This window comes from Cobetia sp. PDI-12MA, assembly GCF_059507695.1.
Map to the genome: position 1 here is coordinate 3,331,402 of NZ_CM183351.1, position 57,671 is coordinate 3,389,072.

Consider the following 57,671-nt stretch of genomic DNA (forward strand, 5'->3'; position numbering starts at 1 on the left):
TGGCGGTCAGCGTGCCGCTGGTGACCAGGGTGCCATCCTCGGTGACTTCGCCGCTGTCATCGGAGATCACGGCGCCGTCGTCCACGCCGGTGATCAGGATGTCGACCGTGGTGGTCGAGCCATCGCTGAGTTCGACGGTGTAGGTCTCGGTGACGGTCTCGCCGGCGGCCAGCGCCTGGGTCTCGGCGGCGTCGTTGTCGAGGGTGTAGGTCCACTCGCCATCGCTGCCGACCGTGAAGCTGCCGTAGACACTGCTGTCATCGGTGGCGGCGACGAAGGTCGGCGCGGTGCCGTCCACGTCGGTGGCGGTCAGCGTGCCGCTGGTGACCAGGGTGCCGTCCTCGGTGACTTCGCCGCTGTCATCGGAGATCACGGCGCCGTCGTCCACGCCGGTGATCAGGATGTCGACCGTGGTGGTCGAGCCATCGCTGAGTTCGACGGTGTAGGTCTCGGTGACGGTCTCGCCGGCGGCCAGCGCCTGGGTCTCGGCGGCGTCGTTGTCGAGGGTGTAGCTCCACTCGCCATCACTGCCGACCGTGAAGCTGCCGTAGACACTGCTGTCATCGGTGGCGGCGACGAAGGTCGGCGCGGTGCCGTCCACGTCGGTGGCGGTCAGCGTGCCGCTGGTGACCAGGGTGGTGTCCTCGGTGACTTCGCCGCTGTCATCGGAGATCACGGCGCCGTCGTCCACGCCGGTGATCAGGATGTCGACCGTGGTGGTCGAGCCATCGCTGAGTTCGACGGTGTAGGTCTCGGTGACGGTCTCGCCGGCGGCCAGCGCCTGGGTCTCGGCGGCGTCGTTGTCGAGGGTGTAGCTCCACTCGCCATCGCTGCCGACCGTGAAGCTGCCGTAGACACTGCTGTCATCGGTGGCGGCGACGAAGGTCGGCGCGGTGCCGTCCACGTCGGTGGCGGTCAGCGTGCCAGTCGCTTCCAGGGTGGTGTCTTCGGTGACTTCGCCGCTGTCATCGGAGATCACGGCGCCGTCGTCCACGCCGGTGATCAGGATGTCGACCGTGGTGGTCGAGCCATCGCTGAGTTCGACGGTGTAGGTCTCGGTGACGGTCTCGCCGTCGGCCAGCGCCTGGGTCTCGGCGGCGTCGTTGTCGAGGGTGTAGCTCCACTCGCCATCGCTGCCGACCGTGAAGCTGCCGTAGACACTGCTGTCATCGGTGGCGGCGACGAAGGTCGGCGCGGTGCCGTCCACGTCGGTGGCGGTCAGCGTGCCGCTGGTGACCAGGGTGGTGTCTTCGGTGACTTCGCCGCTGTCATCGGAGATCACGGCGCCGTCGTCCACGCCGGTGATCAGGATGTCGACCGTGGTGGTCGAGCCATCGCTGAGTTCGACGGTGTAGGTCTCGGTGACGGTCTCGCCGGCGGCCAGCGCCTGGGTCTCGGTAGCATCGTTGTCGAGGGTGTAGCTCCACTCGCCATCGCTGCCGACCGTGAAGCTGCCGTAGACACTGCTGTCATCGGTGGCGGCGACGAAGGTCGGCGCGGTGCCGTCCACGTCGGTGGCGGTCAGGGTGCCGCTGGTGACCAGGGTGCCGTCCTCGGTGACTTCGCCGCTGTCATCGGAGATCACGGCGCCGTCGTCCACGCCGGTGATCAGGATGTCGACCGTGGTGGTCGAGCCATCGCTGAGTTCGACGGTGTAGGTCTCGGTGACGGTCTCGCCGGCGGCCAGCGCCTGGGTCTCGGCGGCGTCGTTGTCGAGGGTGTAGCTCCACTCGCCATCGCTGCCGACCGTGAAGCTGCCGTAGACACTGCTGTCATCGGTGGCGGCGACGAAGGTCGGCGCGGTGCCGTCCACGTCGGTGGCGGTCAGGGTGCCGCTGGTGACCAGGGTGCCGTCCTCGGTGACTTCGCCGCTGTCATCGGAGATCACGGCGCCGTCGTCCACGCCGGTGATCAGGATGTCGACCGTGGTGGTCGAGCCATCGCTGAGTTCGACGGTGTAGGTCTCGGTGACGGTCTCGCCGTCGGCCAGCGCCTGGGTCTCGGCGGCGTCGTTGTCGAGGGTGTAGCTCCACTCGCCATCGCTGCCGACCGTGAAGCTGCCGTAGACACTGCTGTCATCGGTGGCGGCGACGAAGGTCGGCGCGGTGCCGTCCACGTCGGTGGCGGTCAGCGTGCCGCTGGTGACCAGGGTGGTGTCCTCGGTGACTTCGCCGCTGTCATCGGAGATCACGGCGCCGTCGTCCACGCCGGTGATCAGGATGTCGACCGTGGTGGTCGAGCCATCGCTGAGTTCGACGGTGTAGGTCTCGGTGACGGTCTCGCCGGCGGCCAGCGCCTGGGTCTCGGCGGCGTCGTTGTCGAGGGTGTAGCTCCACTCGCCATCGCTGCCGACCGTGAAGCTGCCGTAGACACTGCTGTCATCGGTGGCGGCGACGAAGGTCGGCGCGGTGCCGTCCACGTCGGTGGCGGTCAGCGTGCCGCTGGTGACCAGGGTGCCATCCTCGGTGACTTCGCCGCTGTCATCGGAGATCACGGCGCCGTCGTCCACGCCGGTGATCAGGATGTCGACCGTGGTGGTCGAGCCATCGCTGAGTTCGACGGTGTAGGTCTCGGTGACGGTCTCGCCGGCGGCCAGCGCCTGGGTCTCGGCGGCGTCGTTGTCGAGGGTGTAGGTCCACTCGCCATCGCTGCCGACCGTGAAGCTGCCGTAGACACTGCTGTCATCGGTGGCGGCGACGAAGGTCGGCGCGGTGCCGTCCACGTCGGTGGCGGTCAGGGTGCCAGTCGCTTCCAGGGTGGTGTCTTCGGTGACTTCGCCGCTGTCATCGGAGATCACGGCGCCGTCGTCCACGCCGGTGATCAGGATGTCGACCGTGGTGGTCGAGCCATCGCTGAGTTCGACGGTGTAGGTCTCGGTGACGGTCTCGCCGGCGGCCAGCGCCTGGGTCTCGGCGGCGTCGTTGTCGAGGGTGTAGGTCCACTCGCCATCGCTGCCGACCGTGAAGCTGCCGTAGACACTGCTGTCATCGGTGGCGGCGACGAAGGTCGGCGCGGTGCCGTCCACGTCGGTGGCGGTCAGGGTGCCAGTCGCTTCCAGGGTGGTGTCTTCGGTGACTTCGCCGCTGTCATCGGAGATCACGGCGCCGTCGTCCACGCCGGTGATCAGGATGTCGACCGTGGTGGTCGAGCCATCGCTGAGTTCGACGGTGTAGGTCTCGGTGACGGTCTCGCCGGCGGCCAGCGCCTGGGTCTCGGCGGCGTCGTTGTCGAGGGTGTAGGTCCACTCCCCTGCCTCGTTGACGCTAAAAGTGCCGTAATCATCGCTTTGAGTGCCAGCGACAACATCAGTACTTTCGACATCGACAAGCGCGCCGGAAGCTTCGGTAACGCCATCCTCCGCTACCTCTCCAGAATCGCCGCCAATCAACGCGCCCACGTCATTGCTGGTCGCAGTGTTGCCAGCCGGATCGGTGACCGAGGCCTCAACGCTATACTCGCCTTCGCTCAGCGGTGTCTCAGCGTCGACACTGTAGGTGCCATTCTCGACGGTGGCGGTGACGGTCTGCTCGTTGCCATCGCTGTCGGTGATCACCAGGGTGACGGTGCTGCCGTCTTCGGCATCGGTAGTGCCGACGATGGTGGGCGTGGTGTCGGAGGTCAGTGCCGGTGCGTCGACGGTCAGCGCCGGCGCGCTCGCATCGATCTCGCCCACGTCATTGCTGGTCGCAGTGTTGCCAGCCGGATCGGTGACCGAGGCCTCAACGCTATACTCGCCTTCGCTCAGCGGTGTCTCAGCGTCGACACTGTAGGTGCCATTCTCGACGGTGGCGGTGACGGTCTGTTCGTTGCCGTCACTATCGGTGATGACCAGGGTGACGGTGCTACCGTCTTCGGCATCGGTGGTACCGACGATGGTGGGCGTGGTGTCGGAGGTCAGTGCGGGAGCATCGACGGTCAGCGCCGGCGCGCTCGCATCGATCTCGCCCACGTCATTGCTGGTCGCAGTGTTGCCGGCCGGATCGGTGACCGAGGCCTCGACGCTGTACTCGCCTTCGCTCAGCGGTGTCTCGGCGTCGACACTGTAGGTGCCATTCTCGACGGTGGCGGTGACGGTCTGTTCGTTGCCGTCACTATCGGTGATGACCAGCGTGACGGTGCTGCCATCGTCGGCATCGGTGGTACCGACGATGGTGGGCGTGGTGTCGGAGGTCAGTGCGGGAGCATCGACGGTCAGCGCCGGCGCGCTGGCGTCGATCTCGCCTACATCATTGCTGGTCGCAGTGTTGCCGGCCGGATCGGTGACCGAGGCTTCGACGCTGTACTCGCCTTCGCTCAGCGGCGTCTCGGCGTCGACGCTGTAGGTACCATTCTCGACGGTGGCGGTGACGGTCTGCTCGTTGCCATCGCTGTCGGTGATCACCAGGGTGACGGTGCTGCCGTCTTCGGCATCGGTAGTGCCGACGATGGTGGGCGTGGTGTCGGAGGTCAGTGCCGGTGCGTCGACGGTCAGCGCCGGCGCGCTCGCATCGATCTCGCCCACGTCATTACTGGTCGCGGTGTTGCCTGCGGTATCAGAAACCGAAGCTTCGACACTATATTCGCCTTCGCTCAGCGGCGTCTCGGCGTCGACACTGTAGGTGCCGTTCTCGACGGTGGCGGTGACGGTCTGCTCGTTGCCATCGCTGTCGGTGATCACAAGGGTGACAGTGCTGCCATCGTCGGCATCGGTGGTACCGACGATGGTCGGTGTGGTATCGGAGGTCAGCGCGGGAGCATCGACAGTCAGCGCCGGCGCGCTGGCGTCGATCTCGCCCACGTCATTGCTGGTCGCAGTGTTGCCAGCCGGGTCGGTGACCGAGGCTTCGACGCTGTACTCGCCTTCGCTCAGCGGGGTCTCGGCGTCGACGCTGTAGGTACCATTCTCGACGGTGGCGGTGATGGTCTGTTCGTTGCCGTCGCTGTCGGTGATGACCAGGGTGACGGTGCTGCCGTCTTCGGCATCGGTAGTGCCGACGATGGTCGGCGTGGTGTCGGAGGTCAGTGCCGGGGCATCGACCGACAAGGACAGCACGACCTCTGTCGGCAGTGTCGGATCAAGATCCAGCCCCAGACCATCTTCATCCTCATCATTGAATTCCGGGTCGGTAAAGCCGCCCTCATATTCATAGGAGGTCCGTTCGACACGCCCTTCGCGCCCCACCCCAGAGGCATCCAGGAAACCACTACGACTGCTGCCTGGCGCACCGCCATTCTCACCAGCTGCGGGAGCTTCCTGAATCGCGGTCGGGTCTTCGCCACGAGCGATCGCTTCGCGCAACGCTTCCACTGTCGGGTCAACAGGCGCTTCCCCACGCGACTCGGCCAGCAACACCTCAACGCCGATCGGTGCCCCCTGCGGCACCACAAGCTGGGTGCCGTCTTCCAGCACCACGATCGCGCCCTGCGGTGCGACCAGAGTGGCTGTCGGTTCAAGCGTCATTCCATTGACGACACGCTGCGCCTCGCTGGTGGAGGAAACAACAAGTACTGTGCCTTCTGTGCGGATGACCTGGACCATGGGGACATACTCCTGCTGGGGAAAGGTGCTGCATCATGCTGCGAAGGGGGCAATGGCATGATCGACAAGAATGGATAGTTACATTTTGATACACAACATCACTTACTGCAACCTAGCAATTTTCAGTAGTGCCATAGCGCTATGAGAGTGAGACCTCTAATCACAAAAAACCTTTATCAATCAGTTACTCACTCTCATAAAAGTCGTCATTCCACTTTAGTGAATCTTGCGAGACTGAGCAGACCACTGGCGCCGGATACTACGCAAGGGTGGTGATTGATCATGAGGGCTCGCTAATACCGTAGCATCGTTGTAAAGCCATTGTTCAATCAAATCTGCCAAATGTAACAATGCTTTTACATTTTGCGGTTGCTGCTGGGCAATACGGCGCAAGTGACTGCCGGGCGCCTCGCCCACGTAGGGGCCATGGCCCGTACGCTCCAGCCGCTTCACCAACCTGCGGTAGGCCCGCACACCTGCGTGCGCTGACACCTCACGACCTGACCACAGCACCAGTGCCACGCCTGCCAGCACCACACAGGCCAGCAGCCCGAGCACACCCCAGACAAGCCACTCCCAGCGGAAGTCACCAAACAGTCGCTTCCAGAGATTACGCTGCTCATCGAGACGGAACCCCACCACACTGCGTTGCCAGCGATATTCGAAACGCTCCCACTGCCGTCTCAGATCACTGAGCAATGAATTATTCAGCGTGAAAGCGCGCAAACCAGCATCGGCCATGAAGCCCGGCTGCCCCTGCAGGCTCAGCGCCCCCTGTGAGATTCGCTCGGGAGCCACTGCCGCGGTGGGATCAAATCGATGCCAGCGGCCGGCATGGAACACCTCGACCCAGGCGTGAGCGTCATATTGGCGAATGCTCAATTCCTGCGGCCCACCGATGCCATCGCCTTGTGCCTCGCCGCCCAGGTAACCCGCGACCATACGCGCCGGCAGTCCGGCAGCGCGCGCCAGAAAAACGCTGCTAGAGGCGTAATGGGTGCAATAGCCCTGCAAGCTGTCGAACAGGAAATCATCGACACGGCTGAGCCCCTCGAGACGCGGTGGCGTCAAGGTGTAGTGGAAAGGCTGGCGATTGAAATACTGGAAAAGGCGTTGCAGGAAGATCTGAGGGTTTCCCCCCGACTCCCGCATCAGATCGCGAGCAAACTCACGGGCACGCGGGTTGCCATCATCGGGCAACAGTTGATCAAGGCGCTGCATCCATTGCGGGGCCGCTGTCGGCGGCGCGCCGGTGGAAGACATCTCCAGCAACTCGCGGGTATTGAGCGACGCCAGCCCTTCAAGGGTGCCGTCAATCAGGTAGCGGGCCTCACGACTGGTCGTCAATGGCGCACCGAGACTCGGCCGCCAGGGGCGCGGGTCCGGCTCCAGCAGCAGCTCATAGCGATGACGTGCGGTCTCCCCTTCCCTGCGCGTCCCGCGCTGAACGTAGCGCTCGGTCGGCCCGCCCAGCGCCTCCTGAAAACGCTCCGGCGTGGCACGCGACCAGCGCACGCCATCAAACAGGCTCAGGGTATACACACGCCAGTAGCGCTGGGAGGCCGCAGGCAGTCCGTTGTCGAAACGCGCCCGAAACGCCAGGGCGTCACTGCGACCCAGAGCGGCGATATCGCCGGGAGAGACACTGTCGGTAAGCCCCGTGGTGGCCTCGTTGAGCTGCGGCACGTTCCACAGCGGCGGCAAGCGAGGAAAGAGCACGAACAAGCCCAGCATCAGCGGCAGGGACAGCCCCATCAGCCAGGCCGTCTCCCGCATGGCCTCACGACGCTCGCGTGCACCGGCGATCAATACCAGCCCGCCGACCAGCCACGCCGCAGCCATGACCGAGGCCGCCGCCATCAAGGGCCCCTGGTCGTGCAGGAAGGCTGCCGCCAGCACCACGAAACCCAGCCCGCAGACCACTCGACCGTCCCGCAGACTGTCCGTCTCCAGCAGCTTGAGCAGATAGATGCCGACCAGCAGGCCGATCATCGCCTCCAGGCGCAGTATCTGGCCGTATTCGAGAAACAGGCCCGCCGCGACCATGGCCACCGCCGCCAGTCGCAACAGGATGCCAGCGCGCGGAACTCGCGCCCGGAGTTGCTGAAAGCGCCACAACGCCGCCAGCAAGGCCGGCAAGGCAAGCCACACCGGCATCCACAGCACATGCAGCGCCAGCACCAGACACTGGCCGATGAACAGGTGGCGCAGCTCCAGCCAGCCCAGCGACTGATCAGGCGTCAGCGATTTGCGCTGCCACCAGCGTCGTCTGGCGCTGGAGGAAGTAGAAGATGCGCCACGGGAAAGCTCGTCCTTTGAGGAGCGGCCCAAGGAGGCACGTCCCGGGGAAGCCTTGGCTGTCGACAGGCTCATGCGCTGCCCTCCTGACTCAAGGGACGACTCGCGCCGGCTCGCTCGGCGGCCTCACTGGCCGCCAGCTGGGCGGACCAAGGCAACTTTCGCTCGCCGCCGAACAGCGTCAACGCCTCAAGCACTCGACGGCGATGCGCCCCGCCACTGGCGATGGCCAATGTCTGCCCCGGCAGCCGCAGACCATAGGTCGCCTGGGCACCTTCCGCCTCCAGCACGCGCGCCGTCAGCTCCGATAGCCGCTGCTCCATGTCGCCACGACAGGCCTCGTAATCCAGCCACAGCGAGGGACGCGTAGGCGTCTCGAAGCGCTTGGTGACCAACTCTCCGCTGCGCCCCCAGTGCTTCCAGGCGATATGCGCTGGCGCATCACCCGGCACATAGCGGCGCAGCCCGGCGAAATCGCCCTGCTCTATCTGTTCGAGCGTACGACGACTGCCCTGCGGGATGGAGGGAAGCTCCGGTTGTGGATAGACGAGGACCGGCGTGTCGATCGCGACCCAGGCCCACAGGCGCACCAGTCCCAATGGCCAGCGCGACTCCAGCGTCAGTGTCGGCAATGAGAACTGGCCACGCTGGAAGGCTGCCAGCTCCAGCGGCGCGCTGCCTTCGCCGTCATGGATCTCGAGTCGCTGGCGCGCCTCTCCCAGCCGCACATCGATGGCATGTGAGCGAACCCGTCCGGTGAGGCGCACCATGACGCGCAACGTATTGCCCGCAAATGCCTCGCCATCGGCGATCAGCTGCACTCGCACGCCCGCCAGATTGCGCCAGCTGCGAAAGATGCTGACCACTGCCACGGCGAACAACCAGAAGGACAGGCCATGCGCCAGCGAGTTCTCGTAATTGATACCCAACAGCAGCAGCAGGATTACCAGCACCGCCCAGTACAGCCCGAAGGGCGTCGGCAAGATCATCAAGCGTGCGTGATGAAGCGCCTCGCCTCCGCCAATCGACATCTTGCGCAGCAGGCGGGCTTTCACCCGCGTCCATGCGCCGGGCTTCGCCACCTGGGTCATGCAGGCACCACCGCCACCTGCCCGAGCAGATGGCGCGCCACGGCCTCACCCTCAGCAACACTGCCTTCGCTGAGGCGGTGCCCCACGACGGGCGCCCAGACCGCTTGCACATCCTCCGGCAGCACATAGTCACGTCCTGCCAGCAGTGCCCAGCCACGCGCAGCACTGGCCAGCGCCAGCACCCCGCGCGTCGAGAGACCATAGGCCACTTCCGGCGAGCTGCGCGTCGCCGCCACCAGCGCCTGCAGATAATCCAGCAGCGGGTCAGACAGCCGTACACGGTCCACGGCTGCCTGCCACTCATTGAGCACCGAGACAGGCAACAAGGGTCGCAGCGCCTCGATATGCTGACGCCCGGCATTGCCCTTGAGAATCTCGCGCTCGGCAGCGGGCTCCGGGTAGCCCAATGACAGCCGCATCAGGAAGCGGTCCAGCTGGGACTCCGGCAGCGGGAAGGTACCGGATTGCTGGAGCGGATTCTGGGTCGCGATCACGAAGAACGGTTCTGGCAGGCGACGGGTCTCGCCCTCCACCGTCACCTGACGCTCTTCCATCGCCTCCAGCAACGCGCTCTGCGTCTTGGGCGTGGCACGGTTGATCTCATCCGCCAGCACCAGCGAGTGGAACACCGGGCCGGGGTGAAAACGGAAGTTGCCCTCACGCGGGTCGAATACCGACACGCCGAGTATGTCTGCGGGCAACAGATCACTGGTGAACTGCACCCGCTGCATATCCGCTCCGATCAGACGCGCCAGCCCCTGGGCGAGGGTCGTCTTGCCCAGCCCGGGCAAATCCTCGATCAGAACATGACCACGACACAGTAGACAACAGAGCGCCAGACGGATCTGGCGCGGCTTGCCCGCCAGCACCGTCGACAATGCGGCTTCCACCTCTTCCAGCTGCTGTGGCGATACCTTGGCATTCATGCAAAGACTCCAGAACAAAGTGGGGAGGAGGAGAGGCGGCCATCAAGATGGGCAGCACACGCCAGATGACGCAGGGGCAGCGGCGTTGCTGCACAGGCTCGACAGGGAAAAGCGGAGATCATCGGCTCAGGCTCTCACTCAGAAAGCCTTCATGAATCAGGCGCTCAAGGGCCATACGGCTATCAGGCGTTGAAGGATGCAACGCAAGCGCATCGGCAGGCGTGACCCAGAAGGCATCTGCCACTTCTTCCGCCTGCAGCGTCAACGGGCCATCGTAATGCACCAGATATGTACTGCCGAAGACATGGTTAGTCGCGTCGGTGTAGCAGAAGTCGAAACAATGCTTGAGCGGCGCACCGCGCACGCCTATCTCTTCCTCCAGCTCGCGACGGGCAGCCACCTGCACGGCTTCACCAGCCCCGACAACCCCTCCACTGGCGAGGTCGAAATAGCCAGGGAACACTTCCTTGCTCAGGGTACGCTTCTGGATGCACAGTTCACCGCGGCCATTGAGCACGAAGGCATAGGTCGCACGATGCCAATAGCGGTAGCGTCGCATCAAGCGACGCGGTGCCGTGCCACAAGGGCGATTCTGTGCATCGACCAGCTGAATGATTTCGTCCTGGATCACCGTTCCCTGTTCCTTGCCTGTCCTTGAGTCACTTCGATAGCCACCCGCGACGACCAACACCGCCAGATGGCATCGACCAATGCGTCCCACGGTAGCAGAATGCGACGAAGCTGCCTTCAACTGCGGCCCGGACACCTGCCTTCACACCCGGGCAACAGGTGACGCTCGCATTCGGGCAAACCACCTAAAACAGAACCCTCTGCACCAGCCTCTGCACCAGCCTCTGCGCCAGCCTCTGCACTAGCCTCTACACTAGAGGCCATCGACGTCAGAAAACACCACGCTGGCATCATGGACCGGCCCCAGGGTCATTCTCTTTACACGCCGAAACAGGAGATGCGCACGGCATGAGGCAACCTCATAAGGGACATGGCGCGCCGCGCCGCGCCGGACAGATATCGGCTGGCCTGACCGCCCTTCGCACCATCGCCACTACCGCCAGCAGATGGCTGGCGACGCTGACCCTGCTCTCCTTTGCCACCGTTCACGCCTCAGCGCAGGAGACCCCGTCCGCCGCTCCCCATGTCGAGCAAGCCTTCGCGCTACCGACGCCACCGGGTGCCACGACCGGGGCCGTCTACCTGACACTCTCGATCACAAAGGGCGATACCGTGCTGACAGGCGCGAGCACGCCGATGGCCGCCACGGTCGAATTGCACAGCATGCAAGTCACGCAAGAGCGCATGCAGATGCACAGAATCGAGCAACTGGCGATTTCCTCTGACGCGCCGCTGACGATGGCTCCCGGCAGCGGCCCCCATCTGATGCTGATCGGGCTGACGCAACCACTCACTGCAGGCGACAAGCTGCCGCTGACGCTGCATTTCCTGGCGAGACCTGACACGAGCCTTGAGGTCTCGATCAAGGACTACGCCGAGATGATGTCGCTCAGTGAGTAACGCCATCGGTGCATACGCCTCTATCGACAAACCCCTCTATCTACAAGCGCCCCAACCCGCGAAACGCGCATGCAAAACGGCCCTGACACAAGGTGCCAGGGCCGTTTTCTCAAGAAGCGCCAGATCCTCACCGGGCTGACAGGCTGTCTCAAAGCCCCCAGACCACCCGCAACGCCAGCCCCAGCAACACCACGCCCGTCAGACGATTGATCCACACCGCGCGCGCCTGCAACCAGGGCAGCACCCGCGAGTGCGACAGCACCAGTGCCACCAGCACATACCAGAGCCCGTCGATGCCCATGGCCGTCACGACGACCAGCCACTTGCCCAACTCGCTCATCTCCGGCGTGATCAACTGACTGAGCAGCGCCACGAAGAACAGAATCAACTTGGGGTTGGCCAGCGCCACCATGAAACCATCGCGAATCGCCATGGAGCGGGACGTGGTGACGGCCTGCGCCTCCAGCGCTCCGCCTCGGCCCGCCCGCAGCGCCTTGATCCCCAACCAGGCCAGATAGGCTGCCCCCAGCAGCATGATCGCCTGGAAGACGCCCGGATAATGAACGATCAAGGCGCCGAGCCCCCAGGCAGTCAGCGCGGCGTACAACCCGACTCCCAGCGCATGACTGATACCGGCGGCAACCCCCGCACTCCTGCCGCCACCCAGGGTATGGCGCAGTACCATCGCCAGACTCGGCCCGGGCGACATCGCCCCCATCGCGCATAGCGCAACCAGTGACAACCACAGATTCAGCGGCATCCAATGCATGAAGGTCATTCCATGTTCCAGACAATTGATGAAAGCGACACAACGCCGACCACGGGCAAACACCTGAAGGTATCACCTGACAGTAACCTGGCGCTCGCGGTGTGGCCCGCTCTACCCATCCTGCGTTGCTGACGGGATACGAGCATCGGACGCATACAACTCCCACCAAGTCTTCGGGTAGACGCGGTCGAGTGTATCAAGCGCCATGATGATGGGGCAGCAGGCCGTATGAACGACCTGGACATGCCCCTCACGACGGGTGTCACACGAACTGGTCAGCCCGCCCTCGAAGGCGGCCGTCGTGCATGGATTTATATGAGAACATAATAAAGTACAGAATTTTACACATCTGAAAACTTGTGCAACAGATTGGGAGTTGTACAAGTTCATGATAAAAAGTAACGTTTGTACCGCTGCTCAGGAAGAGCGGCAGGTTCAGCGTAGTGACAGGCCCTGTCAAAGGATGACGCGCAAGCTTGGGACTTCGCTCCCGGCCAGGAAGATTCGTAAGCCTGAGCGGGTAGGTTTACGAATCTTCATGACTGGCAAGCCTGCGAGCTCAGGGAAAGAGAACACTACGCTGAATGACACCGAATTCAGTCAGTTTCTGAAGGTGTACAAGATTCTTGCGGGTCAGTAGCGCCCGATCGCTGCTCAGGAAGAGCGGCAGGTTCAGCGTAGTGACGGGCCAAGTGCACAGGAAGTGCAGCCAGGGACAGGCCCTGTCAGAGGATGACGCGCAAGCATGGGAAGCTTCACTCCCCGGCCAGCAAGATCCATGAGTCTGAGCGATTGATTCCCGGGCCTTGATGGCTGGCAGGTTTGCGAACTCAAGGAAAGAGACCACTACGCTGCACCTCACCAGATTCAGTCAATTGCTGAGAAGGAGAGGAGACATGGAAGGGAAAGCTCAAGCCGCACTGTGTTGCCCGGCATGATCCAGAACACCGCATCGCACTCCTCGATCCCTCTCTCGCCCGCAACAGCATCTATCGACGCGTAAAGAGCGCTCCACATCAGGCGTGAGCCGCCGTCTGGATACACGAGACACAGGAAAGCCCCGACATTCGTTCGGGGCTTTCCTGTGTCTCGTCCCCTGCCGTCACATACAGAGCAAATACAAGCAGCTGCCATCCCCAGCGCCATGACAGGCGAAGCGTGAAGAGATAAGCAAGGACGGGCATTCGGATCAGGGAGAGACAGACAGAGAGCGAAGAACCACAAGGAAGATGAATCGGTGGGAGCCAGAAACGCAAAAAAGCCGCTCGAAAGCGACTTTTTCAATTCTGGTGCCGGTGGTCGGACTCGAACCGACACGCCTATTAAGCGGCGGATTTTGAATCCGCTGCGTCTACCAATTCCGCCACACCGGCAACGGAGCAAAATTATACGGGACATTGCGCCAAGGTCAACGAGTTTTGGCGTCAGATCAGACACATGGAGCGCTTCCTCACACCCCACGCCGCAGCGGGCTGAGACATGCCGCCCGCAAACGGGTCTTCGCGTGGACGATGGCATTGGGTATCATGAGCGGCCTTTTTCGTCTGCCCAGACAGCCAAGGCCTCGAGAGTGTCGCAACTGACTGCCCCACCCGCAGACAGGGAGTCATGCACTCGCGACGAAAGCGCCAGTGTCTCACGGGCGGCATCTCCCCATTGTGCATGTACGCATGCCACGGAGCGCACCACGCGCCTCGTGCTATCAGAGTGTCAGGTTGGCCATGTCACGTATCGATTCCGGTGATGCCTCGGGCGTTGCCACACCTAATGACGCGCGCCCGATGCAGCGCAGCGATTACGATTTCAGTCTGCCGGATGAGCTGATTGCCCGCTATCCGTCAGAGCAGCGCAGCGATTGCCGTCTGCTGCATCTGGATGGCAAGAGCGGCGAGATCGTGCACCGCCGCTTCCCGGATCTGCTCGAGCAGCTGGAACCCGGCGATGTCGTGGTCTTCAACGACACCCGCGTGATCCCCGCGCGCCTGCATGGTCAGAAAGCCTCCGGCGGCAAGATCGAGATGCTGCTGGAGCGCCCGCTGGACGCCCATCGTGGCCTGGCGCACATCCGCTCCAGCAAGTCGCCCAAACCGGGGACCGAGCTGATCTTCGAAGGCGGCATCACGGCCGTGGTCGAAGGCCGTCAGGAGGCACTGTTCGAGCTGCGCTTCCACGGCGAGACGCCGATGATCGAGCTGCTCAACCAGCACGGCCACATGCCGCTGCCGCCTTATATCACTCGGGATGACGAGCTGTCGGATCGCGAGCGCTATCAGACGGTCTATGCCAAGCGCGATGGCGCCGTGGCCGCCCCGACGGCTGGCCTGCACTTCGATGAGCCGATCATGGCCGCCATGGCCGAGAAAGGCATCGAGACCGCCTTCGTCACCCTGCATGTGGGCGCCGGCACCTTCCAGCCGGTACGCGTCGACAGCATTCTCGAGCACCACATGCACAGCGAGTGGATCGAGGTCGGTCAGGAAGCCTGCGACAAGATCGCCCGCGCCCGCGCTGCCGGCCGCCGCGTGGTCGCCGTCGGCACCACCAGCGTGCGCTGCCTCGAGAGCGCCGCCAAGGCCCACGCTGGTGAGCTGGCCCCCTACTCCGGCGACACCGACATCTTCATCTACCCGGGCTACGAGTGGCAGGTGGTGGATCTGTTGATCACCAACTTCCATCTGCCGGAATCGACCCTGCTGATGCTGGTTTCGGCCTTCGCCGGCTACGAGCACACCATGGCGGCCTATCAGGCGGCGGTGGAAGAGCGCTACCAGTTCTTCAGCTATGGCGATGCCATGCTGCTGGAACGCGCCTGAATCCCCTCTTCCGACATGGCCCCGGCATTCGCCGAGGGCCGTGTCATGCGCAGTTAACGCGCCCCGCGCTATGCTGCGGCATAGCGACTTAGTGGCTTGATGACATAGTGGCATCGACACACCAGCTGCGGCCTGTTTCGCCGCCAAGCAAAGAGAGCACCATGCGTAAAGAATGCTTCATGAGCTTTGAAAAGCTCGCGACCGATGGCCGTGCACGTCGTGGCCGCATGACCTTCCCGCGCGGCACCGTGGAGACCCCGGCCTTCATGCCGGTGGGCACCTACGGCACCGTCAAGGGCATGACGCCGGAGTCCATCAAGGACATCGGCGCCGAGATCATCCTCGGCAACACCTTCCACCTGTGGCTGCGCCCGGGAACGGAAGTCATCGAAGCGCATGGCGATCTGCATGACTTCGCGCAGTGGGACAAGCCGATCCTGACCGATTCCGGCGGCTTCCAGGTCTTCTCGCTGGGCAAGACGCGCAAGATCACCGAACAGGGCGTTCACTTCCGCTCACCGGTCGATGGCTCCAAGGTCTTCATGGGCCCGGAAGAATCGATGGCGGTGCAGCGCTCGCTGGGCTCCGACATCGTGATGATCTTCGATGAGTGCACGCCGTATCCGGCCACCCATGATGAAGCGCGCAAGTCGATGGAGATGTCCCTGCGCTGGGCACAGCGCTCCTACGACGCGCATGGCGACTCGCCGTCGGCGCTGTTCGGCATCATCCAGGGCGGCATGTATCCGGACCTGCGCGAGAAGTCCCTCGAGGGCCTCAAGAAGATCGACTTCGACGGCTACGCCATCGGCGGCCTTTCCGTGGGCGAGCCCAAGGACGAGATGATCAAGGTCCTCGACTACCTCCCCGAGTGGATGCCGGAGGACAAGCCGCGCTATCTGATGGGCGTCGGCAAGCCGGAAGACCTGGTCGAGGGCGTGCGGCGTGGCGTCGACATGTTCGATTGCGTGATGCCGACCCGCAACGCGCGCAACGGCCACCTGTTCACGCCGACGGGCACCGTCAAGATCCGCAACGCCGTCCACAAGCATGACACCTCACCGCTGGACCCGGAGTGCGATTGCTACACCTGCACCAATTTCTCGCGCGGTTATCTGCATCACCTTGATCGCTGTGGAGAAATGCTCGGCTCGATGCTCAACACCATCCACAATCTGCGCTACTACCAGACCGTGATGGCTGGTTTGCGCGGTGCAATTGAAGCGGGTACATTGCAGGACTTCGTGGAACAGTTCTATGCCGCGCGCGGCCTGCCGGTGCCGCCGCTGGCCGACTGATCGAGGCGAATGACGACCGGGGGCCAAATCCTCCGGTCGTCTTGATATTCGACTCGAGCCAGACGTGAAGAAGAGCCTGAATCACGCTCATTGCATAACAACAGTTCACTCGTAACCTCTGGAGATACACATGCTGGAATTCCTGATTCCTGCCGCACACGCGGAAGCCGAAGCGGCTGTCGCCGGCGGCGGCGCCATCGGCCAGATCGTCATGCTGGTCGGCTTCGTGGTCATTTTCTATTTCCTGCTCTGGCGTCCGCAGTCCAAGCGCGCCAAGGAACACAAGAATCTGATCAGCAATCTGGCCAAGGGTGACGAAGTCGTCATCGGTGGTGGCCTGGTTGGCCGCATCACCAAGGTCAGCGAGCAGTTCATCACCATGGAGCTGAACGAAGGCAACGAAGTCAACGTGCAGAAGTCTGCCGTGGCTGCAGTCCTGCCGAAGGGCACCATCAAGTCCATCTGATCCCTCCTGCTGCCGGCCCCTGTGCCGGCAGCATGCTTTTCTCTCCCGCTCCACCAAGGACAGGGCTGCCATGCTCAACCGCTATCCGCTTTGGAAGTACCTGGTGATCTGCCTGGTACTTGCCGTCGGCGTGATCTACGCATTGCCGAATCTCTACCCCGAAGACCCGGCCGTGCAGATCAGTGCCGCCAGCGGCGCCGAGGCCATCGACCAGCAAGACCTCGATCGCGCCACCAGTGCCCTCGAAAACGCCGGCATCACGCCCAAGTCCGGGGAACTCAACGGTTCCACCGGCCTGATTCGCCTTACCAGCAACGACCAGCAGCTGCGCGCCAAGGAACTGATCAGCGAGACACTCGGCGATGACGCCATCGTCGCGCTGAACCTGGCCGATGCCACGCCGTCGTGGCTGGCCAGCCTCGGTGCCTCACCGATGAAGCTGGGCCTTGACCTGCGTGGCGGTGTCCACTTCCAGCTGGAAGTCGACATGGACGCCGCGGTCAAGCAGCGCCTGGAAGTCAACGCCAGTGCCATCAAGGAAACCCTGCGCGAGGAGCGTATTCGCTACCGCGGCAGCGAAGTCGACGACGGCACCCTGAGCCTGACGTTCTCCGATGAGGAAGACCGTTCGAAGGCGCGCTCACTGATCTCGCGCGACTTCCAGAACTTCGAATACGACGAGCGCGATGTCGAGCGTGGGGCCGTACTGGATCTCACCCTGACCGCCGCCGCCGTCAAGGAGATTCAGGATTACGCGGTCAATCAGAACCTGACCACGATCCGCAATCGCGTCAACGAGCTGGGCGTGTCCGAGCCGCTGGTTCAGCGCCAGGGCCCGAACCGCATCGTGGTCGAGCTGCCGGGCGTGCAGGACACGGCCGCCGCCAAGCGCGTACTGGGTGCCACCGCCAACCTCGAATTCCGTCTCGAAGCGGCCAGCGACACGCCGGCCAGCGAGATGGAGAGCTTCGCGTTCCGCAACCAGCCGAGCCGCACCGCCAACATCATGAAGGACGTGATCATCAGCGGTGACAGCGTCTCCAGCGCCAGCACCAGCTTCGATGAAAGCGGCCGTCCGCAGGTCAATATCAACCTGGACGGCACCGGTGGCTCGATCATGAACCGCGTCACGCGTGCCGCGATCGGCCGCAACATGGCGGTACTGTTCATCGAGCACAAGACCCGCACGCGCACCGTGATGGAAAACGGCGAGAAGGTCGAGAAGCGCATTCCGTACACCGAGAAGGGGCTGATCAGTCTGGCAACCATCCAGAGTGCGCTGGGCAACAGCTTCCGCATCACCGGCCTCGACTCGCCGACGGAAGCCAAGGAGCTGTCGCTGCTGCTACGCTCCGGCTCATTGGCCGCGCCGATCTACTTCGTGCAGGAACGCACCATCGGCCCGAGCCTCGGTGCCGAGAACATCTCGCGCGGCATCCTGTCCGTCGAGCTGGGCCTGCTGCTGGTCGTGCTGTTCATGCTGGCGCGCTACAAGGCCTTCGGTGTCGTCGCCAACGTGGCCCTGACCGCCAACCTGGCGATCCTGATTGCCGCGATGTCGATGCTGGGCGCCACCCTGACCCTGCCGGGTATCGCCGGTATCGTGCTGACGCTGGGCATGGCGGTGGATGCCAACGTGCTGATCTTCGAGCGTATCCGCGAGGAAATGCGCTCCAGGATGCCGCTGCATCAAGCCGTGCATACCGGCTTCGAGCGCGCCTTCACCTCCATCGTCGATGCCAACATCACCACCCTGCTGGTCGCGGTGATCCTGTTCTCCATCGGCAGTGGCCCGGTCAAGGGCTTCGCGGTGACGCTGTCCATCGGCATCCTGACGTCGATGTTCACGGCGATCATGGTCTCGCGCGGCATCATCAATCTTGCCATTGGCGGCAAGACACTCAAGAAACTCTGGATCTGAGGGGCCATCGTGATGCGACAGTTTGACTTCATGAGCAAGCGGCGCGCGGCCTTCATCGTCTCCATCGTGCTGACGATCGTGGCCATTGGCGCCCTTGTGATTCATGGCCTGAACCTGGGCCTCGATTTTACCGGCGGCACCCTGGTGGAAGTGAAATACCAGACAGCGCCGGCACTGGAAAGCGTGCGCCAGACACTGGAAGCCGCCGGCTACAAGGATGTCTCGGTCCAGACCTTCGGTGCCAGCAACGAGATTCTGGTGCGTCTGCAGCAGAGCTTCGAAGCCGGCATCGGCAATGACATCGTGGCGCATCTGCAGGCCACCGGTGACAGCGTCAACCTGATCCGCGCCGAGTTCGTCGGTGCCCAGGTCGGTGATCAGCTGCGCGATCAGTCCGGTCTCGGCATGCTGCTCGCCCTGGCCGTGGTGATGGTCTATGTGGCCTTCCGCTTCCAGTACAAGTTCGCCCTCGGTGCACTCATCTCGCTGGGTCACGACGTCATCATCCTGCTGGGCATCTTCGCCCTGTTCGGACTCGACTTCGACCTGACGGTACTGGCCGCGGTGCTGGCCGTGATCGGCTACTCATTGAACGACACCATCATCGTCTACGACCGCATTCGCGAGAACATCCGCAAATCGCGTATCGATGACATGCCGTCGATCTTCAATGACGCCATCAACGCGACGCTGTCACGCACGCTGTCCACCTCCGGCACCACCTTGCTGGTGCTGCTGGCGCTGTATTTCCTCGGCGGTGACATGATCCACAACTTCGCCATCGCACTGATCATCGGTGTGGTCGCGGGGACCTTCTCGTCCATCTACGTGGCAGCGGCGCTGTTGCTGGTGGTCGGCCTGAAGCGTGTGGATCTGATCCCCCCGCCCAAGGAGCAGTTCGAGGACGGCGCGCCGTAAGCGTCTCGCTCCTCCATCAGAGACAGACCGCCAGGCACGGATCGCCAGGCACAAAAAAACCCCACCTCATGCGAGGTGGGGTTTTTTCGTTCTCCAGACGGCCCCGAAGGCTGTCAGGTCACGTCGTCTTGCAGGGGCTTACAGGTGCGGCTGCATGGTCTGCGCCAGCGCCTTGTACAGACGCGCGCCAGCGGCCATCAGGGTGCCTTCGGCAACCACGACCGGCGTGCCGTCGGCACTGCCTGCCAGTGCGCCACATTCCTTCAGGAACAGGCTGACGATCTCGCTGTCACCGGCATCCAGACCCAGCACATAGACGGCGTCGACACGGCCGGAGGCCAGCTCGAGCACGTCCAGTAGCGCACAACCGCTGGTGCGCAGCATCTCGACCTGCGGGCCGACCTGCTGAACGATGGAGAGGTAGGTCGGCAGGTGACGCGGACGCTGCCAGCTTTCCGGCAGGCCCATCGCCAGACGCGCACCTTCGATGGAGGTGGCGTTGGTCACGCGGATACGGTGACCGGAGTGCTGGGCACCACGACCGCGGCTGACGATATACTCTTCGTCAGTGAACGGTGCGATGACCACGGCGTGCTCGGCACGGCCCTTGAACAGGCAGACCACGGACAGCGCGAAGCCGGAGGCTGCGGATGCCAGGTTGGAGTAACCGTGCACCGGCTCGATGCGCCAGTGGTAGTCAGAGCCCTGACCTTCACCATCGCGATGGTCGGTATAACGGCCGGAGAGACCGTGTTGCGGATAACCGCGCTCCAGCTGACGCACGATGTGCGCTTCGGCGCGACGTGCAGTGTCTGCAATGAAGGTGTCGAGATCGTTGTCGCCACGGGCGACTTCGATACGTTCACGAGCACGGACGAACTGCTCTGCGGCACCGCGTGCAGCACGCAGCGCAAATTGGACCATCGGATGCATGATCAAGGCCTTGACGAGTCGGGAGCTGTTAAAGAACGGGTGCCACGGCGCGTGAGATATCAACGCGGCGCAACACGGATCGAGCGAAACTGGGTGCAATCGGATCAGGTGGTCATGTAGCCCGCACAGGAATCCTGATACGGCGCGGGGCGCGCTGCATAGTGCAATGTATGCAGGCTGCCAGCCGCCACAGCACGTGGCGCCAGCGAGGGCGAACACATGTTGCGACATGACGGGATGGCGTAGTCTACCAGAGCTCGGCTCGAGCTGCCATTGCCTGCGGCCACCCTCTGCCTGCACGTCGCCTCCCTGCGCCCTGCCCGCGCGCGCCTCCCTCGCGCCGCGCTTGCCCTCAACACCGGCGGGAAACTGCTCCCTGACGCGGCTTCATGCTAGGATACCGGGTCCTGACGCGCGATTTATCGCTGAGTCTGCGTATGCGGATCACACACTGCGCCAGCCGCGTCGACCGACCCGCCCTTCAATTGCTATCCTGGAAGTCCTCATGCTTGAACGTCTGCGCATTGTCCTGATTGGCACCAGCCACCCCGGCAACATTGGTGGTGCAGCCCGCGCCATGCTCAATATGGGCCTGGCCGATCTCGCACTGGTCGCGCCGCGATGTCAGGTGCAATGCCAGGAATCCGCCTCACGCGCCTCGGGTGCCGATGCACTCGTCGCCAGCGCCTCGGTGCACGAGACGCTGGAAGAGGCCGTGGCGGATTGCAGCCTGGTGGTCGGCTGCAGCGCACGTTCGCGCAACCTGCCGTGGCCGATGATCACGCCGCGCGCCTTCGCAGCCACCCTGGCAGATGAAACCCGCCTGCCGGATGCCCGCGTGGCCATCGTCTTCGGCCGCGAGGATTCCGGGCTCTCCAATGAAGAGCTGCAGCGCTGTCACCGTCACGTGCACATCCCGACCAATCCGGATTTCAGCTCGCTGAATCTGGCCGCGGCGGTGCAGGTGCTGGCCTATGAGTGCCGCCAGGCGTGGCTGGCCGACCAGGAAGCCGCCGGCGAGACGCCGCGTGCCGAGGATGACCAGCCGTTCGGTATCGACTGGGACAGCCCGCTGGCCAGCCATGCCGACCTCGAGCGCCTGTTCGAGCATCTCGAGAAGACACTTATCAGCGTCGACTTCCTCGATCCGGAACAGCCGCGCCAGTTGATGGCACGCCTGCGTCGCCTCTATCTGCGCGCACGTCCGGACAGCATGGAAATCAACATTCTGCGCGGCATTCTTTCCGCGGTGGACAAGCAGGTTCGCCTGGCACAAGCCGACACGGCCAACCGCACTTCCTGAGGACACGCCATGTTCACTCGACTGCGTGAAGACATCGATAGCGTGTTTGCCCGTGATCCGGCGGCGCGCAACTTCTTTGAAGTCCTGACCAACTATCCGGGCCTGCATGCACTGGTGGCCCATCGCATCAATCACTGGCTATGGCGCCACAACGCCAAATGGCTGGCGCGCACCGGCTCGACCCTGATGCGCTGGTTGACCGGCATCGAGATCCACCCGGGCGCCACCATCGGTCGCCGCTTCTTCATCGACCACGGCATGGGCGTCGTGATCGGCGAGACTGCCCTGATCGGCGATGACGTGACCCTCTATCACGGCGTCACTCTCGGCGGCACCACCTGGAACGCCGGCAAGCGCCACCCGACCCTCGGCGACGGTGTCATCGTCGGTGCCGGTGCCAAGATTCTCGGCCCGTTCACCGTCGGTGCCGGCGCCAAGGTCGGCTCCAATGCCGTGGTCACGCGTGAAGTGCCTGCCGGTGCCACCGTCGTCGGCATTCCCGGCAAGATCGTCAAGCGCGCCGAGCCGGATGTGGCGGAGGAGCCGTCGGTCGACCCGGAAAGCCGCGAGGCCATGAAGGAGAAGTTCGGCTTTGACGCCTATGGCATGGGCCAGGACATGCCCGACCCGGTCGCGCGCTCCATGCATGCGATGCTCGATCACATGCATGCCGTGGACAAGCGCATCGAACAGATGTGCGGCACGCTGCGCAAGCTGGATGCCAGCTATCGCGCCGGGCGCCTGCCCGAGCTCGACGATGCCGACTTCGCCCAGCTGATCGATGAACTAGGGCCCTGCGGTGGCGAGACGGCCGTCGCTGACGTGGCCGCGGCCCAGGGCAGCACCTCGCCCAAGGCTCGGGCAGCCTCCAGTTCCGAGCAGACCTCGACCCAAGGGTCATCGACTGGGCACTCGCCGACCGAGCAGGCAAGCGATACTCAGGAACCCGCCGAACGTCAGCATGGCTAAAGTTGACCAATTCAGTCGGGATTGACCCCGCCAGACCACCCCACCATAATGGGGCGCATTGAGACGCCGTCTCGCCAGAGGCGGCGACTATGCCCGGCCTCGTCCTCAACGTCGCAGGCTCCATCTGCTCACGGACTCTGTCATGCGCCTGACCACCAAGGGACGCTACGCCGTCACCGCGATGCTCGATCTGGCCCTGCATGCCAGCTGCGGCCCGACCTGTCTGGCCGATATTTCCGAACGCCAAGGCATCTCGCTGTCGTATCTGGAGCAACTGTTTGCGCGTCTGCGGCGTGCAGGTCTGGTCAAGAGCGTGCGTGGTCCCGGTGGCGGTTATCTACTGGATACCGAACTCGAGACCACCTCGGTGGCGTGCATCATCGACGCCGTCAACGAGTCAGTTGATGCCACACGCTGTCAGGGAATGTCGGACTGTCAGGCCGGTGACACCTGCCTGACGCACCACCTGTGGTGTGATCTGTCCGACGAGATCCACGGCTTCCTCGACGGCATCAGCCTGGCCGACCTGGTCGCGCGCGAAGAGATTCGCCAGATCGCCAGTCGCCAGCGCAAGGCATGCGAGCCGACACCGATCACCGTCATGCAAGGCAGCTGAGCCACGTTTGCCAGGCTGAGCAGGCCAGGCGATGCTCGCCGCGCCCCGCCGCCCTCGAGATCGCCTTCATCACGTTCACCGTCATCACTGTCTGTCGTGTCTTCAGGAAGTCACCATGTCCCAGCCGATCTACCTTGACTATGCCGCCACCACGCCCGTCGACCCGCGCGTCGCCGAGCTGATGATGCGTCACCTGACGCAGGACGGCACCTTCGCCAACCCGGCCTCGCGCAGTCACATGCCGGGCTGGCTGGCCGAGCAGGCCGTCGAGGGTGCGCGTCGTCAGGTCGCCGATCTGATCGGTGCCGACCCGCGCGAGATCGTCTGGACCAGCGGTGCCACCGAAGCCGACAACCTGGCGCTGACCGGCTACATGCGTGCCAATGCCGCGCGCGGCCGCCATCTGATCACCTCGACCATCGAGCACAAGGCGATTCTGGATACCGCCAGTGCACTGGAAGCGGAAGGCTTCGAGGTCACGCGCATCGCCCCGCAGCCTGACGGGCGCATCAGCCCGGACAGCCTGCGCGACGCCCTGCGCAGCGATACCACCCTGGTATCGCTGATGGCGGTGAACAACGAGCTGGGCAGCCTGAATGACCTGGAGGCGCTGGGCGACATCGCCCACTCGCATGGTGCGGCCTTCCATGTCGATGCCGCCCAGGCGCCCGGCAAGGTGCAGATCGATGTCAGCCGTCAGCCCATCGACCTGCTGTCGCTGTCCGCCCACAAGGCCTACGGCCCCAAGGGCATCGGTGCGCTGTACGTGCGTCGCCAGCCGCAGATCAAGGTCGATGCCCTGATCCACGGCGGTGGTCATGAGCGCGGCATGCGTTCCGGCACCCTGCCGACCCATCAGATCGTCGGCATGGGCGAGGCCTACCGTCTGAGCGCCGGGCAGTTCGACGCCGACCACCAGCACCTCGTCGCGCTGCGTGACCAGTTCGTCGCCGGGCTTGCCGGCCTTGAAGGCGTGCACTTCAATACCGATATAGAGGTCAGCGCGCCCAACATCGTCAATCTCGCCTTCGAGGGCGTGGATGGCGAGGCGATGCTGATGGCGCTGCGCGGCATCGCGATTTCCACCGGTTCGGCCTGCAATTCCGCCAGTGTCGAACCGTCGTTCGTCCTCACCGGCATCGGGGTGCCCCGTCCACTGGCGCTGGCGTCATTGCGCTTCAGCTTCGGACGTTTCACCACCGCCACCGACATTGAATCCGCGCTCGGCGAACTCAGGCATGCCCTGATCTCGCTGCGCGCCTGACCCGGGAGACTGCTCATGGCACACCTGTCGATTTCCCCCTCCGCCGCCGACCAGATCCGCGTCGTGCTGGCCGAGCGCGGCCACGGCCTTGGCCTGCGTGTCTCGGTCAAGCCCAGCGGCTGCTCCGGCTACAGCTACGTGCTCGACTTCGCCGACGAGGCCAACGAGGAAGACGCCGTCTTCGTCGATCACGGCGCCACCGTCTATGTCGACACCGAAGCCCTCACCGTGCTCGACGGCTCCGAAGTGGATTACGTCAAGGACGGCCTGAACCGCTACTTCCGCTTCAACAACCCCAACGTCAAGGACGAGTGTGGTTGTGGCGAGAGCTTCAGCGTGTAGACCAGGCTTCAGCGTCCAAGCCAGACCTCAACGTCTGAGCCGACCCTCAGCGCCTCGCCAGCCCATGCCGACGAGGCGCTTGCCATCTGCGCGTCATGCGACTCAGGCATGATGGATGCAGCCGGTGGCACTTGCCGCTATAATGCCGCCCACTTTTGTCGCGCGCATGCCGACAGAGCCCGTTTTCCGCCGTGCGGCATCTGCCGTGCGGCTCTTCAAAGCTTGTCTCAGGAGATTCACCATGACTCAGCGTACTCTGTCCATCATCAAGCCGGATGCCGTTGCCAAGAACGTGATCGGCGAAATCTACTCTCGCTTCGAGAAGGCCGGTCTGCAGATCGTCGCTTCCAAGATGGTTCACCTGTCCAAGGAACAGGCCGAAGGCTTCTACGCTGAGCACAGCGAACGTGGCTTCTTCGGTGAGCTGGTCGGCTTCATGACTTCCGGCCCGGTCATGATCCAGGTGCTGGAAGGCGAAGACGCCATCACCAAGAACCGCGACCTGATGGGCGCTACCAACCCGAAGGAAGCTGAAGCCGGCACCATCCGTGCAGACTTCGCCACTTCCATCGACGCCAACGCCGTTCACGGTTCTGACGCGCCGGAATCTGCCGCTCGCGAAATCGCCTACTTCTTCGGCGACAACGAAATCTGCCCGCGCGGTTGATTTCGCCTTGTACGACTGAGAAGCCCAGCCCTTCGGGGCACGCGTCTCTCTGCCGTGCATGACACGACGGCCCTGCCTGCGAGGCGGGGCCGTCGTGGTATCGGACGTGCTGAAGCGCCGCGCGACAGCATGCATCTCCTGAAGCAGATTCGACGCTTGAGCAGGTCCGATACGCTTTTCTGAAAGCCGCTGCAGCGCCCTCTCCCCACGCCATGTGACGCCCACGCGCACTGCGCTGATGACGAGAGCCTCTTGAGGTCTGCGAGCCATCGCCACCTCCGCTGACAGCGTCGCCCTGCAGACGTCTATCCTTTGTGAGACGCCTGCCCATCCCTGACACGACCGGCCCATACCATGACTGATACCACTGCAACTGCCACCGATGCCGCGGCGCCTGCCGCCGTCAAGCTCACCAACCTGCTGGGCCTGCCGCGCCCGGCGATGGAAGCCTTCTTCGAGAGCATCGGCGAGAAGAAATTCCGTGCCACCCAGGTGATGAAATGGATTCACCAGGAAGGCGTCGACAGCTTCGACGAGATGACCAACCTGGCAAAGCCGCTGCGCGAGCGCCTCAAGCAGGTCGCCGAGATCCGTGCGCCGGGCATCGTCTATGAAGGCGAGTCCAAGGACGGGACCCGCAAGTGGGTATTGGAAGTCAGCGATGGCAGCTACGTCGAGACCGTGCTGATCCCCTCCGAGAACGGCAACCGTCGCACCCTGTGCGTGTCTTCCCAGGTCGGTTGCTCGCTGGACTGCAGCTTCTGCTCCACCGGCAAGCAGGGCTTCGAGCGTGACCTGACCGCCGCCGAGATCATCGGCCAGGTATGGGTCGCCACCCGTGGCGCCGAAGACCGCAAGGACACCCGCAAGCGTCCGGTCACCAACGTGGTGATGATGGGCATGGGCGAGCCGCTGATGAACTACGACAACGTCGTGCCGGCGATGAAGCTGATGCTGGATGACAACGCCTATGGCCTGTCCAAGCGTCGCGTCACCCTCTCCACCTCCGGTGTGGTGCCCAAGCTGGACCAGCTCGGTGACGAGATGGATGTCAGCCTGGCGATCTCGCTGCACGCGGCCAACGATGAACTGCGCAACGTGCTGGTGCCGATCAACCGCAAGTGGAACATTCGCGCGCTGCTCGACTCCTGCCATCGCTACCTGGCCAAGTGTGACGACGCACGTATCGTCACCATCGAGTACACCCTGATCAAGGACGTCAACGACCAGATCAAGCACGCCGAGGAACTGGCCGCGCTGCTCGACGAGCTGCCGTGCAAGATCAACCTGATCCCGTTCAACCCGTTCCCGCATTCCGGTTACGAGAAGCCGTCACGCAACCAGGTGATGCGCTTCCAGCAGCGTCTCTATGAGCTGGGCTATACCGCACCGGTGCGCGCGACGCGTGGCGATGACATCGACGCCGCCTGTGGCCAGCTGGTCGGTCAGGTCAAGGATCGCACCCGTCGCGCCGAGCGTTACATCAACGCCATCCAGCTCGACGCCGACTGAGCGGCTGCCAGCCCTGATCTGACGCTATCGCCATGGCCATGCGCCGCCCTGCCACCTTGACTTGTGGCAGGTGCGGCGCTTTGATGGGGGCGCTTTTGTTGCCTGCCGCGACCCTCGCCCGCAGGCACATCATGAGCCTTCATTCACGCGAGGATTGCATGCCGAGTCGTCTGCCCCGTCATCGCACCAATGAGCATGACCCTGTCGCGCATGACACTGCCGCACAGGGCCCCTGTCAGCATGATTCCCACACCCGCTCCGCTGCTCGCGGCATCACTCGCCGCACCAGAGCCCTGCTGCTGTGCCTCGGGCTTGCCGGCCTGACCCTCGCAGGCTGCGCGACACGCGTGGAAACCAACGACCCCTACGCTCCGCCGGATGACAACAAGGCCTCGAATGCCTACGTGGAACTCGGAGAGGCCTATCTGGGTCGTAATCAGCTGCAACGCGCCGACAGCGCCTTCCAGAAGGCACTCAAGCTGCAGAGCAACAATGCCGAGGCCAAGGCCGGACTGGCGATGATCTACCAGCGCCAGGGTGAGAATGTGCTCGCCGATGACTATTTCAATCAGGCCATTTCCAGCGATCCGTCCTTTACCCGTGCGCGCAACAACTACGCGGCCTTTCTCTATTCTCGCGGTGAATACGTCGAGGCCTGTCGGCAGCTCGAGATCGCGGCAGAAGACCTGACCTACGACAACCGTGGCCAGCTCTATACCAATCTGGGGCGCTGTCAGTTGCAGCTGGGCAAGACCAGCGAGGCCGCGAAGAGTTTCGAACGCGCCGTCAAGATCAACCCGCGTGAGTCAGAGGCCTGGTTGGCGGTGGCACGCATGTCGCATGACGCCGGCGACAATGACGCGGCCCAGTCGGCGCTGAGCCGCTACTTCCGTCTGGCAGGTACCGATAGCGACAGTCTCGCTCTGGCCGTCGATGTGGCCACCGCACGCGGCGACAACCGTCTGGCAGATCTCTACAGCCGTCAGCTGGAGCAGGTCATGACACGGGAATCCGGTCGCGCGGTGATTCGCACTCCCTGAGCGAGGCGCAATGACGCCACTGATGGCGCCACCTCGTGGGCGGGGTCGCTGCAAGCAGGACCGAGAAGACCGAAATGCCGGTGAAAATCTCGGCGCGGGCTTGGTATAGTGCCGACGCGGACGAACATATGTTCGTGCGCGTCGATTGGCATGGGGGTCATCGCTTTTCACGCTGCTCACTCGCACGATGACCGACGAGTCGTGCAGCACCCGGCCAATCGCGCGATAGCATCAGTCAGCATGCTCCAGCGTCAGTATCAGGAGCAGTTCCCGCAGTACCGGAAGAGCGCCCGGATGTGCGTTCGGTAGTCAGTTTTTCCTTACAAGGATGCGCCATGAGCGAACATCAACCCGCCCCTGATCAGCACGCCAGTGATTCACTGCCTGGCACGCGCCTCAAGCTGGAGCGCGAGCATCAGGGGTTGTCGCGTGATGAGGTGGCGACACAGCTCAACCTGCGCCCCAGCCTGGTCGATGATCTGGAACGCGACCACTACGACCAGATTCCCATTGCCGCGTATCGTCGCGGCTATCTGCGTGCCTATGCCCGTCTGCTGGGCATGGACGAGAAAGCGATCGTCGGGCAGTACAATGCCCAGTTCGGCACTACCGAAGCCGAGCGCTACACTCCCAGCTCCACACCGTCGGTGCGCCCGCCGGGCAAGATGGGCAAGTACCTGTTCCGCCTCGTCAGCCTGCTGGTCATCGCTGGCCTGATCGGCCTCAGCTACGTGTGGTGGCAGAGTGGCGATTATGGCCGCACCTCGCCGGCCGAAACCTCCGCCCTCGAAGGTGGCAGCGATGCGGACAACGACGCACCGGTCGTGAACGCCGATGGCTCCATCGAGCTTTCGCTCTCGCAGTCCTCTGCCAGTGAAACGGCGCCGCCCTCCACTGCTACCGGTGATGCATCTTCCGTCGAGGCAGCAGCCTCGTCCGAGGCCACAGCGCAGAGTGCTGACGCGCTCGATACGAGCGCAACTGCCGCCGCGCCGGGCGCTGCAGAGGCTGGCACGTCAGCATCTGGCGCTGCCACCGATAGCACCGCTGACGCCGATGCCAGTGCCGCCTCCTCACAAGAGAGCGCAGCAGAGGACGCTGCACCGGCGGCAGACCCGCGCAAGCTCGAATTGACGTTCAACATCAATTCCTGGACCGACATCCGTGATGCCGATGGCAAGCGCCTGCTGCGCGGCAGCAACGAGGCCGGCACCAGCACGACGCTGGAGGGCAAGCCGCCCTTCACGCTGACCATCGGCAATGCCTCTGGCGTCGAATTGCGTTACATGAATGAAGCGGTCGACCTCACGCGCGTGACGCGCGGCAGTGTCGCCAAACTTACCCTCGGTGAATGATCCGGAATCCCATGCATAGTCACTCCCCCATCAAGCGCCGCGTCTCGCGCAAGATTCATGTCGGCAATGTGGCCGTCGGCGGCGATGCACCGATTTCCGTGCAGAGCATGACCAACACCGATACCAACGATGTCGCCGCCACCGTCGCGCAGATCAAGCGCCTCGAGGATGCCGGTGCCGATATCGTGCGTGTCAGCGTGCCGGACATGGATGCCGCCGAAGCCTTTGGTCGCATCAAGCAGCAGAGCAACATTCCGCTGGTGGCCGATATCCACTTCGATTACAAGATCGCCCTGCGTGTGGCGGAACTTGGCGTCGACTGCCTGCGCATCAACCCGGGCAACATCGGTCGTGAAGACCGCGTGCGTGCCGTGGTCAGCGCCGCACGCGACAACGGCATCCCGATCCGCATCGGCGTCAATGCAGGCTCCCTGGAAAAGGACCTGCAGAAGAAATACGGCGAACCGACACCGGCGGCGCTGGTCGAATCTGCCATGCGTCACATCGACCATCTGGACCGCCTCGACTTCCAGGACTTCAAGGTCAGCGTCAAGGCCAGCGACGTGTTCATGGCCGTCGCCGCCTATCGTGACCTGGCGGCGCGCATCGAACAGCCGCTGCACTTGGGCATCACCGAAGCCGGCGGCCTGCGCTCGGGCACCGTCAAATCTTCCATCGGCCTGGGTATGCTGCTGATGGATGGCATCGGTGACACCATCCGCGTGTCACTGGCAGCGGACCCGGTCGAGGAGATCAAGGTCGGCTTCGACATGCTCAAGAGCCTCAAGCTGCGCGCCAAGGGCATCAACTTCATTGCCTGTCCCAGCTGCTCGCGTCAGAATTTCGACGTCATCAAGACCATGAACGAACTGGAGACACGTCTTGAAGACGTGATGACGCCGCTGAACGTCTCGGTCATCGGCTGTGTCGTCAATGGCCCCGGCGAAGCCAAGGAGACCGATGTCGGCCTGACCGGCGGCAGCCCCGCCAACCTGGTCTACCTGGACGGCAAGCCGGCCAGCAAGTTGACCAATGACACCCTGGTTGACGATCTTGAGCGACTCATCCGTGACAAGGTCGCGGAAAAAGAGGCCCGTGAGGCCGACACCATCATTCGCCAGAGCTGAGCTTGTCTCGGCTGGCTTGCGCGTCGAGAGTGACGCGCCTTCGTCTCCCCACCCGCCTGCATGACGTCATGCGAGCGCCGTGGGGAGACGCGCAAGAATTCAGGAGAGAACGTTGAGTACCAAGATCCAGGCCATTCGTGGCATGAACGACCTGCTGCCGGACCAGTCACCGGTATGGCAATACTTCGAGCACCAGGTGGAAGCGCTGATGGGCCAATACGGCTATCGCGAGATCCGCACCCCCATCGTCGAGCAGACCGCGCTGTTCAAGCGCTCCATCGGCGAAGTCACCGACATCGTCGAGAAGGAGATGTATACCTTCGACGACCGTAACGGCGACAGCCTGACCCTGCGTCCGGAAGGCACCGCCAGCTGCGTGCGCATGGCGATGGAGAATGGCCTGGTCCACAACCAGATCCAGCGTCTGTGGTACACCGGCCCGATGTTCCGCCACGAGCGCCCGCAGAAGGGCCGTTATCGTCAGTTCCATCAGGTGGGCGTCGAAGCCTACGGCATGGAAGGTCCGGACATCGATGCCGAGATGATCCTGATCTCCGCGCGTCTGTGGCGTCAGCTGGGCCTGCTGGAGCACGTCACGCTCGAGCTCAACTCGCTGGGTAGCCTCGAGGCGCGTGCCGCCTACCGTGACCTGCTGGTCGAATACTTCGAACAGCACCTGGATGTCCTCGACGAAGACTCCAAGCGTCGTCTGCACAGCAACCCGCTGCGCATCCTCGACACCAAGAACCCGGACATGGCCGCCGTCGTCGACGCCGCACCGCGTCTGGGGGATCACCTGGATGAAGAATCCCGCGTGCACTTCGAGGGCCTCAAGGCACGTCTCGACGCCGCCGGCATCGAGTACGTCATCAACCCGCGCCTGGTGCGTGGCCTCGATTACTACTCGCGCAGTGTGTTCGAATGGACCACCACCGCGCTGGGCAGCCAGGGCACCGTGTGTGCCGGCGGCCGCTACGACAGCCTGTTCGAACAGCTGGGCGGCAAGCCGGTACCGGCGGTCGGCTTCGCGATGGGCGTCGAACGCCTCATCCTGTTGCTCGAGACGCTGGAACTGGTACCGCAGGACGTCCGCGAGACCGTCGATGTCTACCTGATGTCGATGGGCGAGCAGGCCGAAGGCGAAGCCATGCGTCTGGCCGAAGAGCTGCGCACCGCCCTGCCCAACCTGCGCCTGGTGCTGCATTGCGGTGGCGGCAGCTTCAAGAGTCAGATGAAGAAGGCCGACAAGAGCGGTGCACGCATCGCGCTGATTCTTGGTGAGAATGAAGTCATCGAAGGCACGGTGGCGCTCAAGTTCCTGCGCGAGGAACGCGACCAGGAAACGCTGAACCAGCGTGCGCTGGGCGAACGTCTCGACAGCGTCTTCGACGCCTGAGACTGCCAATGAATATCGGGCGGAGAGCCAGCTCTCCGCCTCTCGAATGCAAGTGCCGGCATGCCGGCCAGGTCAAGGAGACCGCCCGTGGCGGAAGAGCTCAGAAGCGAAGAAGAACAGCTTGAAGCCATCAAGCGTTGGTGGAGCGAGAACGGCAAGTCACTGATTGCCGGTGTCGTACTGGCCGGCGCCGGTGTCTTTGCCTTCAAGGCCTGGCAGAACTACGAAGCCAGCCAGTCCGAAGCGGCCTCCGTGCGTTACCAGCAACTGATCAGCCTCGTCAGCCAGCCCAAGCTGGAAGACGCCGGTGTCAAGCAGGCGCGTACGTTGATCGGCGAACTGGAAAGCGAGCACGGCGACAGCCTCTACACCCAGATGGCGCACCTGCTGGATGCCAGCATGTCGGTCAAGGCCAACGATCTCGATGCAGCCGCCACGGCGCTGCAGAGCGTGATCGACAACAGCGATGACAGCTATCTGCAGGGGCTGGCCAGCCTGCGTCTGGCGCGAATCAACGTCGAGCGCGGCGACAACGACGCGGCACTCGCCCTGCTAAAGAGCCCGCCGGCGCCGCTGGCAGCGCAGGCGGCTGCGGTGCGTGGCGATGCCCTGGCCGCACAGGACAAGCGTGATGAGGCCATCGCCGCTTATCAGCAGGCCAGCGCCTTGTCGCAGGAAAGTGGTCAGCCGGTCTACGGTCTCGACCTGAAACTCGCCGATCTGGCTGCGGAGTCTTCTTCATGAGCGTCACTCGTCGTCTGAGCGTACCGGCCTCGCTGCTGGCCGTGAGTCTGCTGGCCGGTTGCGCCAGCAGTGCCCAACCGGAATATGCGCCCAAGGAGCTGGTCGATTTCGATCGCCAGGTCGCGCTGGATTCCGTCTGGAGCGAATCGGTCGGCAATGGCCTTGGCCGTGCCCACTATCCGTTGTCCCCGATCTTCGCCAACGACAGGCTGTTCGTCGGTGCCGAAGGCGGTGAACTGGAAGCCCTCGCCGCCGACAGTGGCGACGACATCTGGCAGACACGGTTGCCGGCTGGCATCACCAGCGCACTGAATGCCGATGCCTCCCGCCTGTACGTCGGTACGCGCGATGGCAAGGTCAGCGCCGTCAGCCAGGAAGATGGCAGCATCGAGTGGAGCACGCGTGTCTCCAGTGAAGTGCTGGCCGCGCCGCAGTACAACGACGAGCTGGTCGTGGTGCAGAGCGTCGATGGCACCGTGACCGCGCTTGATCGCTTCACCGGCGAAGAGCAGTGGGCCTATTCGGCCACGATTCCGGCTCTGACGCTGCGTGGCACCGGCGCACCGCGCGTCATCCAGCCGGTCACCTTCGCGGGCTTCGCCAACGGCAAGCTGGTCACGCTCGACAATCGCTCAGGTCAGGAACTGTGGGACCTGCGCGTTGCCGTGCCGGCCGGGCGTACCGAGGTGGACCAGCTGGTCGATCTCGATGGCCAGCCGGTGCTAACCCAGGATGGCCGCCTGTTCGTCACCAGCTACAACGGTCGCCTGATCGCGCTGGACGCTCGCAACGGCGAGCCGCTGTGGGACAAGCCGTCCTCCAGCTATCTGACGCCCATCGTGGTCGGCGATTACCTGTTCAGCATCGACAACGCCAGCCATGTGCTGGCGATGGATGCCAACACGGGCAACGTGCTGTGGAAGTCCGAAGACCTGGAAGGCCGCTGGCTGACCTCTCCGGCCTTCGTCGATGGCAAGCTGGTGGTCGGTGACTACGAAGGCTATGTGCACCTGATCGACGCCCAGAGCGGCGAGATGGCCGGCCGCTATGACGTGGGGGGCGATGGCATCAGCATTACCCCGCTGACCGAAGGCAAGCGCATCTATGTCTACACCAACGATGGAGAGCTGACGGCGCTGGACCTCGAAGCCCCGTAAGCCACTGATCGAGCGCGCACGTCAGCCTGCCCCGCAATCTGACATGCGCCTCGTTCAGCCCTCGTCACGACAACGGCAGCCACCTGGCTGCCGTTGTCGTAATGCGCCATTGGTAGCAACTCCCTGTCAATGCTAGAATGCTGCCCCCGCTGATCAGGCCTGCCGCACCACGCAGCCAATGATTCAGCCACGAGATATTTCCGCCGACAGTGCTGACCCCCTGTCGGCGGACCATACTGGATGCATGCGACGCCTGCGTCGTCATCCAGTGCCCCAAGTCCGATATCATCGCTATCGCCCTGCCTGCACAAGGTGCTTTCCAGCCATCATGGTTCGAAGCAGACCGTACGGGGCCGGCATCGATGCTATCCCTGCGAATGCTGTGAGATTCCATGAACCCCGTGATCGCCCTGGTCGGCCGCCCGAATGTCGGCAAGTCGACGCTATTCAATCGCCTCACCAAGACCCGTGATGCTCTGGTCGCCGATTTCCCCGGCCTGACCCGTGACCGCAAGTACGGCACCGGCAAGGTCGGCGGCAAGCCCTACACCGTCATCGACACCGGCGGCATCAGCGGTGACGAGGAAGGCATCGATCTGATGATGGCCGGCCAGTCCCTGGCCGCCATCGACGAAGCCGACATCGTGCTGTTCATGGTCGATGCGCGCGCCGGTCTGAACATGGCGGATGAGGCCATCGCCAATCACCTGCGCGTCAACCAGAAGAAGACCTGGCTGGTGGTCAACAAGACCGACGGCATGGACGAGGAGATCGGCAAGTCCGACTTCTGGACCCTGGGTCTGGGTGACCCGCGCGCCATCGCCGCCGAGCATGGCCGCAACGTCACCACGCTGCTGGAAGAGGTGCTCTCGCCCTACCCCGAAGTCGAGGAAGGCGAAGACGAGGACCTGCACCCGGAACTGGATGATCGCGGCGTGCGCATCGGCATCATCGGTCGCCCGAACGTCGGCAAGTCGACGTTGGTCAATCGCCTGCTGGGCGAAGAGCGCGTGGTCGTCTATGACCAGGCCGGTACCACCACCGACGCGGTGGAGATTCCCTTCGAGCGTCGTGGCAAGCCTTACCTGCTGGTCGACACCGCCGGGATCCGTCGTCGCAAGAACGTGCGCGAAGTGGTGGAGAAGTTCTCCATCATCAAGACACTGGAAGCGATCAAGAAGTGCAACGTCGCCGTGATGGTGCTCGATGCCCGCCAGGGGCTGGTCGAGCAGGACCTGCACCTGCTGGACTTCGTGCTGACCAGCGGCCGCGCGCTGGTGCTGGTGGTCAACAAATGGGATGGCCTGGAAAGCGAAGCCAAGGAGAAGATGCGCTCCGAGATCAAGCGTCGTCTGGGCTTTGCCGACTACGCTGACCTGCACTTCATCTCCGCGCTGCACGGCACTGCAGTGGGTGACCTCTACCCGTCCATCGACCGCGCCTTCGAAAGCGCCGTGGCCCGCTGGTCGACCAAGCGTCTGACCACCCTGCTGCAGGACGCCACCCAGGCGCACCAGCCGCCGATGGTCAACGGCCGTCGCATCAAGCTGCGCATGGCTCACCAGGGTGGCGCCAATCCGCCGCTGATCGTGGTGCACGGCAACCAGACCAACCGTCTGCCGGAAGCCTACAAGCGCTACCTGACCAACACCTTCCGCAAGGTGCTCAAGGTCAAGGGCACGCCGATGCGCTTCGAGTTCCGCTCCGGCGACAACCCCTTCGATGGGGCCCAGGGTGCTGATGACCGCGAGCGCGCGAAGGAGCGTTCACTGGCGCGTACCAAGGAAGCTCGCAAGGAGCGCAAGCAGCGCCGTTGATGGCGTGAACTGCGCCTGTGGGTGATGGCAGGCCAGCGGATCCGATCCGCCAGCCTGCCCCATGAAAAAGCCGCCCCTGCAGTCATCTGCAGGGGCGGCTTTTTCATGTCGCGAGCACTGATGTTTCAAGCATCTCAAGCGCCGCAGTCATCTCACGGGCGTCAAGCACCAGGCTCACGCCTCCAGCGTCTTCTGCCCCGCCCACAGATTGGCGAACTGCCAGGCGGCGCGCCCGCTACGCACCCCGCGCTGGGTAGCGTAGCGCAGCGCCTCGCCACGCGCCGCCTCATCGAAGCTGCCAGCGCCCAGACGCCATTCCACCCAATGCTGACAGGTCTCCAGATAGGCATCCTGATTGAAGGGGTGGAAGGCCAGCCACAGGCCGAAGCGGTCCGACAGCGAGATCTTCTCTTCCACCGCATCGCCATGATGCAGCTCGCCATCGACGATGTGGGTGGCCTGGTTGTCGCTCATGTGCTCCGGCAGAAGATGACGACGGTTGGAGGTGGCATATAGCAGCACATTCTCCGGCGGGCCGGTCAGTGTGCCATCCAGTACACTCTTGAGCGCCTTGTAGGCGTCATCACTGCCCTCGAAGGACAGGTCATCACAGTAGACGATGAAGCGATGCGGCTGCTGAGCCAGCTCGGCGACCAGCGCCGGCAGTGCCGGCAGGTCGTGGCGATCGATCTGGATCAGACGCAGCCCCTCACGACCCAGGGTATTGAGCAGTGCGCGGACCAGCGATGACTTGCCGGTACCACGCGCACCCCACAGCAGCGCGTGGTTGGCCGGCTTGCCCGCAAGGAAGGCGCGAGTGTTGGCCAGCAGCTCACGCTTCTGGCGTGCGATGCCGAGCAGATCCTCAAGTGTCAGGGCGTCACGCGGCGCGATCGGCGTCAGGCGCCCTCCCAGCGAGTGGCGAGTCCACAAGGCGGCGACATCGCGTGTCCAGTCCACTTCGACAGCCGTCGGCGGCAGCATCGGTTCGAGTCGGTCCAGCAGATGCGAGAGGCGGCGTTCAAACTCTGGCGACATGATGATTCCCTGTCAGATACATGGGGTCCGGGCCGTGGCAGGCCCATCAGATCACGCCCAGTATCTCATGCCCGGCGGGCCCGTCTGGCCCGACGTTGCTGTGATCTCAGCAACGTATCATTTCGCTGACTGCACCATTGCGTCTATCCGGTTATGCTATCTGCACGTTTCTTGCACGTTCAGCGTCGCCCTGCCGTGCGCTTGAAGATTGTCACGTCATCTAGCCAGGAGGCCCCAATGCCAGGATTGCTCGATCTCTCATCTCCCCGCGCCCTGCGTCGTCTGCTCCCGTTGGCGGCCCTTGCGGCGTCCGTCGCCCTGAGTGCCTGCGCCAGCTCTCCGCTGGGCCGCAGCCAGCTGACCCTCTACTCGGATCAGGAACTGGAGAAGATGGGGGAAGCCAGCTTCAGCAAGTACCAGCAGGAGCTGCCGGTGGTGGAAGGTCGTCAGGATGCCTACGTCAGCTGCGTGGCGGATGCGGTGACCGCCAAGGTGCCTGCCAGCTATGGCATCAGCGGCTGGCAGGTCAAGGTATTCGAGGACGAGTCCGCCAATGCCTTCGCGCTGCCGGGCGGCTATATCGGCGTCAACACCGGGTTGCTTGAGGTCGCCGAGAATCAGGACCAGCTGGCGACCGTCATCGGCCACGAGATCGCCCACGTGCTGGCGCGCCACGCCAACGAGCGCGTCTCGACCCAATCGCTGACCTCCGCCGGGTTGTCACTGACCCAGGCACTGGCAGGCCTCGAAGGCACCGGTGGCGATCAGCTCATGGGCCTGCTGGGCATGGGCGCGGAATACGGCGTGCTCAAGCCGTTCTCACGCTCCCACGAGTCCGAAGCCGACCTGCTGGGACTCGACCTGATGGCCGAAGCCGGCTTCGACCCGCGCGCCAGTATCAAGCTGTGGGCCAACATGAACGCTGCCGGTGGTGCGCAACCCCCGGTGTGGATGTCGACGCACCCCAGTGATGAGCAGCGCATGGCGGCCCTCAACGAGCGCCTCGAGACCGCTCTGCCGACCTATCAGCAGGCCCGCGCCGCCGGCGAGAAACCCGACTGCAATCGACTGCGCTGAAGCCAACTGTATGGTGTGGCTTGATCAGTCTCAGGTGTCAGTCTGAGGTAACACCCACTCGCGCGGCCCTCTGGAGAACCCGGGGCTGCGCGAGCGGCGGCAGTTTCCATCCAGCTGCCCGCCCCTTGCTTGTTGGCTGATCTTCCCCGCCTCTCCTTGGCCAGCTGCCCCTGGCAGCCTCTCCCATGGCTGGCTCACGCTACCCGCTCTCTGAACTATCGACCTGACTTCCCGAATGTAAAAAGAAGCCGTCAAATGTGTCGATATCCGCGAATCATGTAACCGCATTGCTAATCTGGAATCACCTGCTCGCCTGCGCACTGCTCATGCAGACACTTCAAGCGCAACGGAGCGAGCGTATTCCCGACACTCGCTTGAGGATGCCTTACATGACTCGACACGCACTCATCATTGACGACGACCCAGATTTTCGTGAACTCATCAACGGGCTGCTTTCCGCCCATGGTTTCGACTGCACGCAAAGCGAAGGGCTGCAGGACATCGCCTGCAACCCCGCCTGTCTGGAGACGGACCTCATCCTGGTGGACTACGAACTGGGCGACTTCACCGGAGATGATGTGCTCGGCTATCTACGCGAACGCAATGTCGAGGCGGGCATCATTCTGATGAGCGCCTGTCACAACGACGACATGCAAGCGATGGTCGCCAGGGGCAAGCGCAGCGGTCTGGAGATGCTGGGCCAACTCGGCAAACCCTTCGACATCATGCATCTGGCCTCTCTGCTGGCAGAGCTAGACAAGCAACGCAATCCGCTGACACTTGATGAGCTGGATGATGCTCTGACCGAGCGCCAGCTTCACCTCGTCTACCAGCCCAAGATCGACCTCGCCAGCGGCCGGCTCAGCGGCGCGGAGGCTCTCGTGCGCTGGCAGCATCCTCTACGCGGCATGGTCATGCCTAACCAGTTCATTGCCCTGGCGGAGCGCAGCAACCGTATCGAGGCCCTCACCTGGCAGGTCATCGAGCATGGCTTCCGCCAGCAGGGCCAATGGCAGTCCCAGGGGCTTCACCTTGATCTCGCTCTCAACCTGTCACCGCAGCTGCTGCGCACCCGTGACATGCTGAAGACGCTGGACGCCCTGGCCAGTCAGCATCATGTCGATCCGCACTCCATCACGCTGGAACTCACGGAGAGCTGCGGGATCGACTGCCTCACCTATGCTCGTCACCTGCTGAATGCCATTCGCGAGCGCGGCTATCGCCTGGCGCTGGATGACTTCGGCACCGGTTTCTCCTCGATGATGCAGCTCTACAACCTGCCATTCGACGAGCTGAAGATCGACCAATGCTTCGTCGGGCGCAGCGACAGCCACCCGGAAGCGCGCGCCATCACCCGTACCATCGTCGAACTGGGTCAGCGCCTGAATCTCGCAGTGGTCGGTGAAGGCATCGAGACCGCGGAACAACGCGATTACCTCTGCGATACCCGCTGCAATATCGGCCAGGGTTATCTGTTCGCGCGCCCCATGCCCGTCACCGATTTCAATGCCTGGAGTCGCTGCCCGCCCAGCGCTGTCAATGCACTCAGCCAACGCCACGCCTCCGCCGTCCACTGAGGGAGCTGACATCCCCCGCAACACAAGACAGTCAGCGGAAATACCGCAACTCCTTCACTACACAGACGCCACCCATGTCACCATGGGTGGCGTCTGTGTAGTGAGGGCCAGGATGAAGAGAACGAGTGAAGGCGGGAACGGGAGAACAAGAGGGGCGGTAGTGAAGCTAACAGCGATCTATCACGCCATCACGTCCCAATACTCTCAGGAGAACAGATAGCCTTCTGCGAGGAGGCTGTCCCGCGTCGGTATACACAAGGAGCGCAACGTGGCGACATGCTGGTGTACCCGGGGCATGTCGTCGCTGCTCACGGCCTCCTCCAGCGCCTTGGCGCCACCGGCAATGCCGCTGCATCCCAGCGAGGCTGACGCCCCTTTCAGGGAGTGTGCCTCGCGCTTGAGCTCCGTAAGATCCCTCTGCTTCAGCAGAGTTACCATTAGATCAAGGCGTCCTTCGAGCCGCGTCAGATAATTGCTCAGCAGCCGTGAATAGGCCTCGCCACTCAGGGTCGCGAGCAGCTCCTGACAGGTTGCGTGTTGCAGCAATGACGGCGCGGCATCAGACAGAGCGCGCGCGACTGAGTCGTCAGTTGCCACATCGAGCGCCGGAGCAGCGTCGATCTGCGCGTCCTGATCTTCAGCCGCTGACGAGCTGACGCCATCATCGCCAGGTGCCTGCACGGCGGTTGTCCGCTCGCCAGCCGAAGCCTCTGGCTTGTCTGGCGCGAGCACCTTCTCCTGCGAATCAGAGCTCTGGACCAGATACTGTTGCAGTACCCGATGCAGATCATCACGCGTGAAAGGTTTGTGCAGCACCCCCTGCATGCCGGCATCGATACAGCGGCGTGCATCCTCCTGCATCACGTTGGCGGTCATCGCGATGATCGGCAGACGAGCGCTGGCGGGTTGCTCGGCCTCGTGATGACGCCAGCGACGCGTTGTCTCGACGCCATCCAGTACCGGCATCTGCATGTCCATGAACACCAGATCGACATCGTTGCCAGCCTGCGCCAGCCATTCGAGTGCCTGCTCACCGTCTTCCACCACCGTGACCTGCTGTCCCAGATACTCGAGCATGGCCCGCGCCAGTGACTGATTGACCTCGTTGTCTTCCACCACCAGCACGCTTGCGTGGGGCAAGGGCGCATCTCCCACCGCCTGCTGCGGACAAGCCTCGGCGGCGGTCAATACCGGCAATGGCACGCGGCACCAGAAGCGGCTGCCGAGCCCGAGATGGCTCTCGACGCCGATCTCGCCGCCCATCGCCTCCACCAGTCGCTTACAGATGGCAAGCCCGAGCCCGGTGCCTTCATGACGGCGCGCAATCGAGGTATCCACCTGGGTGAAGGGGGCAAACAACTGGCTCACCTGGTCGGCGGCGATCCCGCAACCGCTGTCGTGAACCTCGAAATGAAGCGTCTCGCCATCTTCCAATGATGCCCTCAGCCGGATGGTGCCCTGGGGACAGAACTTGAAGGCGTTGTTGAGCAGGTTGGTCAGTACCTGACGCAGGCGATTGACGTCCCCCTTGACCCAGATAGGCAGGTCATCGCCACGTTCTTCGAGGAAGATGCGCGAGCATCCCTTGCCGGCATTGCCTGTCTGGCGATGGTAGTGCGCGGCCAGGGAATCGAGGAATTCGGGCAGCGAGAAGCAGCGCTGATCCAGTTCCAGCTTGCCGGCTTCGATCTTGGAATAATCCAGCACATCATTGATGACGGCCTGCAGACTCTCGGCACTCTGGCGTAACATCGCCAGATATTGCTGGCCACGCCGGGTCGAGACTTCCTCGCCGATGAGGTCCGACACGCCGACCATGCCATTGAGCGGGGTGCGTATCTCATGGCTCATGATCGCCATGAATTCCGACTTGGCACGACTGGCCGCCTGAGCCAGCTGCACCATGCCATCCAGCTCCTGGGTGCGTTCCTCCAGCTTGCGGGTCTTTGAGGCCCGTCCGCGACTCTCGACGATCAGCGCGACCACCAGCACGATGCCGCTCAACGTCATCAGCAGCACCAGCGACAGTGCGAGGGCATACAGGTTCAGGAGCTCCGAGCGCTCCTTGGTGCGTTGGATAGCGGCCTCGGAATTGATGTTCAGCAGCAGCTCGCCGGTCTGCTCCTGAAGCGAGGCAAGCCGGCTGAGTATCTGAACATAGAGGGACGCATCACGCGCCTGACGACTCGCCAGGTCCATGATGGCGCTGTCCAGCACCTCGATTCTGGGCAACATGGCCATCAACTGGGAATGCAGATCGGGCATCCCCGCCAGCATGCTGCCCAATTGGCCGCTTTGCAGAAGCTGCACCCGGCTATAGAGGATGTCGAGCCGCAACAGCAGCTCGCTGTCATCCATCAAGGCGGGCGGCGTCGGGGTCTTCTGTTCCTCGGCCACCACCATGCGCAGCTCGCGAACTTCCCTGTCGAACTGATAGACCGCCCAGATCAGATTCTCACGCAGCTTGTGCTCGAGTGCCTGCTGACGCTGATAGACCAGAACGCCAGTCACCAATGCCGAGACGAAGAACAACGTCGCGGCAATGGCGATGGCGGTTCTGAAATGCAGGGAACGGAGTGGGTTCATGCACGGGCATCCTGCCAGAGCTCATGAAGTTGAGCGGTAAAAGCGGGGTCAGCGTTCAATTTCAATGCGCTTCACCTGCCAGACAGAGCGGGTCATGATTTCCTCGTTGAGGAGATCCGGCTGCTCACTGAAGGGGTAGATGATGAAGATGGGGCCATTGTCGCGCACACGCAGTCGCTTGCCATCGACTTCCATGGCCAGTATCACCGGATGATCGAAATAGTCCTGCACCGGCGCGGTGGCGGCGTAGTCGTTGAGCGCCACGATACGCATGGTGCCATCCTCGACGCCCACTGCCTCCATCAACGCTGAACCGAGCGGACCGCTGAAGCTCACTTCGCCGTCATGCCAGGGAGTCGTGGTCACGGTTTCCCGTTGCGTCAGCGCCATGAGCATGGCGCGATCGAAATGCGCCTCGCCTCCGGCGTTGGCATGGGTAACATCCCCGGTGACGCGCAGCACCACCGGCCCCTGCGGAGCCTCGAGGGCCATGGCGAAGGGGGAAAACGACAGTGTCAGCAGCACAAGCCAGTGGCGCATACGGGGTAACGCCATGGTGAGGCATCGCAGGAGAATGAGAAGCGGCATGGGAAGACTCCAGGGGTCATGGACAACCATGGACGACGGCCGGGGATTCGCCGTCGCGTATCATCCTCGCCATTCACGCGTCAGCAGCGGCACCGCGCCATAAAGCAGCGAGAGGGGATGAACTCGAGTATATGTCGTCATCGTCCTGCCAAACGTGAACCATTGTGACGCGGTCTCACGCAAGAGACGCGTAGACTGCTTGCGATACCCACGCAGGGAGGCAGCGACATGCAAATCGGCATTCTGGAAGATGATCATGATCAACGTGATTACCTGACCCTGTGTCTAGAGGCCCAGGGACATGAGCTGGCAGGCTTCGAGCGCGCCAGTCAGTTGTTGCGCGCACTGCGCGAGCACAGCTTCGACCTGCTGATCATCGACTGGCAACTGCCGGATGCCTGCGGCATGGAGCTGACACGCACGCTGCGCAGCGAGCACGGCTGGCGGGGGCTGATCCTGTTCATCACCGCAAGCCAGGGAGAGGAGGATGTCGTGCATGCGCTTCAGCACGGTGCCGATGACTTCCTGGCCAAGCCGATCCGCCCTGCCGAGCTCGCGGCGCGTGTGGAAGCGCTGGGCAGGCGTTTCGTCACCTCCGACACCAATTACCTGCAACCCAAGGTGGCCATCAGCGATCAATACCGGATCGAGCCGGATGAACATACCATCTGGTGCGGCGAGGAGCCGGTCGCCCTGACCCAGCGCGAGTATCAGCTGGCCTCCCTGCTGCTGCGCCATGTCGGAGAGCTTTACTCACGCGCCTACCTGCTGGAGATGATCTGGGGGGTCAACGGGGATATCTCGACCCGTACGGTCGACACCCACGTCAGCCGCTTGCGGCGCAAGTTAGGACTGAACGGCAGCCGTGGGCTCAGGCTGAAAAGCGTCTATCAGTACGGATATCGGCTCGAATCCTGTGCCACGGCCCCCGTCAAGAGCAGTTGAGCATCAACAGCGAGGCGTGAGCACGCTGGACCGTGGCCAACAAAAAAAGAGCGGGAGACTCGTTAGAGTCCCCCGCTCTTTTTCAACGTCTACCGCCTGGCTGTTCATCTGGCTGGCCGTCTGAAACGACGTGCACGCCTGGCAAGCCCACGCGGTTCACCCCTCCGCCAGCAACCTGCGCAACATGCCCGCCACCGGCCCCGTCTCCGGTCGCTTGTGACGCCACAGGAAGTAGGATTCGGCCGCCTGCTCCACCAGCATGCCGAGACCATCCTCGACCCGCGCACCGCGCTCGCTGGCCCAGCGCATGAAGACGGTCGGCTCGGCGGCATACATCATGTCGTAGGCGAGCGCCTGCGGAGAGAACAGCGAATCCGGCAACGGCGGCAGCTCGCCGCCCAGCGATGCGCTGGTGCCATTGATGACCAGATCGAACGGGCCCTCGATGGCCGCATAACTGCCGCCGGACAACTGGCAGCCTTCTCCCGCCAGGTCAGCGAAGTCCTCGGCCAGCGCACTGGCCTTGGCAGCGGTGCGATTGGCGATCACCAATGCCGCCGGCTGCTTGGCCAGCAGGGGCTCCAGCACACCACGCACGGCGCCCCCCGCGCCGAGAATCAGGATGCGCGCCCCCTTGAGCGGCGCCTCGAGACGCTCGAGATCACGGGTCAGGCCGACACCATCGGTGGTATCGCCGTACAGCTGCCCCGTCTTGCCGAGCATCAGCGTATTGACGGCGCCGGCGCGTCGGGCACGCGGACTCAGCACATCGACCAGCCGGAAGGCCTGCTCCTTGAAGGGCATGGTGACATTCGCCCCCTGGCCACCTTCGGCGACGAACTCGGCCCATCCGGCCGCGAAGTCATCGACCGGCGCCAATCGTGCCTCATAACTCAGGGAGTCCTTGAGCTGCTCAGCGAAGGAGCGATGGATCAACGGGGATTTCGAGTGGGCAATCGGGTTGCCGAATACAGCGTAACGGGACATCAGGACTCCGGGGCAATCACAGAAAAGCGTCAGGTCAATGTGGCGATCAGGCCTCTTCGCCCAGCCAGTCGCGGGCATGCAGGAAGTCGCGATACAACACCGCTTCGGTACTGCCTTCCTCGGGCTCGTAGCCGTACTCCCAGTGCACCACCGGCGGCATCGACATCAGGATCGACTCGGTACGTCCGCCGCTCTGCAGGCCAAACAGCGTGCCACGGTCCCAGACCAGGTTGAACTCCACGTAGCGCCCGCGGCGATAGAGCTGGAAGTTGCGTTCACGCTCACCATAGGCCGTCTCGCGGCGGCGCTCGACGATGGGCAGATACGCCTCAAGGAAGCTGTCGCCGACGGATTGCTGGAAGGCGAAACAGCGCTCGAAGCCCCACTCGTTGAGGTCATCGAAGAACAGGCCACCCACGCCCCGCGTCTCGTCGCGATGCTTGAGGTAGAAGTACTCGTCACACCAGGCCTTGTAGCGCGGATAGACATCACTGCCGAAGGCGATGCAGGCATCATAGGCCGTCTGGTGCCAGTGACGCGCGTCTTCTTCATGCGGGTAGAACGGCGTCAGATCGTAGCCGCCCCCGAACCACCATACCGGCGCTTCGCCCTCCTTCTCGGCGATGAAGAAGCGCACATTGCCATGGCTGGTCGGCACGTGCGGGTTGTGCGGATGCAACACCCAGCTGACCCCGACGGCGTGGAAGCTGCGACCGGCCAGCTCCGGACGCACCGCCGTCGCGGAAGCCGGCAATTCATGCCCGAAGACATGCGAGAAATTGACGCCACCCTTCTCGAAGACGCCGCCATTCTCGATGACTCGTGAGCGACCACCGCCGCCCTCGGCACGCTCCCAGCTGTCTTCACGGAAACTTGCCTGGCCATCGCAGGCTTGCAGTGCCTCGCACAGGCGGTCTTGCAGATCGAGCAGGTAGACCTTGACGTCTTCGAGATTGGCGTGGGCCACGATGCCTCCGGTAGAACGGGAATGAATGATGACGGGGCGACACCCGTCGTTGGCCGCTGCTGGCGGTGAACTACCAGCTTACCGCGACACGCTACGCTCGGCAGGCCGGAAGATACCCCTATTGGGCACCTGGATGACGCGGCACTGATCTGGATCAACCCGAGCGGCGATCCTGCTGCTCAGGCGCGTAGTACCTTGCCGGTCGCGAGATCACGAATGGTGCTGGGTCGCGGGTTGCCACCGAGCGGCCCCTCGAGGATCACGTCATTGACCAGCGCGTCGCCGAAGGCGTCACGCACCTCGTCTGCAGTCATGGCAGGCGACTCGCCGGCGCGGTTGGCCGAGGTCGACACCAGCGGGCCACCGAAGGCGGCGCACAATGCCCGGACCAGCGGATGATCGGTCACGCGCACGGCCAGGCTGACGTGCTCACCGCGCAGCAAGGGGTGCGCACGGCCATTGTCAGGCACCAACCAGGTATAGGGCCCGGGCCAGCTGGCCAGCAGCTGCTCACGCTGCTCGACGGTAACTCCCGCCAACCAAGGTTCCAGCTGAGCGATATCACCGGCGATCAGGATCAGGCCCTTGGCGGCGTCACGGGACTTGAGCTTGATCAACCGTGCCAAGGCCTCACCATCATCGGGATCACACCCCAGCCCCCAGACGGCCTCGGTGGGATAAGCAACGATGCCCCCATTGCGAAGACAGGCAGCGGCGCCGTCGAGGGCACGCTGATCCAGCGAAACATCACTGACATTCATGATCTGCTCGAACTCCTAGCTGCGGCAACACGATGGCGGCGATTCTAGCACGCTCACCGGCGCGAGACCGACGCTGCACATCGACGCAACACGGCGTCGCGCCGGGGTGGCATAGGCGCACCGCCCAGTTCACGGCATGATGAATGGGTCCATCGCCCTCAGGGTATTGCGAAACTGACGCAAAGGCTTGTTTCAAAAGACTATCGAGATCATTTGGACACTTTGCTGGACAGTCTTCAGCGCCGGGCCTGGTGGCGTTTCCCCCACTTTCCCTCCCTCTTTTCTTCAGACAAGGATGTGATCCATGCGTCGCGCTTTCTCACTGACCACCTCAGCCGCTCTACTGCTGGCATTGGCAGGCTGTGCCAGCTCTGGCACCCAGACACCGACAGCGCCGGCGCCACGCCCTGCCCCGCTGCAGGATGCCGCGGCGCAGGCGCCCTTGAGCGACCAGGCCATGCTGGCGACCCTGTGGATACAGCGCAGCGCGGAGTTTCATGCCCTGTCACTGCAGGCCTTCAACGTGGCCCACGACCGCCTGAATCTGGCGCTGGCGCGTCGCCAAGCACAGGACAAGCCGCTGGCCGTGGTGGTCGATGTCGACGATACCGTGCTCGACACCACCAGCTACGGTGGCTGGGCGCTGCGTGAAGGCCGCACCTATGACAGCCAGAGCTGGGCTGACTGGGTGGATGATGCCGTCTCCACGGCTTCACCGGGCGCCGTCGACTTCCTTAACTACGCTCACGAAAGCGGCGTCGATGTCTACTACATCACCAACCGCAAGGCGGCCGGAAAGCAGGCCACCATCGCCAATCTTGCCGCGCTCGGCTTCCCGCAGGCCAATGCCGAGCACGTGATGCCGCGCACCGACAGCTCCGACAAGACCGCGCGTCGCGCGCGGGTCACGGCCGAGCATGACATCGCGCTGCTGATGGGCGATAACCTCGGCGATTTCGATCAGGCCTTCCAGCAGTCCACCACCCGCGCACGTAATGCCGAGGTCGCCCGCCAGGCGGATCAGTTCGGCCGTCGCTTCGTACTGCTGCCGAATCCGACCTACGGCGAGTGGGAAGGCGTGCTCTACGATGGCAACTGGGGTGCCAGTGAGCACGAGAAGCGCGCCATGCGTGATGCGGCGCTCAATGCCTGGCAGCCCGAGAGCGGCATGGTCAGCCAGGGCAAATGAGTTCAGGGTGCCGGCCTCTCGGATCAACACTGCCAGGCCGGCAACCTCAGATCACCAATGTCAGGACGGCGACCTTGGCTAAGAACCTCAGAGCCGCTTCCAGCCACCCGGCGCCTGCATGACTCGCCCCTCGAGCTCCAGTTCCAGCAACTGCATGCTCAGCTCGCTGACCGAGGTGCCACTCAGCTCGACCAGCTTGTCCAGCGCCAGTGGCACCGCCCCCAGAAAGCATAGCGGCGCCGCCTCCTGACTCACAGGCGGCGTGGCTGCCTGCAAGACTGGCATCTCGAGCGATGGCAGGGGCAGTGACGATTCAGCGTCGCGGGTGGCTGAACGATTAGCTGAGCGAGGGGTTGAGAGTGAGCCCGTAAAGACGGCAGCGGACTGTGTGGATGACGCCACCCTGGCCTGCGCTGACGGCGGCTCGGTCGAGTGCGCCGGCAGCAGGTGCTCGAGCTCCGCCAGCATGTCATCGACGTCGCGTACCAGCGTCGCCCCCTGACGGATCAGCTCCAGACAACCGCTGGCGGTGATGTCATCGATGCGTCCCGGCAGCGCGAACACCTCGCGATTCTGCTCCATCGCCAGCCGGGCACTGACCAGTGAGCCACTGCGCAGCGTGGCTTCGACCACCAGCACGCCAAGTGACAGACCGGTGATCAGCCGATTGCGGCGTGGGAAATGACGCGCATGCGCGCCGGTGCCAGGCGGGTGCTCCGAGAGCAGCAGGCCGCCACCCTCCAGCAGCCGTTGGCGAAGGTGATGATGCTGGGCGGGATAGACCACATCGACCCCACAACCGAGCACCGCCAGCGTCGAGGGACTGGCCGCATAGTCGTGTGCGCCGAGGCGCGCTGACGCCGCAAGGGCCCCCTGATGCGCCGCGGCATCGACCCCGAGTGCCAGCCCACTGGCGACACTCCAGCCACGAGAGATCAGCTCAGCCGCGAAGTCATGCGCATGCCGCAGGCCTGCCTGGCTCGCCTTGCGCGCGCCGACGATAGCCAGCATGGGCAACTCAAGCAGCGACTGCCGCCCCAGCGCCCAGAGCGCCAACGGCGGGTCCGGCAGGGTATCAAGCATGGCTGGCCACTCGGGGTCAGCGGGGGTGAGCAGGTGATAGCCCTGCGCCGGCGCATGCCAGGCAAGGTCTGTCATCACCTGCTGATAGAGCGGCGAGGATTCGGGGCGCTCGCACCAAAGGCGCAGCGGTGCCGCCAGGCGTGGCGGCAGTACGGCCAGCCAGCCCTGCGGCCAGTCGGCCCGCTCACGCAGCTTGGCCGCGGTATGCGTGCCAAAGCCCGGCAGGCGCGCCAGAAAGACGAAATCCGCCCGCGAGGGGCCGCGTTGTTCGACATCGATCGACACGCCACACCTCCCGAGCGGATTATTGACTCTCTCTGGTTGTTCGCTTCAGCACCACAAGGCGTTTCACCACGCCGATGCTTGCGGGTGACAGAGGCTTTCGATCAGCCGTGGGGCTCCAGCAGCTTGTCACCGACGCTCAAGGGACGTGCTGCCTGCATCACCAGCGCGTAGCTGACCTTGTCGTAGATGCGAAATACCATCACCAGGCCACCTTCCTCACCGGGCAGGGTGATCGGCTCACCGGTCACGGGGTCGGTGATCGTCTCGCCACGGCGCTCGATACCGAAGACGTACCCCGGCTGGACGCCTTCACGGCTGCCGCGGTTGAGCGCCACGATGTCATTGCGACCGATGTTGCGCAGTCCATCGGGGGCCGCGAGAATGACGCCGCCCACATCTTCTTCGGGCGGCTGCGGCTGAAAGCTGGTGGTGATCGCACCACCGTCCGCCGGCAGCAACAGATCACCATTGAGAATCTCGCGATTGGCCGACAGCACGCGCAGCACGCCGATATCACCTTCGCGGCGCTCAAGCTTGATGTCGCCGATGCTGATCATCTCCAGCCCCAGAAACTCCTGGGTGTCCGGGTCCAGATAGCGCTGCCCCTTGCGGTAGACGCTGTAGGTGTCATTGGAGGACCAGTTGCCGCGGGCATAGATGGTATCGCCGGCGCCGCTGATCAGGCGGGTGTCATCCCCGGCCACGATATAGGGCGCATCGGTGAGCAGCGCCGGGTCAATCACGCGATGCTCTTTCAGGAAGGCCGAGATCTTCTCCAGCGGAATCGGCGGCACCGCCTCGCGCTTGGGAATCTTGCGAATCTGGGGAGACAGCTTGACGACACCACCCTGGCCGCGCTCCAGGCGCAGACGTGGCTCACCATTCTCGTAGTAGAGCGAGATGCGATCGCCCGGATAGATCAGGTGCGGATTCTTTATCTGCGGATTGGCGCGCCAGACTTCCGGCCACAGCCAGGGCTCACGCAGAAAGCGTCCGGAGATGTCCCAGAGCGTATCGCCACGCACCACCACATAGGTGGAAGGTACGTCATCACGCACGGTTGCTGCCTGTGCCAGCGACATCCCTGCACTTGCCCCCAGCGTCGCCATGCCGAGGAGTGCCGTTAAGACGGCATTGCCGACCAGTCGTTTCATGCCCATTCCTGCGTCCCTTGCGTTATTGCCACCCATCGCTCGGTGGTGATGGTCTTGTTCTGAACTCCGCACCGCGCAGACCCGCTCTGCCCCGCGCCTGGTGGCTGCTGCCCCTGCCCATCGCCATGTCATATCAATCCTGACTATTGCCGCGATAGTAGCAGCATTGACGGCATTCGGTTCCGTTCCTCGCTTGCGCACACTACAATATCAGGCAAATCCTTTCTGACAGCACAACGGTAATTACACCAGCCATGGCCAAACGCGAAATCCTTGAATTCCCTGATGAGCGTCTGCGCAACGTTGCCGCCCCGATCGACACGATCGACGCCGAGCTGCAGACCCTGATCGACGACATGATCGAGACCATGTATGACGCCCGTGGCATCGGCCTCGCCGCGTCACAGGTCGACGAGCATCGCCGTCTCATCGTCATTGACGTCAGCGAAGATCAGTCCCAGCCGCTGGTGCTGATCAACCCGGAATACACCCCGATCGGTGATGAACAGCAACCGATGCAGGAAGGCTGCCTGTCGATTCCTGAATATTATGCCGAAGTCCCGCGCTATCTGAAGGTACGGCTCAAGGCTCAGGACCGCAATGGCGATGCCTACGAACTGGAAGCCGATGGGCTGCTGGCACATTGCATCCAGCACGAGCACGACCACCTGCAAGGCAAGCTGTTCGTCGACTACCTCTCCCCGCTCAAGCGTGATCGGGTGATGAAGAAGATGCAGAAACGCCACAAGCTGCAAGAAGCCTGATCCCTCACGCTCGGCCACACGGCCGATATTGAGCGCATGGCGGCACCGCACGAAGGCCGAGGGGATGCCCTCGGCCTTCGTGCGGTTACGGGTCCATCAGCCGCGCCTGTCGCGCTGAGCGTCCTGCCGCAACCGTCAGCACCTTGAGCACCGCCGCCTCCGTGCTCCTACATGAGTCATAGCACATGTCGAAAGCCCTGCGCATCGCCTTTGCCGGCACCCCCGATTTCGCCGCCGAATGTCTGTCCGCCCTGCTGGGCAGTCGCCACGAGATCATCAGTGTCCACACCCAGCCTGATCGCCCCTCCGGCCGTGGTCGCAAGCTGACTCCGGGCCCCGTCAAGCAGCTGGCACTCCAGCATGATATCCCTGTCCATCAGCCGCTCAACTTCAAGGACGAGTCCGATCGCCAGATTCTGCGCGACCTCGAGGCCGACATCATGGTGGTGGTGGCCTACGGGCTGATCCTGCCGCAGGCGGTGCTCGATATCCCGCGTCTGGGCTGTCTGAACATCCACGCCTCTCTGCTGCCGCGCTGGCGCGGTGCCGCGCCGATCCAGCGTGCCATCGAAGCCGGTGACAGCGAATCCGGCGTCACCATCATGCAGATGGATGCCGGCCTGGACACCGGTGACATGCTGCTGATCCGCCGTACTCCGATCACTGCCAGCACCACCGGTGGCGAGCTGCACGATGCGCTGGCGGCCCAGGGTGGCGAGGCCATCGTCACGGCCCTCGACGCCATCGCCGCTGGCGAACTGCCCGCGACCCGCCAGCCGGAAGACGGCGTGACCTACGCCGCCAAGCTCTCCAAGGCCGAGGCCGAGCTCGATTTCACCCGCCCTGCCGCCGAGCTGGACGCGCGCATCCGCGCCTTCAATCCGTGGCCGGTAGCCTGGACACGCCTTGCGGGCGAACCGCTGCGCCTGTGGATTTCTCGCACCAGCGAGCAACGCCTCGCGGACAGCGTGACGCCCGGCACCCTGCTGGCGCCCGGCAAGGACTGCCTGCGCATCGCCTGCGGTGATGGCCATGAGGTGCTCGAGATCACCAGCGCCCAGCTGCCCGGCGCCAAGCCGCTGTCCGTCAAGGACCTGTTCAATTCCCGTGCTGCGCGCTTCCCCGAGGGCCTCGTCCTCGGCGCAGATCACGCCCCAGATACCGATTCCCAGACCGAGACTTCCGCATGAGCCAGTCAGACAACCCGTCCTCCAAGGGCAACGGCAAGAAGCGCAACTCCCTGCCGCCGGCCCGCAGCAAGGGCGGCGCTCAGAAGCATGGCGGCGCCCGTCGCAAGCCTGACAATGCACCGGCCTCGCCAGGCGCTGCGGTGCGTGTCGCGGCCGCGCGGACGCTGGCCCCGGTGCTGGCCGCGCGCACCTCGCTGAACCTGGACAGCCTGCCGTCTGGCGTCGCCGGGCGTGATCAGGGGCTCTACAAGGCACTGTGCTTCGGCGTCTGCCGTCAGCTGCCGCGTCTGGATGCCTTGGCGGGCAAGCTGCTGAAGTCCTCCTTCAAGTCACAGGATCAGGACATCCATGCCCTGCTGCTGCTCGGCCTCTATCAGCTTCTGTACATGCGCATCGCCCCGCACGCTGCCGTCGGTGAGACCGCAGGCGCCGCCCGTGGTCTGGGCAAGAGCTGGGCCACCGGCGTTCTCAACGCCTGCCTGCGTCGCTTCCAGCGCGAGCAGGAAGCGCTGGAAGCCGAGGTCGACAAGGACCCCGCCGTCGCCCTGTCCCACCCCCAGTGGTTGCTGGATACCTTCCAGCGCAACTGGCCGGACGACTGGCAGGCCATCGCCGAGGCCAACAACGCCCAGGCGCCGATGACACTGCGCGTCAATGTCTCCGCCATCAGCCGCGATGACTACCTCGCCCAGCTGGCGGAAGCCGAGATCGAGGGCGTGGCCTGCCCGTTCGCCGAGCACGGCATCACCCTGACCAGCGCCTGCGATGTCAGCGCCCTGCCAGGCTTCGAAGAAGGTCTGGTCAGCGTGCAGGATGAAGCGGCACAGCTGGCCGGTCAGCTGCTGGCACCGGCCGTCACGGCCATCAACGCCGAAGGGGAAGGCGTGCGCCTGCTGGATGCCTGCACCGCGCCGGGCGGCAAGCTGGCGGACATGCTGGAGCGTTTCCCGGGCCTGGACGCCACCGCCATCGACATAGACGGCGAGCGCCTCGAGCGCGTGGAAGAGACGCTGGAGCGTCTGGAGCTGGGTGCCGGCGTCGTGTGTGCCGATGCCAGCGAACGCGACTGGTGGGACGGCGAAGCCTTCGACGTCATCCTGCTCGACGCGCCCTGCTCCGGCAGTGGCGTCATCCGTCGTCACCCGGACATCAAGCTGCTGCGTCGCCCGAACGACATCGGCGATCTGGCGCGCCTGCAGGGCAAGCTGCTGGCCAATCTGTGGGGCATGCTCAAGCCCGGCGGCACCCTGGTCTACGGCACCTGCTCCATCATCACCCAGGAAAACGCCCGCGTGATGGACCGCTTCCTGGCCGCGACACCGGACGCCAAGGCCGAGACCATCAAGGCCGACTGGGGCCGTGTCTCCGGTGCTGGCCGTCAGATGCTGCCGCAGGTCAATGGCCACGACGGCTTCTACCTGGCCCACATCACCAAGGCCAGCGCCTGATCACAGCCAGGCGAGCCGTGTCGGCGCGACGTCCGTGATGACATGAGACGCCACGCCTGACATTCCCGGACAGCCGCGCCCCGACTCTCGGGGCGCGGCTGTCTTCCGTCCTGGCACTGGTTTATCCTGTGCCGACTGAGCAACAGCGGACGAGCCGGACATGAAAATCATCATTCTGGGTGCAGGTCAGGTCGGCGGAACGCTCGCCGAACATCTGGCCCATGAAGAAAATGACATCACGGTGGTGGATACCGACAGCGAACGGCTGCGCGAGCTGCACAACCGACTCGACATCCGCACGGTCACGGGGCCGGCGAGCTATCCGCAGATCCTGCGGCAGGCGGGTGGCGAGGATGCCGACATGCTGATCGCGGTGACCAACTCTGACGAGGTCAACATGATCGCCTGTCAGATCGCCCATAGCCTGTTCCACACGCCGACCAAGATCGCGCGTGTGCGCTCGACCGCCTATCTGACCCGCAAGGGCCTGTTCTCGCACGACGCCATCCCGGTCGACGTACTGATCAGCCCCGAGCAGGTGGTGACGGACCACATCCGCCGCCTGATCGAGTACCCCGGCGCCTTGCAGGTGCTCGACTTCGCCAATGGCGTCGCCCAGCTGGTCGCGGTAAAGGCCTATTACGGCGGGCCGCTGGTCGGTCAGGAGCTCGGTTTCCTGCGTCGTCACATGCCCAACGTGGATACCCGCGTCGCCGCCATCTATCGTCGCAACCGTCCGATCATCCCGCGCGGTGACACCGTGATCGAAGCCGATGATGAGGTGTTCTTCATCGCGGCACGCAAGGACATCCGTACCGTGATGGGCGAGCTGCGACGCGTCGATCGCAACTTCCGCCGTGTGGTGATCGCCGGTGGCGGCCATATCGGTGAGCGTCTGGCCGAGACGCTGGAGCACAGCCATCAGGTCAAGATCATCGAGCACTCGCTGGCGCGTTGCACCAACCTCTCCGAGCGCCTCGATCGCACCGTGGTCCTGCACGGCAGCGCCACCTCCAAGCGTCTGCTGCTGGAGGAGAACATCGAGGATTGCGACATCTTCTGCGCGCTGACCAACGACGACGAGGTCAACATCATGTCGTCGATGCTGGCCAAGCGACTCGGTGCCAAGAAGGTGCTGACGCTGATCAACAACGCGGCCTACGTGGACCTGGTGCAGGGCGGCGAGATCGACATCGCCATCTCACCCCAGCAGGCGACCATCGGCGGGCTGCTGACCCACGTGCGCAAGGGTGACATCGTCAATGTCCATTCGCTGCGCCGTGGTGCGGCGGAGGCCATCGAGGCCATCGCCCACGGCGATGAGCGTTCCTCCAAGGTGGTAGGTCGGCGCATAGAGAATATCAACCTGCCGGAGGGCACCACCATCGGTGCCGTGGTACGCGGCAAGGAAGTGCTGGTGGCGCATCATGACCTGGTGGTGGAGTCCAACGACCACGTCATCCTGTTCGTGGTCGACAAGCGTCGCATCCGCGAGGTGGAGCGTCTGTTCCAGGTCGGGTTGACCTTCTTCTGATGCCGGCCTCAATGACTACCGCCCCGCACCCGCACCGACTGTCACTCGGTGGCCTCGCCACGCTGCGCCTCTCTCAGGGAGGCGCCGCATGAGTCTACGCGTGATCTCTCGCATCCTCGGTATCCTGCTGATGCTGTTCAGCCTGACGCTGGTGCCGCCGATGCTGATCTCGAGGGTCTTCGAGGACGACACCCTGAGCGCCTTCGCCGTGGCAATGGGCATCACCCTGCTGACCGGTTTCGCGCTCTTCTACCCCAATCGGCATGCCCGCAAGGAATTGCGCAACCGCGATGGCTTCCTGATCACGGTGCTGTTCTGGACCGTGCTGGGAGCCTTCGGCTCGCTGCCCTTCCTGCTCGCCGAAGACCCGAACCTGACCATCATCGATGCCATGTTCGAGTCGTTCTCGGGACTCACCACCACCGGCGCCACGGTGATGACGGGACTCGATCTGCTGCCTCACTCCATCCTCTACTACCGCCAGCAGCTGCAATGGCTGGGCGGCATGGGGATCGTGGTGCTGGCGGTGGCGATCCTGCCGACACTCGGCATCGGCGGCATGCAGCTCTACCGCACCGAGATTCCCGGCCCGCTGAAGGACTCCAAATTGACGCCGCGCATCACCGAGACGGCCAAGGCGCTGTGGTACATCTACGCCGCGCTGACGCTGGTGTGCTTCGCCAGTTACTGGGCGGCCGGCATGAGCTGGTTCGATGCCCTGGGCCACAGCTTCTCGACCGTCGCGGTCGGCGGCTTCTCGACCCACGATGCCAGTATCGGCTACTTCGATTCCGCCAGCATCGAGATGATCTGCGTGTTCTTCATGGTGGTGTCCTCGATCAGCTTCGGCCTGCACTTCGCCGCCTGGCGCGAGGGTCGCATCAGTCATTATCTGCGCGACCCGGAGACGCGCTTCTTCCTGATCCTGCTGCTGATCCTGACCTGCGTCACCATCGCCGGCCTGCTGCTCACCGGCAGCTACGATGACAGCAAGGCGCTGCGCCACGGCCTGTTCGAGGCCGTCTCGGTCGCCACCACCACCGGCTTCGGTGTCGCCGATTTCACCGGCTGGCCGGGCGTCTTGCCGATGATGCTGTTCATCGCCGCCTTCATCGGCGCCTGTTCCGGGTCCGCCGGTGGCGGCATGAAGGTCATCCGCATCCTGCTGATCCTCAAGCAGGGCGTGCGCGAGATCCATCGTCTGATCCACCCCAATGCCATCCTGTCGGTCAAGGTCGGCAAGATGCGCATCTCCGAGGGTGTGGCTGAGGCGGTATGGGGCTTCTTCTCCGTGTACCTGATGCTGTTCGTGCTGATGATGCTGGGCATGCTGGCCACCGGGCTTGACCAGGTGACGGCGTGGTCTGCGGTCGGCTCGGCGCTCAACAACCTGGGGCCGGGACTGGGTGAGGTCGCGACCCACTACGGCGATATCCCGGGGGCCGCCAAGGGCATCCTGATCCTCGCCATGCTGCTGGGGCGTCTGGAGATCTTCACCATCCTGGTGCTGTTCACGCCGGCCTTCTGGCGGCGCTGACAGCCGCCAGAAGGCCGGGAGCGGCGCCCTGAATACAAACGCCCCCGTCGGAGCACTCCGACGGGGGCGTTTGTATTGCATTGCTTCGACTATGACTCGCCGGTAGTGGCGTCACGGCGCGCCAGCAGGCGGCGCATCGGCGCGGTCGGCTCCAGCACATAGTGGATACGACTGGCACGATAGCAGTCGTTGAAGGCATCGAAGTAATCATCCAGCACGCTGGCCGCCTCCTCCTCTCCGGCCTGACGCAACAGCTCCGCCGCCACCTCCGCCGTACACAGATGTGATTGGGACGCCGGTTTGCGCAGGTGATAGCGCGTCAGACGCGTGGTGTGCAATGGCAACACCGGCAAGCCGTCCAGATACGGACTCTTTCGGAAGATGCGCCGAGCCTGACGCCAGGTACCATCCAGCAGGATGAACACCGGAACGCGCGCCTCGCCGCTGGCAGTATGCGTCGCCACATCGGCGCCGACGCCGGCGATGGCATTCACGTCGACCACGCGGTCGGCGTAGTCGGGCTGGTCATCCGGGAAGATGATGAAGGGCTGATAGCGCTCATCTTCCAGCAGCGCCAGCAGGCGCGGGTCCGGCTCGACGCGATACCAGCTGAAGACCTCGGTGCCCGCCAGCACATCCGAGATCAGACGCCCGGTATTGGTCGGCTTGTAATGTTCCAGCGGATGGGTGATCAGCCAGAACTTGATCCGCGATTCGGCGGTGACCTGATACGGACACAGGCAATTGAGCCTGGGCAGACGGCACGCCTCACAGCGAATCACCTGACTGCCACGTGCCTTGAACTCGCGGCGTGGATGCCGCCCGTGCCACGCCTCAGGCTCGCCACTGGGCAGCGTGGTGATGCCACTGCCTTCGCCTGGCGCGACGGTATCGGTTGCCACAGCGTCGCCATCGACGCTGGAGACGACAGCGGAAACAGAGTGAGGCGCACAGGCGGCGATATCGTCGCCATCAGCCGGCGGGGGGCGGGAATCACACATGATGAGCAGTCAGAACCAAAGAAAAAGGGACGCGCATTCTAGCATGCGCGTCCCTTTCTCCCATTCTTCTGTCGCAACTCAGGCTGCCGATTCGCGGGATCAGACCTCGTAGCGGTGCTTGCTGCCGGTCACGAACCTGGGCGGACGACGCTTCCAGTAGCCTGCCAGCA

The 57,671-nt window shown here is 63.7% G+C and carries 46 protein-coding genes and 1 tRNA gene (2 of these 47 only partly in view); 29 read left to right on the top strand and 18 right to left on the bottom strand.

The genetic code is table 11. From position 1 onward, the window contains the following. The 5 genes from AC5WNI_RS14120 to AC5WNI_RS14140 all read right to left on the bottom strand — a co-directional run. Positions 1–5,518, bottom strand: the 5' end (the start) of a protein-coding gene (locus AC5WNI_RS14120) for a VCBS domain-containing protein (RefSeq protein ID WP_495928552.1). The gene continues 16,409 nt to the left of window position 1, outside the view; only the first 5,518 of its 21,927 coding nucleotides appear in the window; it begins with the start codon at positions 5,516–5,518; the stop codon falls past the left edge of the window. A 216-nt stretch (positions 5,519–5,734) separates the two neighbouring features. Continuing rightward, positions 5,735–7,891 (bottom strand): transglutaminase TgpA family protein, encoded by a 2,157-nt coding sequence (locus tag AC5WNI_RS14125; protein WP_175089207.1) that lies wholly within the window; start codon positions 7,889–7,891, stop codon positions 5,735–5,737. Next, a complete protein-coding gene (locus tag AC5WNI_RS14130) occupies positions 7,888–8,907 on the bottom strand; it encodes a DUF58 domain-containing protein (protein WP_175089206.1) in 1,020 nt (339 codons plus the stop codon). The genes AC5WNI_RS14125 and AC5WNI_RS14130 overlap by 4 nt, the downstream gene beginning before the upstream one ends. Beyond that, positions 8,904–9,833: an AAA family ATPase gene (locus AC5WNI_RS14135; RefSeq protein WP_175089205.1), complete on the bottom strand. Its 930-nt coding sequence runs from the start codon at positions 9,831–9,833 to the stop codon at positions 8,904–8,906. Before AC5WNI_RS14135 ends, AC5WNI_RS14130 begins: the two co-directional genes overlap by 4 nt. A 118-nt stretch (positions 9,834–9,951) precedes the next feature. Then, on the bottom strand, positions 9,952–10,464 hold the full coding sequence (locus tag AC5WNI_RS14140) for an NUDIX hydrolase (protein WP_282627739.1): 513 nt from the start codon (positions 10,462–10,464) through the stop codon (positions 9,952–9,954). A gap of 347 nt (positions 10,465–10,811) precedes the next feature. Between AC5WNI_RS14140 and AC5WNI_RS14145 the strand changes: the two genes are divergently transcribed. Continuing rightward, positions 10,812–11,363, top strand: coding sequence for a copper chaperone PCu(A)C (locus AC5WNI_RS14145; RefSeq protein WP_175089204.1), 552 nt, complete (start codon positions 10,812–10,814; stop codon positions 11,361–11,363). Between the two features lie 148 nt (positions 11,364–11,511). Here the strand turns inward: AC5WNI_RS14145 and AC5WNI_RS14150 are convergent, their stop codons facing one another. Further along, positions 11,512–12,123: a LysE family translocator gene (locus tag AC5WNI_RS14150; protein ID WP_175089309.1), complete on the bottom strand. Its 612-nt coding sequence runs from the start codon at positions 12,121–12,123 to the stop codon at positions 11,512–11,514. Between the two features lie 1,296 nt (positions 12,124–13,419). Continuing rightward, a tRNA-Leu gene (locus AC5WNI_RS14155) sits at positions 13,420–13,505 on the bottom strand. A gap of 408 nt (positions 13,506–13,913) precedes the next feature. On the opposite strand from AC5WNI_RS14155, the gene queA reads away from it, so the two are divergent. From queA to secF, 5 genes are all read left to right on the top strand, one after another. Continuing rightward, entirely contained in the window at positions 13,914–14,945 is a 1,032-nt protein-coding gene (queA, locus tag AC5WNI_RS14160) for a tRNA preQ1(34) S-adenosylmethionine ribosyltransferase-isomerase QueA (RefSeq protein WP_107336757.1), read from the top strand. Between the two features lie 179 nt (positions 14,946–15,124). Beyond that, positions 15,125–16,243, top strand: coding sequence for a tRNA guanosine(34) transglycosylase Tgt (tgt, locus tag AC5WNI_RS14165; RefSeq protein ID WP_438940917.1), 1,119 nt, complete (start codon positions 15,125–15,127; stop codon positions 16,241–16,243). A 130-nt stretch (positions 16,244–16,373) separates the two neighbouring features. Next, positions 16,374–16,709 (top strand): preprotein translocase subunit YajC, encoded by a 336-nt coding sequence (yajC, locus tag AC5WNI_RS14170; RefSeq protein ID WP_153636512.1) that lies wholly within the window; start codon positions 16,374–16,376, stop codon positions 16,707–16,709. Between the two features lie 70 nt (positions 16,710–16,779). After that, positions 16,780–18,630, top strand: coding sequence for a protein translocase subunit SecD (secD, locus tag AC5WNI_RS14175; protein WP_175089148.1), 1,851 nt, complete (start codon positions 16,780–16,782; stop codon positions 18,628–18,630). A 12-nt stretch (positions 18,631–18,642) separates the two neighbouring features. Further along, positions 18,643–19,548: a protein translocase subunit SecF gene (gene secF, locus AC5WNI_RS14180; RefSeq protein WP_175089147.1), complete on the top strand. Its 906-nt coding sequence runs from the start codon at positions 18,643–18,645 to the stop codon at positions 19,546–19,548. 138 nt (positions 19,549–19,686) lie between these two features. Here the strand turns inward: secF and AC5WNI_RS14185 are convergent, their stop codons facing one another. Beyond that, positions 19,687–20,481 (bottom strand): inositol monophosphatase family protein, encoded by a 795-nt coding sequence (locus AC5WNI_RS14185; protein WP_043333816.1) that lies wholly within the window; start codon positions 20,479–20,481, stop codon positions 19,687–19,689. Between the two features lie 505 nt (positions 20,482–20,986). Here AC5WNI_RS14185 and AC5WNI_RS14190 point away from each other — a divergent pair. From AC5WNI_RS14190 to der, 14 genes are all read left to right on the top strand, one after another. Then, positions 20,987–21,784 (top strand): RNA methyltransferase, encoded by a 798-nt coding sequence (locus AC5WNI_RS14190; RefSeq protein WP_175089146.1) that lies wholly within the window; start codon positions 20,987–20,989, stop codon positions 21,782–21,784. A gap of 9 nt (positions 21,785–21,793) precedes the next feature. Then, a complete protein-coding gene (cysE, locus tag AC5WNI_RS14195) occupies positions 21,794–22,753 on the top strand; it encodes a serine O-acetyltransferase (protein WP_285461619.1) in 960 nt (319 codons plus the stop codon). A 142-nt stretch (positions 22,754–22,895) separates the two neighbouring features. After that, entirely contained in the window at positions 22,896–23,369 is a 474-nt protein-coding gene (gene iscR, locus AC5WNI_RS14200) for a Fe-S cluster assembly transcriptional regulator IscR (protein ID WP_175089144.1), read from the top strand. A 115-nt stretch (positions 23,370–23,484) separates the two neighbouring features. Then, on the top strand, positions 23,485–24,633 hold the full coding sequence (locus AC5WNI_RS14205; RefSeq protein WP_487885794.1) for an aminotransferase class V-fold PLP-dependent enzyme: 1,149 nt from the start codon (positions 23,485–23,487) through the stop codon (positions 24,631–24,633). A gap of 15 nt (positions 24,634–24,648) precedes the next feature. Next, positions 24,649–24,975, top strand: coding sequence for a HesB/IscA family protein (locus tag AC5WNI_RS14210; protein WP_166020123.1), 327 nt, complete (start codon positions 24,649–24,651; stop codon positions 24,973–24,975). A 241-nt stretch (positions 24,976–25,216) separates the two neighbouring features. Then, entirely contained in the window at positions 25,217–25,642 is a 426-nt protein-coding gene (gene ndk / locus AC5WNI_RS14215) for a nucleoside-diphosphate kinase (RefSeq protein ID WP_043333812.1), read from the top strand. Positions 25,643–25,996: 354 nt separating this feature from the next. After that, entirely contained in the window at positions 25,997–27,154 is a 1,158-nt protein-coding gene (gene rlmN, locus AC5WNI_RS14220) for a dual-specificity RNA methyltransferase RlmN (RefSeq protein ID WP_175089142.1), read from the top strand. Positions 27,155–27,285: 131 nt separating this feature from the next. Beyond that, a complete protein-coding gene (pilW, locus tag AC5WNI_RS14225; RefSeq protein WP_175089141.1) occupies positions 27,286–28,194 on the top strand; it encodes a type IV pilus biogenesis/stability protein PilW in 909 nt (302 codons plus the stop codon). A 335-nt stretch (positions 28,195–28,529) separates the two neighbouring features. After that, complete coding sequence (locus AC5WNI_RS14230; RefSeq protein WP_175089140.1) at positions 28,530–29,549, top strand: RodZ domain-containing protein; 1,020 nt, start codon at positions 28,530–28,532, stop codon at positions 29,547–29,549. 11 nt (positions 29,550–29,560) lie between these two features. Further along, positions 29,561–30,676: a flavodoxin-dependent (E)-4-hydroxy-3-methylbut-2-enyl-diphosphate synthase gene (gene ispG, locus AC5WNI_RS14235; RefSeq protein ID WP_043333809.1), complete on the top strand. Its 1,116-nt coding sequence runs from the start codon at positions 29,561–29,563 to the stop codon at positions 30,674–30,676. A gap of 112 nt (positions 30,677–30,788) precedes the next feature. Further along, the gene (gene hisS, locus AC5WNI_RS14240; RefSeq protein ID WP_175089139.1) at positions 30,789–32,072 is read left to right on the top strand and encodes a histidine--tRNA ligase; all 1,284 of its coding nucleotides are present in this window, start codon (positions 30,789–30,791) and stop codon (positions 32,070–32,072) included. An 87-nt stretch (positions 32,073–32,159) separates the two neighbouring features. Beyond that, entirely contained in the window at positions 32,160–32,816 is a 657-nt protein-coding gene (locus AC5WNI_RS14245; RefSeq protein ID WP_233593351.1) for a YfgM family protein, read from the top strand. Then, positions 32,813–33,973 (top strand): outer membrane protein assembly factor BamB, encoded by a 1,161-nt coding sequence (gene bamB / locus AC5WNI_RS14250; protein ID WP_175089137.1) that lies wholly within the window; start codon positions 32,813–32,815, stop codon positions 33,971–33,973. The genes AC5WNI_RS14245 and bamB overlap by 4 nt, the downstream gene beginning before the upstream one ends. 392 nt (positions 33,974–34,365) lie before the next feature. Then, complete coding sequence (der, locus tag AC5WNI_RS14255; protein WP_043333806.1) at positions 34,366–35,790, top strand: ribosome biogenesis GTPase Der; 1,425 nt, start codon at positions 34,366–34,368, stop codon at positions 35,788–35,790. Between the two features lie 174 nt (positions 35,791–35,964). On the opposite strand, the gene AC5WNI_RS14260 is transcribed toward der, so the two are convergent. Further along, positions 35,965–36,828 carry an ATP-binding protein gene (locus AC5WNI_RS14260; RefSeq protein WP_175089136.1) on the bottom strand — a complete coding sequence of 288 codons (864 nt, stop codon included), beginning with the start codon at positions 36,826–36,828 and terminating at the stop codon, positions 35,965–35,967. Between the two features lie 237 nt (positions 36,829–37,065). On the opposite strand from AC5WNI_RS14260, the gene AC5WNI_RS14265 reads away from it, so the two are divergent. Together AC5WNI_RS14265 and AC5WNI_RS14270 are read left to right on the top strand one after the other, a co-directional pair. Beyond that, positions 37,066–37,905, top strand: a complete 840-nt coding sequence (locus tag AC5WNI_RS14265) for a M48 family metallopeptidase (RefSeq protein ID WP_175089135.1) — start codon at positions 37,066–37,068, stop codon at positions 37,903–37,905. A gap of 389 nt (positions 37,906–38,294) precedes the next feature. Continuing rightward, positions 38,295–39,482, top strand: coding sequence for an EAL domain-containing response regulator (locus AC5WNI_RS14270; RefSeq protein ID WP_175089134.1), 1,188 nt, complete (start codon positions 38,295–38,297; stop codon positions 39,480–39,482). Between the two features lie 204 nt (positions 39,483–39,686). Here the strand turns inward: AC5WNI_RS14270 and AC5WNI_RS14275 are convergent, their stop codons facing one another. Both AC5WNI_RS14275 and AC5WNI_RS14280 read right to left on the bottom strand, forming a co-directional pair. Next, positions 39,687–42,068 (bottom strand): ATP-binding protein, encoded by a 2,382-nt coding sequence (locus AC5WNI_RS14275; RefSeq protein WP_175089133.1) that lies wholly within the window; start codon positions 42,066–42,068, stop codon positions 39,687–39,689. 48 nt (positions 42,069–42,116) lie between these two features. After that, positions 42,117–42,608 (bottom strand): putative pterin-binding protein, encoded by a 492-nt coding sequence (locus tag AC5WNI_RS14280; RefSeq protein ID WP_175089303.1) that lies wholly within the window; start codon positions 42,606–42,608, stop codon positions 42,117–42,119. A 276-nt stretch (positions 42,609–42,884) separates the two neighbouring features. Between AC5WNI_RS14280 and AC5WNI_RS14285 the strand changes: the two genes are divergently transcribed. Then, the gene (locus tag AC5WNI_RS14285) at positions 42,885–43,601 is read left to right on the top strand and encodes a response regulator transcription factor (RefSeq protein ID WP_175089132.1); all 717 of its coding nucleotides are present in this window, start codon (positions 42,885–42,887) and stop codon (positions 43,599–43,601) included. 156 nt (positions 43,602–43,757) lie between these two features. Here AC5WNI_RS14285 and aroE read toward each other — a convergent pair whose 3' ends face one another. From aroE to tsaC, 3 genes are all read right to left on the bottom strand, one after another. Then, complete coding sequence (aroE, locus tag AC5WNI_RS14290; RefSeq protein WP_175089301.1) at positions 43,758–44,591, bottom strand: shikimate dehydrogenase; 834 nt, start codon at positions 44,589–44,591, stop codon at positions 43,758–43,760. Positions 44,592–44,634: 43 nt separating this feature from the next. Continuing rightward, positions 44,635–45,555: an oxygen-dependent coproporphyrinogen oxidase gene (gene hemF, locus AC5WNI_RS14295; RefSeq protein WP_175089131.1), complete on the bottom strand. Its 921-nt coding sequence runs from the start codon at positions 45,553–45,555 to the stop codon at positions 44,635–44,637. 179 nt (positions 45,556–45,734) lie between these two features. Beyond that, on the bottom strand, positions 45,735–46,316 hold the full coding sequence (gene tsaC, locus AC5WNI_RS14300) for an L-threonylcarbamoyladenylate synthase type 1 TsaC (RefSeq protein ID WP_175089130.1): 582 nt from the start codon (positions 46,314–46,316) through the stop codon (positions 45,735–45,737). A gap of 304 nt (positions 46,317–46,620) precedes the next feature. Here tsaC and AC5WNI_RS14305 point away from each other — a divergent pair, with 304 nt between their 5' ends. Then, complete coding sequence (locus AC5WNI_RS14305; protein WP_175089129.1) at positions 46,621–47,505, top strand: 5'-nucleotidase, lipoprotein e(P4) family; 885 nt, start codon at positions 46,621–46,623, stop codon at positions 47,503–47,505. A gap of 87 nt (positions 47,506–47,592) precedes the next feature. Here the strand turns inward: AC5WNI_RS14305 and dprA are convergent, their stop codons facing one another. Next, positions 47,593–48,873 (bottom strand): DNA-processing protein DprA, encoded by a 1,281-nt coding sequence (gene dprA, locus AC5WNI_RS14310; RefSeq protein WP_282627729.1) that lies wholly within the window; start codon positions 48,871–48,873, stop codon positions 47,593–47,595. 101 nt (positions 48,874–48,974) lie between these two features. Then, positions 48,975–50,027 carry a LysM peptidoglycan-binding domain-containing protein gene (locus AC5WNI_RS14315; RefSeq protein WP_175089128.1) on the bottom strand — a complete coding sequence of 351 codons (1,053 nt, stop codon included), beginning with the start codon at positions 50,025–50,027 and terminating at the stop codon, positions 48,975–48,977. Positions 50,028–50,281: 254 nt separating this feature from the next. Between AC5WNI_RS14315 and def the strand changes: the two genes are divergently transcribed. The 5 genes from def (at position 50,282) to AC5WNI_RS14340 (ending at position 56,500) form a co-directional block, all read left to right on the top strand. Further along, entirely contained in the window at positions 50,282–50,791 is a 510-nt protein-coding gene (def, locus tag AC5WNI_RS14320; protein ID WP_043333797.1) for a peptide deformylase, read from the top strand. Between the two features lie 185 nt (positions 50,792–50,976). Beyond that, entirely contained in the window at positions 50,977–51,981 is a 1,005-nt protein-coding gene (fmt, locus tag AC5WNI_RS14325) for a methionyl-tRNA formyltransferase (RefSeq protein ID WP_175089127.1), read from the top strand. After that, positions 51,978–53,429: a 16S rRNA (cytosine(967)-C(5))-methyltransferase RsmB gene (gene rsmB / locus AC5WNI_RS14330; protein ID WP_175089126.1), complete on the top strand. Its 1,452-nt coding sequence runs from the start codon at positions 51,978–51,980 to the stop codon at positions 53,427–53,429. The genes fmt and rsmB overlap by 4 nt, the downstream gene beginning before the upstream one ends. Positions 53,430–53,589: 160 nt before the next feature. Further along, positions 53,590–54,963, top strand: coding sequence for a Trk system potassium transporter TrkA (trkA, locus tag AC5WNI_RS14335; protein WP_175089125.1), 1,374 nt, complete (start codon positions 53,590–53,592; stop codon positions 54,961–54,963). Positions 54,964–55,051: 88 nt separating this feature from the next. Further along, positions 55,052–56,500 carry a TrkH family potassium uptake protein gene (locus tag AC5WNI_RS14340; protein WP_043333794.1) on the top strand — a complete coding sequence of 483 codons (1,449 nt, stop codon included), beginning with the start codon at positions 55,052–55,054 and terminating at the stop codon, positions 56,498–56,500. A gap of 89 nt (positions 56,501–56,589) precedes the next feature. Here AC5WNI_RS14340 and AC5WNI_RS14345 read toward each other — a convergent pair whose 3' ends face one another. Then, positions 56,590–57,501 (bottom strand): tRNA-uridine aminocarboxypropyltransferase, encoded by a 912-nt coding sequence (locus tag AC5WNI_RS14345; protein ID WP_175089124.1) that lies wholly within the window; start codon positions 57,499–57,501, stop codon positions 56,590–56,592. Between the two features lie 99 nt (positions 57,502–57,600). Next, a protein-coding gene (locus AC5WNI_RS14350) for a bile acid:sodium symporter family protein (RefSeq protein ID WP_175089123.1) crosses the window boundary here: on the bottom strand, positions 57,601–57,671 show its final stretch. The gene runs 874 nt beyond the window's last position; 71 of the gene's 945 nt are visible here — the last part of the coding sequence; its start codon lies beyond the right edge, outside the window — the gene reads right to left on this strand; the stop codon is at positions 57,601–57,603.

Coding starts and splice junctions, on each gene's coding strand:
- AC5WNI_RS14230 (WP_175089140.1), top strand. CDS start 28,530: ATGAGCGAACATCAACCCGCCCCTGATCAGCACGCCAGTGATTCACTG.
- AC5WNI_RS14185 (WP_043333816.1), bottom strand. CDS start 20,481: ATGCATCCGATGGTCCAATTTGCGCTGCGTGCTGCACGCGGTGCCGCA.
- AC5WNI_RS14145 (WP_175089204.1), top strand. CDS start 10,812: ATGAGGCAACCTCATAAGGGACATGGCGCGCCGCGCCGCGCCGGACAG.
- tsaC (WP_175089130.1), bottom strand. CDS start 46,316: ATGAATGTCAGTGATGTTTCGCTGGATCAGCGTGCCCTCGACGGCGCC.
- rlmN (WP_175089142.1), top strand. CDS start 25,997: ATGACTGATACCACTGCAACTGCCACCGATGCCGCGGCGCCTGCCGCC.
- AC5WNI_RS14275 (WP_175089133.1), bottom strand. CDS start 42,068: ATGAACCCACTCCGTTCCCTGCATTTCAGAACCGCCATCGCCATTGCC.
- secD (WP_175089148.1), top strand. CDS start 16,780: ATGCTCAACCGCTATCCGCTTTGGAAGTACCTGGTGATCTGCCTGGTA.
- rsmB (WP_175089126.1), top strand. CDS start 51,978: ATGAGCCAGTCAGACAACCCGTCCTCCAAGGGCAACGGCAAGAAGCGC.
- ndk (WP_043333812.1), top strand. CDS start 25,217: ATGACTCAGCGTACTCTGTCCATCATCAAGCCGGATGCCGTTGCCAAG.
- fmt (WP_175089127.1), top strand. CDS start 50,977: ATGTCGAAAGCCCTGCGCATCGCCTTTGCCGGCACCCCCGATTTCGCC.
- AC5WNI_RS14285 (WP_175089132.1), top strand. CDS start 42,885: ATGCAAATCGGCATTCTGGAAGATGATCATGATCAACGTGATTACCTG.
- AC5WNI_RS14125 (WP_175089207.1), bottom strand. CDS start 7,891: ATGAGCCTGTCGACAGCCAAGGCTTCCCCGGGACGTGCCTCCTTGGGC.
- AC5WNI_RS14205 (WP_487885794.1), top strand. CDS start 23,485: ATGTCCCAGCCGATCTACCTTGACTATGCCGCCACCACGCCCGTCGAC.
- tgt (WP_438940917.1), top strand. CDS start 15,125: ATGAGCTTTGAAAAGCTCGCGACCGATGGCCGTGCACGTCGTGGCCGC.
- AC5WNI_RS14345 (WP_175089124.1), bottom strand. CDS start 57,501: ATGTGTGATTCCCGCCCCCCGCCGGCTGATGGCGACGATATCGCCGCC.
- queA (WP_107336757.1), top strand. CDS start 13,914: ATGCAGCGCAGCGATTACGATTTCAGTCTGCCGGATGAGCTGATTGCC.
- AC5WNI_RS14210 (WP_166020123.1), top strand. CDS start 24,649: ATGGCACACCTGTCGATTTCCCCCTCCGCCGCCGACCAGATCCGCGTC.
- trkA (WP_175089125.1), top strand. CDS start 53,590: ATGAAAATCATCATTCTGGGTGCAGGTCAGGTCGGCGGAACGCTCGCC.
- der (WP_043333806.1), top strand. CDS start 34,366: ATGAACCCCGTGATCGCCCTGGTCGGCCGCCCGAATGTCGGCAAGTCG.
- AC5WNI_RS14305 (WP_175089129.1), top strand. CDS start 46,621: ATGCGTCGCGCTTTCTCACTGACCACCTCAGCCGCTCTACTGCTGGCA.
- AC5WNI_RS14270 (WP_175089134.1), top strand. CDS start 38,295: ATGACTCGACACGCACTCATCATTGACGACGACCCAGATTTTCGTGAA.
- def (WP_043333797.1), top strand. CDS start 50,282: ATGGCCAAACGCGAAATCCTTGAATTCCCTGATGAGCGTCTGCGCAAC.
- AC5WNI_RS14190 (WP_175089146.1), top strand. CDS start 20,987: ATGCTTGAACGTCTGCGCATTGTCCTGATTGGCACCAGCCACCCCGGC.
- bamB (WP_175089137.1), top strand. CDS start 32,813: ATGAGCGTCACTCGTCGTCTGAGCGTACCGGCCTCGCTGCTGGCCGTG.
- AC5WNI_RS14260 (WP_175089136.1), bottom strand. CDS start 36,828: ATGTCGCCAGAGTTTGAACGCCGCCTCTCGCATCTGCTGGACCGACTC.
- cysE (WP_285461619.1), top strand. CDS start 21,794: ATGTTCACTCGACTGCGTGAAGACATCGATAGCGTGTTTGCCCGTGAT.
- yajC (WP_153636512.1), top strand. CDS start 16,374: ATGCTGGAATTCCTGATTCCTGCCGCACACGCGGAAGCCGAAGCGGCT.
- ispG (WP_043333809.1), top strand. CDS start 29,561: ATGCATAGTCACTCCCCCATCAAGCGCCGCGTCTCGCGCAAGATTCAT.
- AC5WNI_RS14135 (WP_175089205.1), bottom strand. CDS start 9,833: ATGAATGCCAAGGTATCGCCACAGCAGCTGGAAGAGGTGGAAGCCGCA.
- AC5WNI_RS14265 (WP_175089135.1), top strand. CDS start 37,066: ATGCCAGGATTGCTCGATCTCTCATCTCCCCGCGCCCTGCGTCGTCTG.
- AC5WNI_RS14150 (WP_175089309.1), bottom strand. CDS start 12,123: ATGCCGCTGAATCTGTGGTTGTCACTGGTTGCGCTATGCGCGATGGGG.
- AC5WNI_RS14315 (WP_175089128.1), bottom strand. CDS start 50,027: ATGAAACGACTGGTCGGCAATGCCGTCTTAACGGCACTCCTCGGCATG.
- secF (WP_175089147.1), top strand. CDS start 18,643: ATGCGACAGTTTGACTTCATGAGCAAGCGGCGCGCGGCCTTCATCGTC.
- AC5WNI_RS14340 (WP_043333794.1), top strand. CDS start 55,052: ATGAGTCTACGCGTGATCTCTCGCATCCTCGGTATCCTGCTGATGCTG.
- AC5WNI_RS14280 (WP_175089303.1), bottom strand. CDS start 42,608: ATGCGCCACTGGCTTGTGCTGCTGACACTGTCGTTTTCCCCCTTCGCC.
- iscR (WP_175089144.1), top strand. CDS start 22,896: ATGCGCCTGACCACCAAGGGACGCTACGCCGTCACCGCGATGCTCGAT.
- pilW (WP_175089141.1), top strand. CDS start 27,286: ATGAGCCTTCATTCACGCGAGGATTGCATGCCGAGTCGTCTGCCCCGT.
- AC5WNI_RS14130 (WP_175089206.1), bottom strand. CDS start 8,907: ATGACCCAGGTGGCGAAGCCCGGCGCATGGACGCGGGTGAAAGCCCGC.